Raw genomic sequence first — 55,550 nt, 5'->3', positions numbered from 1 at the left:
GTCATCACGCTCGGTGCGGCGCGCGCCGCACCGCTGCCCGAAGCCAACCCCGACGATGTCGGCTTTTCCAGTCAGGGCCTTGCGCGCCTCGACAATTTCTTCGCGCGCGAGATCGCCGCCAAGCGCGTGCCCGGTGCGGTCGTTGCCGTCGCGCGCAATGGCAAGCTGGTGCACTACAAGGCCTACGGCCTGCTCGATCCGGACAAGGGCACGCCGATGCCGGTCGACGCGATCTTCGCGCGGGCCTCGATGACCAAGCCGATGGCGGCGGTCGCGGGCCTGACGCTGATGGAAAAAGGCCAGTTGCCGCTGCAGGCCAAGCTGTCCAATTACTATCCCGGCTTTGCCGACATGAAGGTCGGCGTGCGCCAGAGCGACGGCTCGCTCAAGCTCGAACCGCTGGCCTCGCCGATCTTCATCCATGATCTCTACCGGCATACGTCCGGATTGATGTATGGCGGCCGTCCCGACAGTTCGAGCCCGGTGGCGCGGCAATATCCCGACGGCATTGCGCCCGCGATCGAAGGCGACACCCAGGCCTTTATCGACCGCATCACCAAGCTGCCGCTGGCGCAGCAACCCTCGACCGAGTTCGAGTACGGCTTTTCGATCGACGTGCTCGGCGCGGTGATCGAGAAGGTGAGCGAGCAGAAGCTCGGCGATTATCTCGCTGCCAATGTGTGGCAACCGCTCGGCATGAAGGACGCGACTTTCCATCCGACCGATGCGCAGCGCCCTCGCCTCGCCCGCCCCTTTGCCAACGATCCGCTGACCGGCAAGCCGCAGGCGATCAAGCTCCTGGATACGCCGACCAAGTTCGACTGCGGCGGCGCCTGCGCGTTCGCGACGATCGGCGACTACCTCCGCTTCGGGCAGATGCTGCTTAATGGCGGTGAGCTCGACGGCCAGCGCATTCTTGGACCGAAGACCGTGCACCACATGACCTCCAACCATCTCGGCCCCGAGATCAAGAACAACGTCGCCAGGGTCGAACCGCATCGCGGCGGCTTCGGCTTTGGGCTGTCGGTCGCAGTCCGCACCAGCGACGGCCTGTCGGCGGTCCCCGGCAATCCCGGCGAGTTCACCTGGAACGGCGCTTACGGAACGCAGTTCTTCTGCGATCCCAAGGAGCGTCTCGTCGTCGTCGTGGGGACGGCAGCGCCCGGTGAGCTCAGGAAATACTACCGCGAGCAGGTTCAGGACATCGTCTATGGCGCGATGGTGAAGTGAGGCCGTTGCGCTGGAATGAAAAGGGCGACCGATCAGGCCGCCCTTCGAAACAAGAGATTAGCTCAGGACGCCATATTTCCTGAACCAGGCCTGCGCCTGCTTCCAGGCATCTTCCGCCGCGTCCTTGCGGTAGCTGCCGCGATAGTCGGCATGGAAGCCGTGCGGCGCTTCGGGATAGATCTTGAATTCGGCCGTCCTTTTGTTCTGCTCGAGCGCGGCCTTCATCTGCTCGACCTGCGCGACGGGAATGCCAGTGTCGGCCCCGCCATAGAGGCCGAGCACCGGCGCCTTCATCTCGGGTGCAAGCCGCATTGGGCTCTTCGGCCATAGCGGATTGGCGGGATCGACCACCGTGCCGTAGAAGGCAACACCTGCCTTGAGCGTGCCGCTGTGGGCAGCATATTCCCAGACCGTACGGCCGCCCCGGCAGAAGCCGACGATCCCGAGCCGGCCAGTATCGCGGCCTTGCGCTCCCGCCCATGCCACCGTCGCATCGAGATCCGACAACAGTTCGGCATCCGGCTTGGCGTTGACGATCGGCAGCAGGTCCTTGATGTCCGCGATCTTGGTGAGATCGGTGCCCTTGCGGAAGTAATAGTCCGGCGCGATCGCGAAGGCACCGAGCTTGGCGAGGCGCCGCGTCACGTCCTTGATGTATTCGTGCAGGCCGAAGATCTCCATCGCCACGATGATCACCGGCGCCTTGGTGTTGCCGGCCGGGCGGGCGAAATAGGCAGGCATCTCCTCGGAGCCGACCTTGATCCTGACGTCGCCAGCCTGGAGACCATTTGTGTCGGTCGTGATCACCTCGGCGCGCACGGGCCCGGCCGCAAGGGTGTAACCGGCGGCGACCGCCGCGGTGGCGCTCATGAATCCGCGGCGCGAGAGCGGCGCGACTTTCGTCAATCCGACGACGTCGGACGTCATGGTGTCTTCGAAGCTCATCGGTCGGTCCCTTGCTGCTGCCTATCGTGCCCCGAGCGCTGCGCATTCGCCAATAGTTGCCGGAGAAACGCAAATCACCAGCCTGCGAGCAAATGGCCTTGGACCATGTGCGAGCTTTCCGGATCGATCGTGTGTCCGATTTAACCGCCCGGCCGCGCTGCGACGCAACATCCATTAACCGAAAATGGGGGTTCTTCCGCCGCTCCCGCGCGGTCCTACGTTGCGGAGACTTCGCTCCCTGGCGCCAATCGAAACATTCGCCCGCTACAAATGGGCTCGATGGTGGCCGCAACGATACATCATGTTGCCCCGATACCGTGCGCGACCGGAATCCAGCACGCGAACCACCGTCATTTGTATGAAATTTTCAGATGATTCGCGCTGTGCGATTTACTCGAACTTTCTGTGTGACGCCCTAGTTCCACGTCCGGAAGTTCCATCTCTCGAAACCGAGAGCTTCTTCCCCACGCGCAATCTGACCGTTCGGCACGGACGAAGGCTGCCCGCGGGCTTCATACTCGTCCACTCAGATTGCGCTGCCCAAGGCTCAATTGAATAAAGCTTTATGCGACCGGAACTGAAATGACATTGGCTCGTGAATCGATTGAACTGTTGGAGCAGGTCGCACGGATCCTGTGGTTCGAGGGCACCAAGCACGGCTTGCGCGACCGCGAGTGGATGGCGCTGCGTTTCCTCTCCCGCGCCAACCGCTTTTCCCGGACGCCTTCGGCGCTGGCGAGTTACGTCGGCACCACGCGCGGCACCGCCTCGTTCATCATCGGGGAGCTCGAGCGGCTCGGTTATCTCGAGCGAAAACGCTCGGCCACCGACAAGCGCTCGGTGATGCTGAGCGTGACGCAGCAGGGCAAGAAGTTCCTGGTGCGCGACCCCGTCAACGTTCTGGTCGAGGCGATTGCCGTCCTCGACGACGAGGTCAAGACCCGCTTCCGTGACACGTTCCGGTACGTGCTGGATCAGTCCGACGCGGCCGAGCAGCGGCACCATACCGACGTTTGCAAGCGATGCATCTTCCTCCGGGAGGAGCGCGTCACCACCGACAGCAAGGCCACGGCCGAGTTCAGCTGCCGCCTGTTCCGCTCGCCGATCGCGGAGGCGGAGGTCGATCTGCTATGCACCAGCTTCGAGCATCACCGCCAATAGAAGCCGGCGTTCGATCAGGGCGTCGCCTTGCGCGACGAATAGATGACGCCCCCGCTCGACTCCACCACGAGACGCCCGTTCTCGTTCCTGATCTCCTCGATGCGGCCAAGGCCGGGCACCTGCTGTCCAAGCACGGCCTCGATGACGCCGTTCGGGCTCTGTAGGATCGCAATTCCTTCGTAGGCCTGGCGGACCGACCATCCCTTGATGAACTTCCGCGGCACCGGCGCGCGCTCGGACGGGGCGACTGAGCCCGTGAACTCGGGCGCCGCGACCGAGGCCACCATCGCCGTTTGCTGCGGCGCGGGCTGCGATTGCACCGTCGCCGGTGCCGGCGCCTGGACTTGAGCTTGGGCAAGCCTGTCGAGCTTCACCGTCGAGGACGAACTCACCCGCTCGATGCGGTCCAGGTTCTCGGCGAACCGGCCGAAGCGGTCATTGGTCGCCTTGCTCGATTGATCGACCGCGGTGCGCAGGCCATCGAGATTTTCGGACACGCCCGACATTTGCTTGCGCAATTGCGCAACGGTCTCGCGCAAATTTCTGATCTCCGTATTGGCCGCAACGTTGTTCTGGGCGGGCTGAGTGGCGAGATAGGCGATCACGCCGGTGCACGCGCACACCACGAGCATGGCGGCGACCGCCAATGTTGCGAGCGGCGCAACCCATGTCGGGCGGGGCGGCGGCGGCTTGGCCACGATCACGGCCGGCTTGATGACGGTGGTCGCAGGCTTGGGTATCGCCATCTTGTCGAGACGGGCCTTGGCGCGAATACGTTTCAGCCCCTCGAGCGCCTCCTTCGCGAGAACCTCGTCGCTCGCCGCGGCCGACACACGCTTTGCGCCCGCAACAGGCCTGGCCGCGTGCGCCGCATCGTCCTTTGTGTCGCGTGGCTCGGGAGCAGGCTTGGCCGTTGCGGAAACATCAGCGGTCGCGTTGGGACGAGCTTGTCCATCGGACAACATGTGAAAATGCTCCGTTCGGTTCGATCTGTCGAACGACGACGTTATTTGCCAAAGCTTGCGCGAGACGTGCGCATCGAAAGATTTTCATCACGCGCGATGCGACGCTCCATGGCCTCAACGCGCCATGCACGTGGCGAGAGTGCGACTCGAAAGACACACCCTCGCCAAGATTTCGCCAAGCTGAAGTCCAGTCGCCACATGTGAGTCGAATTGTCGCATGTGGAAACAGACGCGAGTGGGTCAATCCCGGGTTGAAAACCGTTCGATATGCGTGATCCCCAGCACCACCTGAAATGGCTGTAATTGTACGGGGATGCGGAACCATAGAACCGTTACGGTGCAGAACTAGTTCAGTTATCAAATCAACTGATACGATTGAATTTATCAAGAAACAACCCGAAACAAACCAACAGCATCAAGCACACGTAGCAATCGCTTTGTGGCGCACGCTTGATCGGAAATCGGCAATCGTTACGGTCCTAGTCAAGTGATTCTCGCCAGTTGGCGAGGAGATCGACACAGTTTCAGTAGTGTTCGGACGCGATGAGCAACTTGGCGCAACTGTTCTAGGTCGTTTCTCAATCCGCTCCGCGCGGTGATCCGTAAGACACCCGCCGAGCCTCACGCAGTAAGCGTTCAGTATCGAGTCGAAGTAACAGGCCTGCGAGACGCAGGCACTGAATGCGTAGGGCTGCCCGCGAATATCGAAACCATAACAAGGGTTCGCGGGAAGGAATGTCGTCAAACAGCATCGTTGCCGAGCCGGGGCATCACAACAACCAACCGGCCGCAACAAGTGCGAAACAGGGGCGAAAGACTGATGTATATTATCGTTGATGATCGCGAGAGCGTCGCGAACAGCTACGTTGGAGGGCTCGTTCGCGAAGGCGTATCGTCGATCGGTTTCTCCTCCGGGGAATTCTGGGACTGGCTGCAATCCGCAAGCGAATCGGATCTGGCAGCGGTCGACGCCTTCCTCCTCGGGGATTGCGATGCCCGCGGAAGCCTGCCGCGGGCGATGCGCAAGCGTTCCTCGGCTCCCATCATCGCGGTGAGCGGCCAGAAAATGCTCAAGAACACGCTCGAGCTGTTCGAATCGGGCGTCGACGACGTCGTGCACGTTCCGATTCATCTGCGCGAGATCCTCGCCCGAACGGCCGCGATCGCGCGACGCCGGGTGGGCGAGCTACCCAGGCCCTGCGAGACCAGGATCCAGGTCTTCTTCAACGGCCGTGACCCCGAGATCGCGGGGCACGCCCTCACCCTGCCCCGCCGCGAGCTGCGCATTCTCGAATATATGGTCAGCAATCACGGCAAGTGGATCACCAAGACGCAGATCTTCAACGCGGTCTACGGCATCTTCGAGTCCACTTTCGACGAGAGCGTGATCGAGAGCCACGTCAGCAAGCTGCGCAAGAAGCTCCGCGACCGCCTGGGCTTCGACGCGATCGTGGCCCGGCGCTACGTCGGATATCGCCTCAACATCCCCGCCGGCGAGGCCCTCGACGTGCCCATGCAGGAGCTCGACGAGGTCGGCATTCTCCTCAACAGAGCGCATGCCGCGCCGGCAGCATATCCGGCCGGGAACTGACACGGCGCAAGCCTGCTGCTCCGAACCGACAACGGCCTCCGCGAAGCACTTTCGCGGAGGCCGTTGCAGTTTCAGCGGGCGAAACGGCAGGCAGCCGTTCAAGCGGGCGTCTCGAAGGATGGCCGCAGGGAATGCCCTCAACCGCGACTACGCTGCGCCACGCACTACGGCTTCGACTGGAATTCTTCCTTGGATACGTAGTTGAAGTCCTCGACCAGGACATCCTGGACGACGTCAGCCTGCATCCGCTCGTTGACGCGCTGCTTGATGGCTGTCGTCAGGATGGAAAGGTCGTAACGAGCGAGCTTCCTGAAGTCGAGACGGTCGTCGGCATAGATCCTGCGGAAGGCCTCGTCGACGACGAACGGCTCCGGCGGAACGCTGAGCTGGTGCATGGTCCGCGCCTCCACGGTGTAGACGAAGCGCGCGACGATGTAGCCCTGCACGTTGCCGTTCTCGACCATGGGCACGCTGAGGGCCCGCGTCTTCTGGTACTGCAGCCCGTCCAGATATTCGTCCTTTGCCGGCAAGAGGCTGCCGTTCTCCTTCCAATAGGCCACGGCGTAGCTCGTGCCCGCGGTGAGGATGCATACCCAGAGCCCGGCCAGCACCAGTCTGATCATTTTCCGTCCTGTGCTGCGCGACCGGTATAGGTGCCGTCCGACTCGGCCTCCTTGATGGCCTTGACGATGATGCCCGCGACCTCGCGCACCGCGTCGTAGTGCATTTCGAGGATCGCGCGATTGCGCTCGAGCTTCTCCCGCAGCCGCTGAATCTCCGCGGTGACCTCGCCTTCGGCGCCGAGATGCATTCCCGCCCGCATCAGCCGGACGAATTCGAGCATGCTCCGGCTCTTGCGCGCGCTGAAGTCGTCGAAATCGATCTTCTGACCCGTCGCGAGCGCGACCGTCTCCTCCTCGACGATGCTCTCGAGCCGGCGGATTGCCGCCAGCAGGCCGCTTACCTCGTCAGATCTCGCCGCATCCGCGCCGCCGACCACGGCTTCGCTGCCCACGCTCGGCAGCAGCACCGGCAGCAGCGCATCGGCTGCCGCGGCTTCCGTCATCACCTCGGTGTCAGCGACGGGCTGTTCGACCACCATGGCCGCCGCGCTTTCTCGTGCCTGCATCGGAAATTCACCTTCGATTTCTGTCATTCATTCGCGGATCATCATCCGGCCTTGCCCGTACCGTTCGGTCCGGGCGGATGCGCGGCGGCGGCGAGCCGCTCGGCGATGCCGATGCCCTTGCCCTTTGCCAGCTGGTTGCCAAGCTGCTCCGCCAGCATCGACTTCCAGACGCCGCCGGCCGTGCCTTTGCCAAACACCTCCTCCGAGTCCTTCGGCAACATCGTCTCGACGAAGGTCTGGAGGATGAAAGCTTCGAACTTCCGGTACACCTCGCCGGATGCCGGCGCCTTGATCACCCGCACCGGCTCCCCGTTCACCGCATCCGAGTGCACCTCCGAAACCTTCGCCGCAGATTCGGTGGCCGCCGCCTTGCCGGCCTCCGCATCCATCGTGACGGCGAAGTCCGCATCGGAGGATCTCAGCGCATCGAGCTTCGCGGTCGCCGCGCGCTGCGTCACGGGATCGGCGGCCTCGAGGACGTCGAGAACGAGGTCGGGTGTGGCTGTAACGATCATGGCTTGTTCCGCTTGGCTGGCCGCGGCGTCCAGGCGCGCACGGCAGGGCTTCGTCCCGTCATCTCCTCGAGAACGCGCTTCTCCGCATCGCGACGCTTGTCGGCCAGCGCCGCCTTCGCCACCTCCTCGAGCTGCTTCACGCGGCGGTTCTCGCCGCGAACCTGGTCGAGCTGCTGCGCGGCCTCCGCCTGAATCTGGCGCGCGCCGACGCTCGTCCGGCTCAGGCGCCGCGCGATCGATTCGCTCGACGAGCCCGCGGGCGGCTTGCCATCGTTGAGGGCGCCCACCAGCCATTCCTGCTCGTCCTGCAGGCTTCTCTCCCGCTGCTGCAACTGCGCGAGCTGCCATTCGGACAGCCGGAGCTGCAGCTTCATGAGCGAAACCATCCGGCCGAGCTTGTCCACGCGCGAGGCCATACCGGTCACCCCGCCAGCCACGACGAGACGCCGAGCATGAATTGCGTTAGCAGTTCGTCACTGGTGAGATAGAGCAGCAGGAAGCCGCCGAACAGCACGAACGGCACCGAGATGAAATAGACCGGAATTGCCGGCGTCAGCTTGTTGATCAGGCCGACCGCCAGGTTGACGATTACCGAATAGATGATGAAGGGGCTGGTGATCCGCAGCGTCAGCACGAACGCGTCGGACAGACGGCCGACCAGCTGGTCGAGCGCCATGTTGCCGCCGAGCCTGCTGCCGGGATGCCAGACGTCGTAGGAGTTCATCAGCCCGCGCAGGACCTGCCAATGCTGGTCGGTCATGAAGAACAGGGTGGTGACGGACACCATGATCAGCGGTACCAGCGCCGGCGCGGGATCGCTGTCGGCGACCGGCGTCCCCGGGATGTTGCTGAGGCCGATGGCGCTCGCCATCATGGTCGCCATGGTCTGGAGCGCGAGGAAGAAGACGCGGCCGCCGAGCCCGATGACGCTGCCGACCAGGAGTTCCGAGCAGATCAGGAGCGCCAGCGTCAGCGGCGCCGCGTTGTCCGTGAGGGGTTTCAGCACCGCGATCAGGATCGGCGCCAGCGCAAACGTCGTGACCAGCGCGACGAACAGGCGAACCTGGGCCGGAACATTGACGCTGGAATAGCCGGGCACCAGCATCAGGCAGGCGCCGATGCGGCAGAACACGATGAACGTTACCAGCACGCTGTCGGCAAGACCGCTGATCACGAGACGGCCCCGAGCGCCCTGATCTCGGCACTGCGCGCGACTTCGACATGCGACAGCACCGGCAATCTCGGGAACACCCGCTCCAGGATCATCCGGACATAGGGGCGCGCTTCCGGGGTGACCGCCAGCACCACGCTGGTGCCGCTCTCGGTGAACTTGCGGATCGCGGCGCTGGCTTCGGTCGCGAACTGTTCGATCAGGCGCGGATCGGCGTCGAACTCGACGACGTCGCCCTTGGCGTCGCGCTTCAGGCTCTGGTGAAACGCGAGGTCCCAACGGTTACCGAGACGGACGACGTTGAGCACGCCGTTGTCCGAGAGGTCGCCGCAGATCTGCTGGGCAAGCCGCGTCCGCACGTGCTCTGCGACCTGCTCGGAGCGCCGCACATGGGGCGCGATCTCGGCGATCGCCTCGAGGATCAGGTGAAGGTTGCGAATGGAGACGCGCTCGGCCAGCAGGATCTTCAGAATCGCCAGCAGGCCCGAATATGAGATCTGCGACGGGCAGAGATCCTCGACGAGGCGCTTGTATTCGGGATCGAGACGGTCGAGAAGGGCGCGCATGTCCTTGTAGGACAGGAGCTGGGCGAGGTTCGCCCTGATCACTTCGCTCAGATGGGTGAGCAGCACCGACAGATTGTCGACCGGCTTGCAGCCCTGCCGCTTGACTTCGTCCGTGAAGGCTTCCGTCACCCACAGCGCTTTCATGCCGAAAGCGGGTTCGATCACCTCTTCGCCCGGCACGTCAGGCTTGCCGTCCTTGTCGACCAGCACGAGCACCTCGCCGAGCCTGAGCTCGCCGTGCGCGACGCGGGTGTCGTGAATGCGGATCTGGTAGCCCTTGGGGTCGATCGACAGATTGTCGGTGAGCTTGATCTCGGGAACGACGAAGCCGTACTGCTTGGCGAACTTCTTGCGGATCTTGGCGACGCGGTGCGCAAGCTCGGTGCGCGAGCCCAGGAGATGGACCGAAAGGTGGCCTCCGAGCGCCAGCTCGATCTCGGCGGTCTTGAGCTGCTCCTTGACGGATTCCTTGGCCTCGGTCTGGGCGCGCTCGTCGGCCTTGCGGGCCGCTTCCTTGCGCTCCCGGTCCGCCTGCCGCCTCGGCAGCGAGTAGCCGACGAAGGCCATGACGCCGCCGAGCAGCAGGAAGGGCGCCATCGGCAGGCCCGGCATCAAGGCGAGCACGAACATCATCAGCGCGGCGGCCGACACCGCGCGCGGATAGCCGCTGAGCTGCCGCAACACGGCCTGCTCTGCCGACCCCCTGGTGCCGCCCTTGGAGACCAGAAGGCCCGCCGACAGCGACACGATCAGCGCCGGCATCTGCGACACCAGGCCATCGCCGACGGAGAGCTTGGTGTAGACGTCGGCGGCACGCGACAGCGTCAGCCCGTGATGGGTGACGCCGATGATGATGCCGCCGAAGATGTTGATCGCGGTGATGAGCAGGCCGGCGATGGCATCGCCGCGAACGAATTTCGAGGCGCCGTCCATGGCGCCGAAGAACGCGCTCTCCTCCTCGAGCTCGCGGCGACGGCGCTGGGCTTCCTTGTCGTCGATCAGGCCGGCCGACAGGTCCGCGTCGATCGCCATCTGCTTGCCGGGAATGGCGTCGAGGGTGAAGCGGGCGCCGACTTCGGCGATGCGCGTCGCACCCTTGGTGATCACGACGAAGTTCACCGTGACCAGGATGGCGAAGATGATCAGGCCGATGACGAAGTCGCCGCCCATGACGAACTTGGAGAAGCCGGCGACGACGTGGCCCGCAGCGTGCTCGCCCTCGCCGCCGCGCGACAGGATCAGGCGGGTGGTCGCGACGTTCAGCGCCAGGCGCAGGATCGTCGCGATCAGAAGCACGGTCGGGAAGGCCGAGAAGTCGAGCGGCCGCTGGATCCACAGCGCCACCATCAGGATCAGCGCAGACAGCGCGATCGAGAACGCAAGGCCGAGATCGATCAGGATCGGCGGGATCGGCAGAAACAGGATCGTGAGCATGGCCACGATGCCGCCGGCGAAAAATGCGTCGGCCCCCACTCGTCGTGGGGTCGGCAGGCTAGCAGCTAACGTATCGGCCATGGGTCACCGGCAGAGGGGTCCGGCCTGCAATCTGCCGCGCAAAGCTTACGCGAGGGTGGTGGCAGGACGCTGCCCCGGGTCAGAAGCCGTGCTCGATCCGCGAATAGACCATCTCGGTGAAGGTGGAGAGATGCGCGCCGATGAATGAGCCGGAGACGGCAACGACCAGCAGAATGACGATGATCTTCGGCACGAAGGTCAGCGTCACCTCCTGGATCTGGGTCAGCGCCTGGATCAGCGCGATGACGGTGCCGACCAGCATGGCGGCGCCGACCGCGGGTCCGGAGGCGACGATGATGGTCCAGATCGCCGCCTGGACGATATCGAGAGCGTCCCGCTCGTTCATGATTGGCTGATCGTGAGGCCGGGTCCGACCGCGACCTTGGTGCCGTCCTGCAGGGTCGCGATGGAGCCGTCGCTGTTGATGGAGACCGAAACGACCTTGCCGCTGAAGGTGGCGCCGGTGGCGTCGGTGAAGCTGACGGTTTTCCCGATCAGGCCGTTGGCCTGCGACAACGACTGCGACGACAGCAGCGCGTCCAGCTTCGAATTGGTCTGCATCGCCTGCTCGACCGTCGAGAGCTGGGCGAACTGGCTCATATATTCCGAGGTTTCCATCGGATTGGTCGGATCCTGGTTCTTCATCTGGGCGATGAGGAGCTGAAGAAACGTGTTGTAGTCGACGCCGCTGCTCGACGTCGTGGTCTGGTCGGTCGCATTGGGCTTGCCGGTCGTGTCGGTCACGCCTGTGACGTTCATGTGTCTCTCCGCTGTCAGGCAGCTTCGACGGGGGAAATGGGTACGGCGTCGGCGAGGATGGCCTGCTCCACCGGGAACAGGGCCCGGATCCGCTTGAGCGCCTCGAAGTAGCGGGTCGCCTGCACCAGCTCGTCGACCGCGCCAAGCCCGTCCAGCATCTCGCGGCTCTCGCACACGGCGCACAGGGCCGCGTGATGCTGCGCGTAGAGCGCCGCGGCATCGCGGATGTCGGTCGGGTTCATCAGCATGAGCTGGACGATGAAGTAGAGCTGCCGCAGCGCCGTGGTGGCGTCGGACGCCTGCATGACCTGCCCTTCGAGCAGGAACATCACGTCGTTGACGAGCTCGACGGAGACCTTGCGGTCCACGCGCAGCACCGCGCCGTTGATGTAGATCCGTTCGCCCGCGCGCAAGGAGACTTTCATCAAAGAGCGTCTCGGATCAGGCGGTTGATTTCGATGAGCTGCATCACGTCGTTCGATCTCTCCTCGCGAAGGCGATCGGCTTCCTTGACGACCCACAAGCCGATCGAGATGATGTCGGCGCGCAGCTTTTCCGGCAGTCCGTTTTCAGGGTGCGAGAGATCCTCGATGAAGATCGTCCAAAGCCGCCGCACATAGAGCAGGCTCTCGACCAGATCCTCGAAGCTGAAGTGGCCCTCCCGGAGACGCTCGAGCCGGTCGATGCCGAGGCTGAGCGCCTGCCGCTCCCGGCCCCGCGCCTCAAAACCACTTTCGTCGACGACGGCTTCATAGGCTTCAAACGTCATCAGAACCACTCTGCGCAGGAGACCGGATAACAGGACAAAGGTTGCGAGCTCCGACTTCAGAGATAGTTGATGAGGCTGATCTGCTGGAGCTGCGACGTCAGCGCGAGCGCCGTCTTGATCTGGGTCTGCAAGGTGGTGACGCGGACCGAGGCCTCGGTCGGATCGACCGCCTCCAGCTTGACGATCTGGTTGTTGAGGATGTCCTTCTGGATCTTCAGCTTTTCGGATGCGCCGGTGACCCGTTGCTGGATCGAGCCGACGGTACCGCCGAGCACGGCGAGATCGTTGATCGCGCCGCTGACGAGACTGATGGCCTTGTCGACGACGACCTGAAACGTGTCCTTGCTCAGACTGGTGTTGCCGAGATCGGTGAGCATGGTGTAGGCCTCGGCCAGCTTGCGGAAGCCGGGCTGGTTGGCGCTGACCGAGCTGTCGACGACCTCGGTCGTGGAGATGCGGCTCGACAGCGTCTGGTCCGTGGCCGCCGACCAATTGGTGTTCCAGGCCGGACTTGCGAACTCGGCATCGAGGATGTTGTCGAGAAAGTTCTGCATCTGCGCCGGCGTGATCGTGCTCACGCCGGCCGCCGACTGCGAGAAGCCGAACGTCGCCAGAAAGTCCGCATCGACCTGGTTCTTGCTGGCCGAGCCGGCCGTGTAGTTCGTGACCGGCACGGTCTGCGTATTGATGCCGCCGAACAGATACGCGCCATTGTAGGAGACGTTGAGCGCGCCGATGAGGTCCTGAAGGTTGGCGGACGCGCTCGGCAGGATGATCTTCGCGCCGCTGTCGGCGTCGCGGGCCGCGATCAGGTTCTTGAGGAATTCAGAGGCGGTCGTGCCAAGCTGCGTGATCCGGTTCTGGGTCACGTCGAGGCGTCCCGAAACCAGCTCGTTGGTATCGACCAGCTGATCGGCGAAGTTGAAATCGGCCCGTAGCGCCACGTCGCGGCCCGTCCCCGTACCGAGTTCGAGGCCGACATCGGCGAAACGGCCGGTGGTCGCCTCCTTCGAGGCCTTGGTCAGCGCGGCCTGGTTATTCGTGATCGACGACCTCAACGAGGACGACATCATCAGGGTCGAGATGTAGTTGGCGCTCATCATGACTTAATTCCCCACGGCAGCCAGCAGGCTCTGCAACATCTCGTCGACGGTCGAGATGATCTTCGACGACGCCGAATAGGTGCGCTCGACCTGGAGCATCAACGACATCTCGTCGTCCATGTTGACGCCGCTGACATTCGACAGCGCCGCGGTGCTGCGGTCGAGCAGTGTGTTCTGGTACTGGACGTTGGCGTCGGCGGTCTTGCGCTGGCTTTCGATCCAGCTCGCCGAAGACGAGGCGAACTCGATCACGCTGCCGCTCGGCTTGCCCTGAGCCGCGGGGGCGAACGGCTGCGGCGCCTCCATGTTGTTGATGAGCTGCTGGAGCCGCGTCGAGAAGCCGGCGTTGCCGGTCGTGTTGTAATTATAGGAGGGAACGCCGCTGATCGCGCCGTCGCGCAGCAGGTTCGGGTTTCCGCCCGCGGCCGGATCGACCGACGCGGCAACCGCGATCGTACCGGCGAGGCCGACCGAGATCGTGGCGCTCGCGGGCATCGCCGGTGCGCCGGGATAGGTGAACAGGCCGGGCCTGTCCGCCAGCGTCGGAACAGCCGACTGATCGCTTTCCTTGAAAGCATCGATCAAGCCACGCGCAATTTCGTCGAGCTGGCTCTGGTACGTGACGGTGGCATTGTCGCGTAATTCGGCGAGGCCCGCGATCTTTCCGGTCTTGAGCGGCATCACGGAATTGGCTCCCGTGACCGGGACGCCGTCGATATAGACCGCATTGCCCGTGGTACCGGGCGTGTAGACGTTGGTCGCCGCGAAGCTGACCGTTCGCGCCGCCTTGTCGAACAGCACGACGCCGCTGTCGGTGTAGAGCGCCGCGTCGCCGTTGGCACGGAGCGACATCGAGACGCCAACCTCCTCCGACAGCCTGGAGACGATGCCGTCGCGCTGGTCGAGATAGTCGGTGACGTCGTCGCCGGAGATCGTTCCCTTCACGATCGCGGTGTTGACCTCGTCGAATTGGGCGAGCAGCTGGTTGATGTTGGCGACCGACGTTGCCATGTCGGCGTCCGCGCCCTCGCGGACAGACTGGACGGTCTTGGTCGCCTGGTTGAGCGTCGTCGCCATGTCCTTGGCAGACGTCACCGCGGCCTGCGCCAGGGTCGCATTGTCGGTGGAGTTGGCGAATTGCTGCAGCGCCTGCTTGAGCTTGTTGAGCTGGGCGGTCGGCGACTGTTCGAGCTCGGGATCGTCTATCGTCGCGGCCGAGATTTTCTGCAGACCTTCGTAGATCACGCCCTGCTTGGCGGACGCCGACGTCGCGGTGAGGACGTTCGTGAACAGGCCGCCGCTTGCCGCGCGCTGGATCGCCGCGACATAGACGCCGGCGCCTGGGAGATTGTCGAGCACGGCGATCTTGCGCGAATAGCCGGTGGCGCTGGCCCCGGCAATGTTGCGCGAGATCGTCGACGACTGGATGCTCGACGCCATGAGCGAGGAGCGGGCCGAGTTGAGGGCGGCGGTAAGGGACATGATCTGCTCTTGCCCGGGATGGGACTTAACGCTTCAGGTTGACGACGACGTCGAGCAGGTCAGAGCCGGTCTGGAACGATTTCGAGTTCGCGGTGAAGCCGCGCTGCGCCTCGATCATGCCGGTGAGTTCGTCCGCAAGGTCGACGTTGGAGTCCTCCAGGGCGCCGGACTGGATCGCGCCGAGGCCACCCGTGCCGGCATTTCCGACCTGCGCGTTGCCGGAATTCATGTTGGTCGAATAGACGTTGCCCGGCTCGGGCGTCAGATTGTCGGGGCTCGCGACGTCGGCGAGCATGATGGTGTAGAGCGTCAGCTGCTGCCCGTTCTTGAGGATCGCCGTCACGTGGCCGGCATCATCCACATCGACCTTGTCGATGGCCGCAGGGACGCTGCCATTGACGGTGGCCTTGAAGCTGAAGTCGGAGCCGACCTGCGTCATGTTCGACAGATCCATGGTCATCGCCGCGCCCCCGGGGACGGTGAAGCTGAGACCGGTCGGGCTCGCACCGGCGAGCGCGCCCCTGCCGGCCGCCGTCGTGTCGAAGGTGAAAGTGGTGGCAGCGGCGAGCGAGGTACCCGTCGCGGAATCGTAGACCTGAACCTGCCAGGTATCCGAGCCGGCAGCCGTCGCCGTGTGGGACATATAGACGTCGAGCGTAACGGCCTGGCCGATATTGTTGTAAGCCACGATCGAGCTCTTCGATGAATATGACGCCGGGCCGGGCGGACCGGCAATGACGGCCGCCTTCGGATCCAGATTGCCGGTCGTGAGCGTCCCCGCCGTCGACGGCACAGGCACCTGCGAAACCTGGGCGATGTTGACGATCTGCATGCCGGACAGACTGTTCTGCGAGAAGTTCGTCACGAGACCGGGCTGGCCCAGAAGATAGTAGCCGGCCCCGTTGACCAGATTGCCCTGGCTGTCAGGCACGAACGAGCCGGCGCGCGTCAGATATTGCTGCGTGTTGTTGGCGTTCGACACCACGAAGAAGCCGTTGCCCTGGACGCGAAGGTCCGTGGTCGACGTGGTGTACTGCGTGTTGCCCGCATCACTGATGGCATAGCGAACCTTGGTCTCGACCGCGCCGGAATCATAGTTGCCGGAGCCGCTCTTCAGGATCAGCGAGGAGAATTCCGTGGAAGCCCGCTTGTAGCCGGTCGTGTTGACGTTGGCGATGTTGTCCGAGACCGTCGACAGCTTGTTGGACTGCGCGTTCATTCCGGAAACGCCGGTGCGCATAACACCATACAGGCTCATGAAGTGGGCTCCTTTGGTAGGTTGCAGCTACAATGGGGGTTCTTGCTTGCGCGGGGCTGATGATTGGGAGAGATGCACAACTTGTCGTTCGTCCCGTCAGTCGTTGCTTCAGCTCGTCACGTCATGTCGTTTTCGGCTGACAGAACGAGCGGGCCTTGTCGGTCCACGCGCCGAAACCGCTCGAAACGAGATGGGCGACGATGTGACAGACGTAGCGCTTCTGCGCCGGCTGATTGTTGGGCCCCGCATTGTAGCGGGCGACTGCCATGGTCCAGCTTCCCTCGCGCTGCTTCAGCTCTTTCAGGAAGCGCGCGGCATATTCGACGTTCCCGGCAGGATCGAACATCGCGCGCACGGAGGCGAACTTGTCGCCGTGATAATAGTGGTTGATCTGCATGCAGCCGAGGTCGATCAGCTTGATGCCCTTGCTTCTCATCGCTTCGAAGTTCGCGATCGCATCGTTGAGGTCCCTGGCGAACACGGTCTGGCCGTCGGCACCGAGCGCGTAAGGATGCAGCGCGCCGCGACGCCCGGTCTCGGTGAGACCGACCGCATAGAGAATGCCGAGCGGAATCCCGTGCTGCCGGGCCGCACGCGCCATCTCGCGCTCGCAGGGCCGCGCGCTGTCGGCGGCCGCTTCGGCAGCGCCCGCGTTACAGATAAACAGGGCCGCGACGAAGCTGCGGCGCCACGTCCTGGTCATGACGCGTCTCCTGGTTGGACTGGCGCTCCTGGCGGGCCTGTTTCGCGTCGCCGCCGGATTGCTCCGACGACGTGCTGCCGCCGCCGAACGAGCCTTGCGACTGCGGCGGCGGCTGCTGCTGGCTCGAAAGCTGCGACTGCGACTGGCCGGATCCGCCCTGAAATCCGTCCAGCGAACCGTGCTGGACCGGCGCGACGTCGGCGACATAGCCCGCCGACTGCATGAGATCGCGGATCTGGTCGCGCTGCTGGTCCAGCATCTGGCTGGTATCCCTGCGTTCCGCCGCGAGTTGGACCGACACCTCGGTGCCGACGAGACGCAGGCGCACGGTGACGTTGCCGAGCGAAGGCGGCTCGAGATTGATGGTCAGGATCTTGAGCGGCTGATCCGGGGCATTGGTCTGGGACGCGGCAAGATCGGATGCTGCAGCCGCCGCGGGGCTTGCAGATTCCTTCAGCTCGGCGACCACTGCATTGGCGACCTGTTGTGGGGCGTTGAACTGCGCGGGCGGCAGATGGGTTTCCTGCTGGACCACGGTGACCCTGGTCGTCTCCGGCACTGCGTCGCGCCCCGCGGCCTTGGCAGCGCGCTCGACATTGGCCGTGACCGCCTCGAAGCCGGCCGCTGCGGGCATAGGGTTCGACGCCTCGCCGCCTTGCGTCGGTGTCGATCGCGGCGCGGCCATCGCTTGCGAAACCGCGGCCTGCGAGCGCGCGGCGATCGGAGCCACACCGGATGGGGCGGCATCGGCCATCGCCGCATCCTGCACTTCGCGCTTCGTCGTGGAGGCTCGCTCGTCGCGCCCGGACGCGTCCCTGCCGGCGGACTGCGTTTGCATCTGCGACTTAACGGCAGGCGCGGCCGTGGTCTCCTGTCCGATCACCACGGCCATGCCCGGCTGATCCTGAACGTCCACCTTGGCGGCATGATCGGCCGGATGTCGTCTCTCCGACGACCTCTCGGCCTTCTCGTCGGATGGCTCCTCCGTGGACTTTTCTCGCTCGGACACCGCGATGCGCTCGTGCACCGTCGCATCCTTCGGCCTTTCCTTCTCGGCCGAATGAGCCAGATGCGGGCGCAGCGTGCCGGCCTTCCCGGTCGTCTCGCCGCCGTCTTCGTTCAGGGCCTGCTTGGCGAGCTTCGAGACGGTGTGGAGCAGATCGTTGAACGACGAGCTTGCCTGCGATTTGGCTCCGGCGCTCTTGGCCGAACGCGACGTCCCGCGCATGTTGAGGCTCTCGGCGAGACCCGAGAAAGTTTGTCCGGAGGTTACGGTGAGCTTGGTCATGGACGGCGGTCCCTGGTGAGAAGTTCGAGTTCGCCGAGCTGCTTCCGCGCGCGTGCGAGCGCCACGGTCGACGACGCCAGATCGAGACGCGCCGGCGTTGCCGGAGGCTTATCGGCCAGCGCGGCGGATCCGCCCGAAAACGGCTTGCGAACGTCGAGCGCGAGCTGCACCGTGGCATTCAAGAGCGGGACGTCGCGCTCGGGCAGCTTCGACCGGTCGAGCGCCTTCAGCTCGGCGAGACCGCCGTCATATTCGTCGGTGAGCGCCCGCGATGCGCCGCGGAAGAAATGCGCCCGCTCGCGATCAGCGGAGGCGTCGGCGCTGAGCGTCAGCGCCCGCTCGCCGGCAAGCCGCGTCACGGCCAGCTGTCCCCGCAGCATGGCCGCGCGCGCGATCACGAGATAGAGCTTGAGGCGGCTGGTGCGATCGATCTGCTCCAGCAGGGCAGCGATCCGCGCGAAGCGGCGCCCGTCGAGCGCCAGGCTCGATTGCGTCAGGCCCGTAGAGAAGCGCTGCCAGAAATCGCCGGCATAGATCGAGTTGCGGTAATGGCGGATATAGGCCAGCGTCAGGAACTCGAACTTGTCGAAATCCTCCGCCTGCCCCACCAACAGGATCTCACGCCGCAGCGCCGCCTCCTCCACGAGCGTGCCGGGCAGCAGCAGGCGCGCATCGTCCAGGCGCTCGATCGCGAACGATGCCTCGACACGCGCAAACAACGCGCCCTGGACCAGCGCGACCTGTCCGCCGAGGCCGGAGGGAAGCGTACGCGGCTTGACGTCCCTGAGCTGCTCCCGCGCTTCCTCCTGACGACCCTCGACATAGGCAAGCGCACCGTTGAACAGCCGCTCGTCCACATTCATCCTGTCGCGCGGCAGCTTGCGGACGATCTGGGGCGCGCCGCCGCTGAGCAGATAGATGACCACCGCCTGGCTGTTCTGCGGATTGCTCCACGCGGCGGGATCGGCGGCGAGAAACTTCTCTCCGATCTGCCGGATCAGCGCGACGTGACTGCCATGCGCGGCGGTATCGCCGTTGGCGATACCGTCCTGCACCGCCTGCAGCGCGCGGACGAGCTCATAAGGCTCGCCGCCCTGGCGCGCGGGCTCGGCAAGCGCGTTAGTCGCCGTGAACGGCAAGAGCAGCAAGGCGATGCAGAGCAGCGGCCTGATCAAGGGCGCTTCTCACGGATCAGGATCTCGATCCGGCGATTTTGCGCGGCAGCGGGATCGTTCGGAAGCTTCGGCCGCCGGTCGGCGTAACCTTCGACATGCTCGATCCGCTGCGCGTCGACGCCGGAGCGCACCAGCATGTAATAGGCCATTTGGGCGCGAGCGGTCGACAGCCGCCAATTGTCGTAAGTCTCCGAACGATACGGCCGGTTGTCGGTATGGCCGCGGACGATGATCATGCCCTGGCGTTTCGTCAGCAGTGGGCCGATCTTGTCGATCACGCGGATGAGTTCGGGTCGCGGCTCGGCCGAGCCGACCGCGAACATGCCGAAGCTCGCATCGTCGGTCAGGCTGATCAGAAGACCCTCCTCGACCTGGCGCACCTCGACCGCCGGTCCGGCGCCGGCCTTGATGTCCGACAGCGCGTCCGCGATCGCGGCCTGAAGCTGCTTGACGGTCGGCTGCTGGGTTTGCGCCGCATCGCGCGGTTCGCTCTCCTTGGTCGTATCAGTGGTGCGCGCCTGCGCGGCGGCGTTGGCTTGGACAGTCGTTTGGGCGCTTCCCTCGCGGGGCGATTGCGCCGGCGCCGGCGGCAGCAGCGGCGACAGATTTGCGGACGATGCATCCGCGCTCGGTGCCGGGCTTCCACCGGCATCGTCCGCCCTGGCACGATGCGCCTGCGGCTCGCCCTGATGCGTGCCGGACGCGCCGTTGCGCGCGGAGGCATTCGGCTTGGACTCACTCTCGATCATGCGATCGGCGTCCTTGGACGCTTGCGGCTCCAGCTTCCAATAGCCGGGATCGAAGGGATCGCGGTAGGCGTCGCCGCCCTTGAGACCATCCTCTTCGGCGGATGTCAGCGCGCCGGCGCGCCGCTGGCCCGAGGCCTGGTTCGCGCTGCTCGCGATCTCGGCGAGCGTGGCATAGGGATCGCGAAACAGCACCTTCTCTTCATAGAAGGGCGGCTTCTCGGCCGTCGGGGAATCGCCGCGACGTTCTTCGTTCGGACCGGCCGGCTGACGCCGGCCGTCCTGACCTTCGAACGACGACGGCTCCTTCTTGGCAAGGTCCTTGAGGCCCTTCGGGGCGGGCGCGTTCTCCGCAAGCTTGATCGGGTTGAAATAGCTCGCGACCACCTGCTTCTGGTCCTGGTTGAGCGCGTTGAGCAGCCACATGACCAGGAAGAACGCCATCATCGCGGTCATGAAATCCGCATAGGCGATCTTCCAGACGCCGCCGTGATGCGCTTCCTCGGCGAAGGCGCTGCGGCGGCGGACGATCACCAGCTCATGCTTGACCTCTTCCATGGCGGGCTACCGGCGCGCTTCCTTGAGACGTTCGCTCCAGACCGAGATCTGCGTCTCGATCACGGTCTGGTCGGCCACGACGCGGACCTCCAGTGCCTCAGCCGCCTCGTATTCGATGCCGGTTCGCCTGGAAGCATCGAGCTGCGTCTTCACGAGGTCGAGCAGCTCGCGCGGGCCGGTGACCTTGAACGCCGGTACTGACGAGTTGCCGGTCAGCGCCGAAATCTGCTCGACCAGCGATCCGATCGCCTTGTCGCGGACCGCGTCGGCGAGGAACGGCAGCAATATCCGCGCAACGGAGCTTGCGATGTTGGTCTCGATCTCACGGCAGGCCGCCTCGAAACCGCCGACGATCGCGACCGCCTGCTGGTCGGACCATTTGGCGCGCTCCTCGCCGAGCCGGATCGCGCTGCGGACGCGCTCCTCGGCAAGCCTGGCATCGCCCTCCGCGACGCCGGCCGAATGGCCACGCCGGTAAGAGTCGTCCAGGAGATTGGTCGCCGGGGCTTCCGCTGTCGGCGCCGCAGGCGGCGACTGGGGCAGTGGCTGCGGGTGAGCCTGAGGCTGCGGTTGCGGCTCGCGCACGAGCTCCTTCGGCCTTGTCAGCAGGTCCTGTATCCTGGGCGGCGGAGGCGGCGGAGCCTTGGCCCGGCCGTTCGCGTCGAACTGCGTCAGGAGCTTTCCGATTGCCGCGTTCATGCCGCCTCCTCGCGTCGCATCCAGTCCTTAAGGATCGCCGCCGCCTGCGTCTGATCGAGCCGGACGATCTGCTCCAGCCGCTTCTGCGGCGTTCGCTGCATCTTGCCTTCGAGGTCTTCGACGAGATTGAGCTCGGGGTCCTGGCCCTCGGCCAATGCGAGGGCGGTAGCAGCTTCGAGCTCCGCGGCCTCGGCGGCCTCGACCTGTTCCTGCTCCGCGCGATGGGTCAGAATGCCGTTGACGGCCGGCCGCAAGCCGAACCAGACCAGCATCGAAGCAACGGCCAGGATCGTCACCGCGTTGATGACGCTGCCGAGCTGCTTGTTGATCATCTCGACGAAGCTGATCGGAGGTACCGGCGCCAGTTCGCGCGAACCCTCCATGAAATCCACGGCCGACACCTGGATCTGGTCGCCGCGCGCCTTGTCCAGTCCCCCGGCCGTCGCCGCAAGCTGGCTGATCTCGGCGAGCTTGCTGTCGACGATGGCCTGGTTGCTCTTGTCGCCGAGATCGGCGACCAGCCGCGCGCGATTGACCAGAACGGCGATGAAGAGCTTCTTCACCGAATATCCGTCACTCACAGTCGTCGTGGTCTTGGACGAGACCTCGAAATTGGTGACGTCCTCGCGGCGGGTCTTGTCCTCGCTGGAATTCTTGCCGCCGGCGGCGTTCACCTGCTGATCGGGAAGATTCTGCTGCACCGTCGTCGGCGTCGAGCGGTCTGCGTTCTGCGACGATTCCTTCTCGCGCACGTTCCGCACCGAACGTTCGGCACGCTCTCCGGATCGTAGACGGTCTCGTTGATCTGCCGCTTGTCGGTGGAGAGCTGCGGCGCGACGCTGACCTCGAAATTGTCGAGACCCAGATACGGCGTCAGCGCCTTGCGGATGTTCTCCTGCACCATGCCGCCGACCGTTTTCTGAAGGCTCGCCATCTTGGTCGGGGCGGCGCTGGCCTCGTCCTCTTCGGCGAGCAGCATCGAACCGTCGGCGTCCAGCACCGTCACCTTGTCGCGGCTCATGCCCGGAATCGCGGCGGCGACGAGGTGACGGATCGACTGCGCCGTGCGCGCCTCGATCGCGCCGTCGGTGCGCAGCACGACCGAGGCCGAAGGCGGCTGTTGCGTCGCCCGGAACGAGCCGCGCACCGGCATCACGATATGCACCCGCGCCGCCTTGACGCCCTTCATCAACTGGACCGTGCGCGCGATCTCGCCCTCCAGCGCCCGGAGCTTGGTGACTTCCTGCATGAAGGAGGTGAGGCCGAGCGAGCCGATCTTGTCGAACAGCTCGTAGCCGGAATTGGCGCTGGTCGGCAGCCCCTTCTCGGCGAGCAGCATCCGCGCCTGCATGGTCTGGCTCGGACGCACCGAGAGCGCATCTCCGGCGGTATTGACGTCGAAGGTGACGTTCTGCTCGCGCAGCGCCGCGCCCATGCGCGTCACATCTTCGCGGGTGAGGCCAGTATAGAGCGTCTCGAATTCAGGCCGGCTCAGATAGTACGCGCCGCCGACGACGGTGACGAGAACGGCAAAGCCGATCAGCCCCAGGGCCATCAGGCGTCGCGGCCCGAGCTCCAGCAGATTGTTGAGCAGTTGTTGTATCTGCGCGCGACTGAGCATATGACCTCGTAGCAATGCGAACGTATGCGACACTCCGCTGCCAACCTTGCCTGAGGGTTGCGGGAGAGCGCAGGCGCGCCGGTTCGCGGACGAGGCGTTGCAATTTTACAAGAATGCGGTGATGCGATTGAACGCAGCCCGACGGGCCGGGCGCGGCTCGAACGGCCGCGACGTGTCGCATCTGGCGCGCAGAAGTCGGTGTCCGGGCACGCGCGGTGGCTTCATATCCACCGTTCGCGGCGGTGACCGTGCTCCCTGGGGAGCACGGTCGTCTTCGAGAGCGTCGCTTAGCCGCGGAACAGCGACAGGATGCTCTGGCTGTTCTGGTTGGCGATCGAGAGCGCCTGAACGCCGAGCTGCTGCTGGGTCTGCAGCGCCTGGAGCCGGGTCGATTCCGCGTTCATGTCGGCGTCGACGAGCTGGCCGATACCGCGATCCACCGAGTCCATCAGCGACTTCACGAATTCCGTGTTGTTCGAGATGCGGTTCTTGATGGCGCCGAGGTTGGCGGCGGACTGGCTGACCGTGTTGATCGCGCCGGTGACCTGCGCGATGTAGGCGTCGATCGTGGTCTGGTCGGCCGCCGAGTCCGTCAGCGCACCGATGTTGATGGTGTCGACCGACGCGCTGCCGCTCACCGTGTCCAGGATGCCGGCCGTGGCCGAGGTGTAGAGCGAGTAGTTGGCAACCGTCACCGTGATGGTGTTGATCGTGGGCGTGCCGCCGACGCGCGAGAACGACGACACCAGGTTGACCGTCGCCGGGGTGGAGGCGTTGGTGCTCAGCCAGTTCACGCCGTTGAACGTCGCCGCGTTGGCGACGTTCTTCATGTCCTGCTGGATCTGGGTGATTTCAGCCTGGATCTTGGTGCGGTCGATGCCGGCGGTCTTGGCTTCGACCAGCAGCGCCTGGAGCTTGGTCAGGCCGGAGTTCTGGTCGCCGATGACCTTGTTCAGAGCGGTGTATTCGGTGTCCACGGTCGCGGCCGACAGACCGAGCGAGTCGGAGACGGCGGAGAGCGCGGCGTTGTCGGCGCGCATCGAGGTCGCGATCGACCAATAGGCCGAGTTGTCCGAAGCGGTCGCGACGCGCTGGCCGGTCGAGATGCGGTTTTCGGTGGTCTGCAGGCTGGCGCTGACATTCCGGAGGGTCTGGAGCGCGGTCATTGCAGCGGAGTTGGTAAGCAGGCTGGAAGCCATCTTCGATGTCCCTTTGAAAGCAGATTGGATTTTGGGGACATACCGGGCTTGCACCGGTACGACAGGGCGGCATCATGCCTTTGGGCTGCGGAAATGCGCGTGAGCCCAACCCGTCGTAGCGGCGAGGATAGCCAGCGAAGCTTGTGCGAGGCTTGTGGCGCCGTGGTCCCTCTGCAACAGGACTGGCGAATCACGGCGGCAGCATCGTGCCAAACGAAAGGCCGCGCTTCGCGAGAAGCGCGGCCCTCTCGAGATCGTCCTGGACTTAGCGGAACAGCGACAGGATGCTCTGGCTGTTGTTGTTGGCGATCGAGAGCGCCTGAACGCCGAGCTGCTGCTGGACCTGGAGAGCCGCCAGGCGGGTGGACTCCTGGTTCATGTCGGCGTCGACGAGCTGGCCGATACCGCGATCCACCGAGTCCATCAGCGACTTCACGAACTCCGAGTTGTTCGAGATGCGGTTCTTGATGGCACCGAGGTTGGCGGCACCCGAAGCGACCGTGCCGATCGCCGCGGTGACCTGCGCGATGTAGCCATCGAGCGTGGTCTGGTCGGCCGCCGAGTCGGTCAGCGCACCGATGTTGATGGTGTCGACCGACGCGCTGCCGCTCACCGTGTCGAGGATGCCGCTCGTGGTCGAGGTGTAGAGCGAGTAGTTGGCGACGGTCACGGTGATCGAGCTGGTGGTCGGCGTGGCGCCGACGCGCGAGAACGACGACACCAGGTTGACGGTCGCCGGCGTGGAGGCGTTGGTGCTCAGCCAGTTCACGCCGTTGAACGTCGCGGCGCCGGCCACGTTCTTCATGTCCTGCTGGATCTGCGTGATTTCAGACTGGATCTTGCTGCGATCGACACCGGCGGTCTTGGCCTGGACCAGCAGCGACTGCAGCTTGGTCAGGCCGGAGTTGCTGTCGCCGATGACCTTGTTCAGAGCGGTGTACTCGGTGTCGACGGTCGCGGCCGACAGACCGAGCGAGTCGGAGACGGCGGAGAGCGCGGCGTTGTCGGCACGCATCGAGGTCGCGATCGACCAATAGGCGGCGTTGTCCGAGGCCGTGGCGACGCGCTGGCCGGTGGAGATCCGGCTCTGCGTGGTGGAGAGTTGCGAGCTGACAGACCGCAGGGTCTGGAGCGCGGTCATGGCGGACGAGTTCGTGAGCAGGCTTGACATTGCGAATGTCCCTTTATGTACGCGTTACATTTTCATCAGGGGACATACCGGGCTTGCACCGGTACGGAGGGGCGGCATCATGCCTTTGGACTGCTGTGGGTGGGGTCCAACCCGCCGTGACGCCTTGCTAGCACGCCGAATCTTGCCGCCGGATTAAGGCCGGCTTGAATTCAACAGCAATATCATATGGTTAATATTACTTTCCGCTAACCATAACCGGCCGGTCGGCCGGCGCGCGCCGCGGTTTACGAGAACGAGCGCACCAGTCCGGAGGCGAGCAGATTCCAGCCGTCGATCAGCACGAAGAACAGCATCTTGAACGGCAGCGCGAGGATGGTCGGCGGCATCATCATCATGCCCATCGACATGGTCAGCGTCGCCACGATCATGTCGATCACGAGGAAAGGCAGGATGATGAGGAATCCGATCTCGAACGAACGCCTCAGCTCGGAGATCATGAAGGCGGGGATGATGACGCGCAAATCGACGCGCTTGTCGTCGAACTTCTTGCGAAAGCTCTCCGCGGCGAGCGACTCGAAGGTCTGCAGATCCTTGTCGCGGACATGGGCCAGCATGAACTCGCGGAACGGATCCGTGATCTTCAGATAGGCCTGCTCTTCCGAGATCTCGTTCTTCATCAGCGGCTGGACGCCGGTCTCCCAGGCGCGGTCGAAGGTCGGCGCCATCACGTAGAAGGTCATGAACAGCGCGAGGCTGATCAGCACCAGATTGGCGGGCGTGGTCTGCAGGCCGAGACCGGCGCGCAGGAACGACAGCGCCACCGCAAATCGCGTGAAGCTCGTCACCATGATGAGCAGTCCCGGCGCCACCGACAGCACCGTGATCAGCGCCATCAGCTGGATGATCCGGCCGCTGGTCGAACCGTTTCCGGGCGGCAACAGCGAATTGAGGTCCGGGATCTGGGCGAGCGCAACCTCGGGCAGCGCCACCATGATCAACGCGAGCAGCAGGACTTTCACTCTCACTGGATCACCAACGTCTCAATGATCAATTCGCGGACCTTGCCGGACGAGCGGATGTTGGCGCGTTCGGTCAGGTCGTCGCGCAGATGCTGGAGCCCGCGCGATCCCTCGAACTGCGCGACCGAGGCGGACCGCAAGTAGGTGACGATGTCCTCGCTGATGTGCGCGGCCAGGATGCCGGCCTCCTCGTCGTTCATGCTCTCGGTCACCATGGAGGCCTCGATGCGAGCCCAATTGTTGGCTGGCGCTGCGAGATTGGTCACGATCGGGGACAATTTCCGCAAGCGCGCGCTGCCGGCGTAGCTCGACGCCAGCGGCGGCGGGGTCGCGCTCTTCTTCGCATCGGCGGCGCGCTCGGCGGCCGCGAACAGATGCAGGCCGGCTAGCGCGCCCGCGCCGATCGCGACCAGGGTCAGCACCACGATGGCCGCAATCAGCCGCATGATGTCCCCTGCCCTCGCGCGGCCTCGCCCGCGCAGATCTCAGAACGGTGCCACGGCATCATAGATCCGGTGTCCCCATCCAGGCTGCTGCACGTCGGACAGATTCCCGCGGCCGCCATAGGACACGCGCGCCTCGGCGATCTTGTCGTAAGTGATCGTGTTGGCCCGCGAGATGTCGCGCGGACGCACGATGCCGCCGACGTTGAGCACGCGCATCTCGGTATTGACGCGAAACTCCTGCGAGCCGCTGATCATCATATTGCCGTTCGGCAACACATCGGTGACGATGGCCGCGATGGACAGCTTGATGTCCTCGGTGCGGTCGATCTGGCCGTTGCCCTTGATCTGGGTGTTGGTGCTGAGATTGGCGCTGGCCGAGCCGGCGTCGTTCCACCCTGCGACGTCCATCAGCCAGTCCAGCCCGAACTTGACCTGCGAATCGCGCGAGCGTCCTGTCTTGTTGTCGAGCTTGGCCTTGTCCTGCATCGAGATGATCACCGTCACGACGTCGCCGGTGCGACGGGCGCGGGGATCGCGGTAGAGATCGGTGCCGTCGTCCCAGGTCGAGCGATAGCTGACGGGCGTGCGCATGCGCGGCGTCACCGGGATCGGATCGGCCTGGGTCCGGAGGCCGCTGCCGACCGGCGACATTTGCGGGCCGGTCAGGACCTCGGCCGGGTCATGGAAGCATCCGCCCAGAAGCACGGACACCAGCGGGAGGATGAGGATCGGCTTCTTCATCTATTTGGTCTTTCCGTCATCCACGCGGCGCATTCCGCCCAGGAGGTCGGCGAGGTGCGCCGCGCGTGCCGTGTCCATCTCGTTGAAGATTGCGCTCGAGCTTCTCGGGCTGAGCTTGGCGAGCACGGCGGCGGCGGTCTCGTCCGCCATGCCGGCGATCTGGGTCGCCGCGGCTTCTGGCTTCATGCGCGAATAGATCTCGACGACGCTCGCTTCGGCCTTCTTCAGGAAGTCGTCGCGCAACGCCATCCACTTCTCGTATTCGGCGCGCTTGGCCTCGACCTCGGCGATCCGCTCGCGGAGCAGGTTCTCGGCCTTTTCCAGCTCCTTGAGTTGCCAGGCCAGCCTCGCATCGACGGCGGGATCGGCGACGTTGCTGCAGAACAGGGCGACTTCGTTGTCGGCGGCCGCCGCAGCCTGCGGCGGCGCAGGCTTCGGCGGCGCCGTCACGCTGCCGGGCTTGGCCAGACGGACCGGGGCGGGTGCGGGCGCAGCAGCAGGAGCAGGCGTCTCGGCGGCGGGCACTGCGCCGGTGATTGCGGCTGCCGACTCTTCGGCCGCCCATGCCGTCGCCCGGATCGACGCATTCTCGCCCGGCATCGCCGCAACCGGCTGCGGCTTCTGCGGTCCGGACGCGCGGGCGCGCGCGAAGGAGAGCAGGTTGAGCGGCCTCGACGGCTTGGCTTCGTCCAGGGCAAGCAGGGGCGAGGTGCTCGCGAGCACTGATGCCGCGACCAGCAGGAAAAGTTTGGCTTTGTGATCCAGCTTCAGCATCGGGCCGCGCGCGATTCTCGGTCGAGACCCGAGCATTGAGCGACCAAGCTTGCACGACGCTTATGCATCATTGCACGATGACATCGGCCTGGAGCGCACCGGCCGTCTTGATCGCCTGCAGGATCGCGATGATACCCGACGGTTTCAGGCCGATCTGGTTCAGTCCGCGCACCAGGCGCTGGAGATCGACCCCGCTGAGGATCGCCACCTGCGCTCCGGCCTCGTTGGCCTCGACCACGGTCTGCGGGACGACCACGGTCTGGCCTCGCGAGAACGGCGCCGGCTGCGACACCACGGGCATCTCCGTGACACGGACCGTCAAATTGCCGTGTGTCACCGCGACGGTCGAGATTCGCACGTCGCGCCCGATCACCACCGTGCCGGTGCGCTCGTTGATCACCACCCGGGCCGGGGTATCAGGCTCGACCGTTAGTTCGCCGATCTCGGCAAGGAATCGGACCGGGCCGATATGGCGCGGCTTCGACAGCACGATGTTGCGGTAGTCTCGCTCGAAGGCGATCTGGGCGCGGTAGCGTCCGCCGGCGTAGCGGTTGATGGCGTCGAGGATGCGCGTTGCGGTGACGAAGTCGGGGTTCTTCAGCTCCAGCACCAGGAACTGCATTTCGTGGAGGCTTCCCTGCACCTCGCGCTCGACCAGCGCACCGTTCGGGATGCGCCCGGCCGTCGGCGTGCCCTGGCTGACGTTCTGCGCCTGGCCTCCGACGCTGAAACCGGCAACCGTGATCGCCCCCTGCGCCACCGCATAAACGGCGCCGTCCGCCGCGCGCAGCGACGTCATGACCAGCGTGCCGCCGAGCAGCGAGGTCGCATCGCCGAGCGACGACACGGTGACGTCCATGCGCTCGCCGGGGCCGATCGAGGGCGGCAGGTCCGCCGTCACCATCACGGCCGCGACGTTGCGCGTTCGCAGCGTCGTCGGACGCGTGGGATTGTTGGTGCTCGTGGTCTCGTTCCTGACATTGATGCCCATGTTCTCGAGCATCGATTGCAGGGACTGCTCCGTGAACGGAGCATTGCGGAGCGTGTCGCCGGTGCCGTTCAGGCCGATGACGAGGCCGTAGCCGACGATCTGGTTTTCGCGCAAACCCTTGATGTCCGCGATGTCCTTGATGCGGACGGCGGCATGGGCGCTGGCGGCGGAAAACAGCAGGACGAGCGCAACGAGGATCCTGGTCATGACCCGTCCACGACCTTGACGGTGCCGTCCGGCTGGACGATGCCCCTGATAATCACCCCGGTATCGGTATTGCGCACCGGAATGAGCGCACCGGCCGCACCCGACTGCATCGCCGCGCCGTAAGTGACGATCGACAGGCCGCTGTCTTCCACCACGACCTTGACCTGGGCGCCGCGGGCGACGGTCCAGGGGTCTTCCACCGCATTGCTGGGAATGGGCTGGCCCGGCAACAGCGCGCGCCGTGCCATGCGGCCGACCAGCACCTGGCGCCCTTCGATGAACATGGCAACGCCGAGCAGGCTCGGCGCGAAGGCCCGCTCGGTGATCATGTCGTCCCGGATCAGCTCGCCGGCGCGGATCGAAACCGCCGGCACGGGAAGCCGCTTCTCCTCGGCCATGGCGAGCCGCATTGAGGCGAGAATCAGCAGCACGGCGGCCAACCCGCGCATGATCAGGTCCACCCTGTTCAACATCAAGACACCGGAACTAGCGCATGCCCTTCGAGACGGTCTGGGCCATTTCGTCCGAGGCCTGGATGACCTTGGCATTCATTTCGTAGGCGCGCTGCGCCGAGATCAACTCGGTGATTTCCTTCACCGGATCGACGTTCGATGCCTCGAGCCATTTCTGGTTGATCTTGCCGTAACCGGAATCGCCCGGCAGGCCGACGACCGGCGTGCCGGATGCCGTCGTCTCTTTGTAGAGATTACTGCCGAGCGGCTCGAGGCCCGCTTCGTTGGCGAAATTGGCGAGGTTGAGCTGGCCGATCTGCCGCGGGTTGATTTCCGTGTCCAGCTTGGCGAACACCTGCCCGGTCTGGTTGACCGTGACCTCGACGGTTCCCTGCGGTATCGTAATCGCGGGATCCAGCAGATAGCCGTCGGTCGTGACGAGCTGGCCGTTGGCGTTGGGGGTGAACGACCCTGCGCGGGTGTATTGCACCTCGTTGTTGGGGCCGAGCACCTGAAACCAGCCGCGGCCGTTGATCGCGAGGTCGTAAGGGTTGCCGGTCTGCGTGAGCGCGCCCTGGATGTGCAGCTTGCGGATCGCCGCCGACTTGACGCCGAGACCGAGATTGGCGCCCTCCGGCACCGGCGAGGAACCGTTGACGTTCGCCACGCCCTGCATGCGGTCCATTTGGTAGAACAGATCGGTGAACTCCGCGCGTGCCCGCTTGTACGACGTCGAGTTGATGTTGGCGATGTTGTTGGCGATGACTTCGATGTTGGTCTGCTGGGCGTTCATGCCCGTGGCCGCAATGGCGAGCGATTTCACTTATCCCACTCCTTCAGATCAGATCGACATCCGGACGACTTCCTGGTAGGCCTGCACGACCTTGTCGCGAACCGCGACCGCCGTCTGCAGAGCCTGCTCGGCCGACATCAGCGCCTCCACGACGCGCCGCGTCGATTCCTTGCCCTGCATTGCCGAGATCGACGCCGCTTCGCCCGCCTTCAGCGTCCCGATCGCGTCCGTCGTCACCTGCTTCATCACCGATTCGAAGCCGACATCGTCGGAGGGCTGGATAGCGGTCGGCGCCGCGGGCGCGATCGCCTGAGTCTCGGTTGCGCGAGCCGCCGCCTGTCCTGCGGAGATCGCCGTGGATGAAATCGCCTCAAGCATTGTCAGCTCCTTAGGAGATCGATGGTCATGCCTAGCATCGACCTGACCTGTTTCACGACCTGGAGATTGGCTTCATAGGACCGGTTGACTTCGCGCATGTCGGCCATCTCGATCATCATGTTGACGTTCGGCAGCTTGACGTAGCCGGCCTTGTCTGCGGCGGGATGTCCGGGATCGTACTCGACGCGGTACGGCGTGGTGTCGACGCCGATTTCCTTGACCTTGGCGAGCTGCGAGCCCGACGCGCGATCCATCGCGGCATCGAAGGTGATCGTCTTGCGCTGGTAGGGATCGGCGCCGGCGGTGCGTCCCGTCGAGGTCGCGTTGGCGAGGTTTTCCGAGACGATGCGCATGCGCGTCGATTGCGCTTCGAGCCCGGAGCTCGCGACCGTCAGCGAGGCGCTCAGTGAGTCCAGCATGTCAATTCACCTCAGGCTTTCGCACCGGCCAGGACCATGCGGTGGAACGACCGCACGATGGCCGAATTCATCGAATAGTCGCGGCTGACGTCGCTGCCCTTGATCATTTCCTGCTCGAGGCTGACGGAATTGCCGGAGTGAACCACTTCCCAGCTGTCCTTCTTCGCGGTCGCACGCGTGTCGGTCTCGGCCGCGGCTAACTGCAGGTGCGAGGGCGACGTCGTGGCGAGCCTCACCGGCATGCCGTCGAGCACCTTGTTGAAGGGCTCGACGTCGCGCGCCCTGAAGCCCGGCGTGTTGGCGTTGGCGACGTTGGTGGCGATGGTCGACTGGCGGAGCTCAAGATAGCGCGCCTGCGACGATGCGAGTTCGAAGAGATAAAGCGGTCCCACGACAGCCCCGTTCTGGTCCATTCGGGAGAAGCCTAGGGCGTTAAGCTTTCGTCAAGCTGTTGGGCCGGAGGTCGTCCTCGGAATTCTACTGGACCTTCTCGGTGCGCGGAGTCTGTTTCGACTGGAGGAAGTAGATGATCTCGGCGACGGGCCGGAAGAACTCCGCCGGAATCACCTGATCGACCTGCACCGCCTCGTAGAGTGCGCGCGCCAGCGCCTTGTTCTCGATGACGGGAATCCGGTTCTGCTCGGCGACCTCGCGGATCTTCAGCGCGATCACGTCCATGCCCTTGGCCACCACGAGCGGCGCGGGGTTTTCCTCGCGATTGTAACGCAGCGCGATCGCGAAATGCGTCGGGTTCGCGATCACCAGGGTCGCGCGCGATGCGGACGCGATCATCCGCTGCCGCGAGCGGTCGCGCGCCAGCGAGCGCAGGCGCGCCTTGATCAGCGGATCGCCCTCCGCCTGCTTGTGCTCGTCCTTGATCTCCTGCTTGGTCATGCGCAGCTCACGCCGCCAGTGGAAGCGCGCCCAGGCCAGATCGATCGCCACCAAGACGATGGTCGCGATGCAGATCGCCGAGACGATCCGCATCGCGATGTTGAGAATCATCTCCGGCAGCGCGACCGGATCGGTGTACATCGCCTCGAACGCCTTCGCTTCCGATGCGCGCAGCACGAAGACGACCACGGAGGTCACTGCGGCGAGCTTGAACAGCGACTTGGCGAACTCGACGAGCCCCTGCGTTCCGAAGATCCGGCTCCAGCCGCTGATCGGAGAGATTCGCGACAGATTCGGCTTGATGCGGTCGAGCACCAGGCGCGGCGCATTTTGCAGCAGCGAGGCGGCCAGCCCGAATACCATGAGGATGACGACCAGCGGCACCAGAAATCGCAGCGCCTGGAGGCCGACCACGGCGAGCAGGTTCTGCGCATCCGCGCCGTTGCTGAGCGGGAAACCTTCGGGATCGTCCAGCAGGCTCGTCAATGTCGGCGTCAATTGCTGCACGCCCTGACCGATCAGGAACGCCTGAATGACCAGCAGCGCGGCCATCGACGCGAAAATGGAGGCCTCCCGAGAGACCGGGATCTTGCCCTGTTCGAGCGCATCTCGGACTTTCTTCTCGGTCGGCTCTTCTGTCTTGCTCTCCTGATCGGATGATTCTGCCATGCCCGTTCAGCGGTCAGCGGAAGACCAGCTCATCCTCCTGCTCGGGGTTGAGCTCGATTTCGCCCTTCTCAGCGAGCTCGAGCGCGAGATCGGTGATCACGCGCCGCGCCTCCAGCACGTCGCGCTGGTTCGAAGGCTCGCCGATGGCGAGCTCGTGCTCGACGACGCGGCGGACGCGCGAGGCGACCGAGGACAGGATCAGCTCGCGGAAATGCTTGTCGGTCCCCTTCAGCGCGACGACGATGCGATCGGTCGGCACCTGGTCGAAGATCATGGTGCGCGCCATCGGCGTCAGGTTGGTCACGTCGTCGAAGGTGAACAGCAGCTCCTTCAGTACTTCGGCCGATTTCGGCCGCTTTTCCGACAGGCTCTTCAGCATGTCCTCGATGTGTCCGCGCTCCATCTTGTTGATGATGTCGGCGACGCGCGCATAGGTGTCGGCGCCGAGATTGCGGGCGAAATTGAGCGTCAGGTCTTCGTGCAGCGTCTTCTCGAGCACCTTCATGGCGTCGTCGACGATCGGCTTGAGGCTCAGCACGCGCCGCATCAACTCGTTGCGCAGGCTCGAGGGGAGCTGGCTCATCACCTTGGCGGCGCAAGACGGCTTGACCTTGGACAGGATCAGCGCCGCGGTCTGCGGATGCTCCTTGGAGAGGTAGGTCGCCAGCGAATTTTCCGACACCGACGAGACGCGATCCCACACCGACCGGCTCGAATTGCCGAGCAGGTCCGACATGATCGCCGACACCTGGTCGGCGGGAAGCACGTCGCCTAGCACGGCCTCCAGGCCACCGAGAGTCCCCAGAATGTTCGCGCCCATCGAGAATTGCTGGGCGAACTCCTCGACGATGGATTCGAGCTCCTGCGCCGTGATCGGCCGCAGCTCGGCCGCGGCCTTGGTGACGATGCGAATGTCCTGCGGCTCGAATTGCGCGAGCACGCTCGCGGCCGCCTGCCGGCCCATGGCCAGCAGGAGCGCGGCGACCTTTTCCGTTCCGCCCAGCGCGGCAACGCCTCGCTGCTTGACGGGAGCGATGCCGACCTGTGCCGCCATGGTCAGCTATCGCCCTGCCCCAGCGGCCCTACGATCTCCGTGAGCGAGACGCCGAAGCGGGAATTGTCCTCTTCGACGACGACCACCTCGCCGCGGGCGACAATGCGCCCGTTGACGACGACGTCGACGGGCTCGCCGACCCGGTGGTCGAGCGGAACCACCGCGCCGCGGCCGAGCTTCATCAGGTTTGCCACCGGAATGGTCGCCGATCCCAGCACCACCTGCATGGTGACGGGAATGCGCAGGATGGCATCGACATTGGCGAACTTGCCGCTCTCCTCCGCCGTGCGCGCTGCAATCTCCGCCAGCCGCTCCAGCGGAGACGTCTCGGTGTGGCCCTCGTCGGAGTCCGGGGCTCGCGCGGCAGATTCATAGTCGAAGGATTGCGCCATCTGGTATCGCCTCTTGGTATTTCCGCTCCCGGAGCGTCGTGACGTTCCGATCGTGTTGGTTCCGCCGGCTTCGGCTTCAGTGCTTGTTCACCTCGATGCCGCCCGCGGTCGCGGCCGGCGCGAGCCCGCTGCGGGCATCGAGCGCCGCGATCGCCTCGTGGGCCTGGTCGATCTTGGTGCTCAGCACGTTGGCGAGCCGTCCGAGATTGGCGGTGGAATCATGCGCCGCGGTGATGACCGTGTCGAAGGCGCCCGCCGTCTCGTGGACGATGGTCGAGAATTCGCCCTGGTAGCTGCGCAGCCGCGCCAGCTCGCGGTGCATCCGGGTCACCCGGATGCTGGTGAAGGCCAGCGCCATCAGCAGCACGACATCAACGAGATAGGATATCATCGACGAACTCCCGTTTCTTATCGACGGGATCGGCCACCTGCATGGCGTAATAGCCATCGAGCTGACCGATCTGACACCAGAACAGCACCTGATTGTTGCTTTCGAGCCGGGCGAGCGTGCGCGGCGTCGCTTCGAGCTCGAGCACCTGCCCAACCCTGAACTTCACGACGTCTTCCAGGGATATCATCTTCTCGTCGAGCACCGCGCTCAGCGTCACTTCGGTGCGGTGAACCTCGCTCTCCATCTGCTCGCGCCAGCGCGGATCGGAGGCGCGACCGTCGCTGACGACGACATGAGCCAGCTTCTGCCGGAGTGGGTTGAGCGCCGAGTGCGGAATGATGAGGAACATCTGACCGCCGCGGTAGAGCGCCTGCACCATCATGTTGGCGCAGATCGACATGTTGCTGGCGCGCCCGATCGCCAGCGAGGCCATCGCGGTCTCGACCCGCTCCACGCGGAAGGTAACGTTCGACGTGCCGGCAAAGGCGTTCTGCAGCGCCTTGGCGAACCGCTCGAATAGCGCCTGGACCAGGCGGATCTCGATGTTCGAGAACGTTCGTTCGACATCGAGCGGCGGTTCCGCCCCGTCGGATCCGAACATCGCCTCGACCATCGTAAAGACGAAGTCGCGGTCCAGCACGATGATGACGCGCGAGTCCCACTGCTCGGCATAGAGCACCGCAGCGACCGCGTTGCCCTCGTAGTCCTTGATGATGCCGCCGAGCGGATCGTTGGTGATGCCGTTGACCGAGAAATAGCACGGCGTTCCAGCCATCGGCTGCAAGCTGTCGGTGCAGGATGCCGCCATGCGATCGAAGATCACATTGAGCATCGGCATGCGTTCGATCGATATGCCGGCGGCATCCAGCAGGTAGTTCGGGAGCTGCTTCTTCTGACCGACGCCGGCGTCTTCCATCATCATGCGCGGGCAGCCTTGGGTTCGGGCTCGGTGGCAACGGCCTTGGGACCTGCGATCGTCTCGTTCTCGACGACGTCGATCGACGGCCGCTCGCTGCTCGCGATCATCTTGCGGCCGTGCTCGACGGCGATCTGCGGCATGGCGCCGTTCATGAACGCCAGCAACGTCTGCTTGACGATGATATAGGGCCGGCACTTCTTCTCGCGCGTCATCTTGATCTTGATCGCGAAGGGCGAAAGGACGCCGTAGGACAGGAAGATGCCGGCGAAGGTGCCGACCAGGGCCGCGCCGATGAAGCCGCCCAGCAGCTTGGGCGACTGGTCGAGCGCGCCCATCGCCTTGATGACGCCGAGCACGGCGGCGACGATGCCCAGCGCCGGCAACGCCTCGGATACCGTCACCAGCGCATGATAGGGCGCCAGCTTGCCCTTCACGATGGTGTGGATCTCCTCGTCCATCAACGCTTCGATCTCATGTGTGCGCGCGTTGCCCATGATGATGAGGCGGACATAGTCGCAGATGAACTGGAGCAGCGAAGGATCCGCGAGCACGCTCGGGAACGCCTTGAAGATCTCGGATGACGAGGGATCGTCGATATGCGCCTCGACCTCGTTGCGGCCCTTGCCGCGAAGCTCGCGCATCAGGGCATGAAGTGCCCCGAGCAGATCAAGGTAGTAGCGCTGGCCGGGCACCGCGCCGGTGACGGCCTGCATGCAGGCCACCCCGGTGTCCACGACCGTCTTCCACGGATTGGCCACGATGAAGGTGCCGACCGCGGTCCCCATGATGATCACGAACTCCCAGGGCTGCATGAGCACGGCCAGATGCCCGCCCATGGCGGCAAATCCGCCGAGCAGCGCCGCCACCGTGATGAAAATCCCCACGAAACTGAGCAACGCGCCACTCCATCGCCGATCCCACCGGGAATATCTAGTCGGCGAGCCTTGCGCGAAGCTGGCTTCCCGCATCGCCAGCCTCACGCAAGCAATTGGCGGCAGCTTGGGACGGCGTCGCAACAGCGGCCAGAGAGGGCGCGTGTCATGCTATCCACCATCGCGGACTACACCAGGCTGACCAGAGACATGGGCAAGTCGCTGACGCAGGTCGCAAGACAGCCGGATGTCAGCCGCGAGACCGATTACTTCCTGAGCCATATCGGCAACGTGAAGACGATCGACGACTTCCTGAAGGACTATCGCCTCTACTCCTACGCGATGAAGGCCTACGGCCTCAGCGACATGACCTATGCCAAGGCGTTCATGCGCAAGGTGCTGACCGAGGGCGTCGCGAACAAGAACACTTTCGCCAACAAGCTGACCGACACCCGCTACCGGGAATTCGCCACCGCCTTCAATTTCGCCGCGCTCGGCAGCAATGCGACGAAGACCGCCCAGGCCACGACCGGGACGGCGACCCACTATGTCACGCAGACGATGGAGCAGAAGGCCGGCGACCAGAACGAGGGCCTGCGGTTGGCGCTCTATTTCACCCGCAAGGCATCCACGATCACGACCGCCTACCAGGTCCTCGCGGACAAGGCGCTGACGCAAGTGGTTCAGACTGCGCTCGGCCTGCCCTCGACGATCAGCGCGGCCGACATCGACGCCCAGGCCAAGATGATCACCAACAGGGTCAAGCTCACCGATTTCCAGGACCCGGCCAAGGTCACCAAGTTCGTGCAGCGCTTTGCGGCGATGTGGGATGCGACCCGGGCCCAGAGCGACGGCTCGACCAGTCCCGCGCTGGTCCTGATCGGCGGCGCATCCTCGGCCGGCATGGATATCGACATGCTCTCGAAACTTCAGTCCCTCCGGCTCGGAAAGTAGCTCATGCAATCGGCCCTCTATGTGGGATTGTCGGCGCAGGTCGCGCTCGAAAAGCGTCTCCAGACGATCGCCAACAACGTCGCCAACGTCAACACGGCGGCGTTCCGCACCGACGTGGTGAAGTTCGAAACGGTGCTGTCCAAGGCTGGCCCGAACCCCGTTGCCTTCTCCTCGCCCGGCGACAACATCATCTCCCGCGAGATGGGCAACATCACCGAAAGCGGCAACCCGCTGGACGTCGCCGTGGTCGGACAGGGGTGGATAGCCTTCGCCGGTCCCAACGGCACGGTCTATACCCGGGACGGCCGGCTCCAGATCGCCTCCAACGGCGACCTTCAGACCGTGAGCGGCTTCCCCGTCGTCGATTCCGGCGGCGCGCAGATCACGCTGGACCCGAACGGCGGACCGATCTCGATCGCGCGCAACGGCGCGATCACCCAGGACAACAACGAGATCGGCACCATCGGCCTGTTCAACATTCCCACTGACGCCAATCTCGAGCGCTACGGCAATTCCGGCGTGACGCCGGACCGGCCCGCGACCGCCATCGCCGACTTCTCCCGCGACGGCTTCAAGCAAGGCTATGTCGAGGGCTCCGGCGCCAACCCGATGATGGAATTGACCAAGCTGATCGCGGCCTCGCGCGCCTTCGACGGCGCCAATTCGATGATCGAGGGCACCGAGAGCTCGCTGCAGAATGCCATCCGGACGCTGGGCGAACCCGGCAAATAGCCCGCGCCTCGCGCGCACTGACTTTGAGGTTGGACTGATACCTTGAACGCTCTTCGGCAACTCGAGTGGGCGCTGCTGGAGCTTCAGCAGAACACTCCCCTGGCAAGCGTCAGCGGCGCGATCTCCGAGATCGCGCCGACGCATTTCCGTGTCTCCGGCCTGTCGCGCTTCGTCAGGCTCGGCGAGCTCATCGGCGTCGATTCGGGCGGCAAGGCCCAGATCGGCGAAGTGGTGCGGATCGACAGCGAGGGCATCGTTGCCAAGCCGTTCGACCGGCAATTTGCCGGCGGCCTCGGCTCGGTCGCCTACCGGATGCCGCCCTTGTCCTTTGCCCCCGATCCCAGCTGGAAGGGCCGCGTCATCAACGCCCTCGGCGCACCGCTGGACGGGCTCGGCCCCCTCACCCCGGGATCCCGGGCGGTCTCGGCGGAGGCTGAGGCGCCGTCGGCCATGAAGCGCGCACGCGTGCACAAGCCGCTGCGCACCGGTGTGCGCGTCATCGATCTGTTCGCGCCGATCTGCGCCGGTCAGCGTGTCGGCATCTTTGCCGGCTCCGGCGTCGGCAAATCGACGCTGCTTGCGATGCTCGCCCGCAGCCAGGGTTTCGACACCGTCGTGCTGGCGCTGGTCGGCGAGCGTGGCCGCGAGGTGCGCGAGTTCATCGAGGACGTGCTGGGCAATGATCGTCAGCGCGCCGTCACCATCGTGTCGACGGGTGACGAAAGCCCGATGATGCGGCGGCTGGCGCCGAAGACGGCCATGGCGGTCGCCGAATATTTCCGCGACCGCGGCGAGTCGGTCCTGCTGATGGTCGATTCGATCACCAGATTCGCCCACGCCGCCCGCGAGGTCGCGCTGGCCGCCGGCGAGCCCGCGGTCGCACGCGGTTACGCACCGACGGTCTTCACCGATCTGCCGCGCCTGTTGGAGCGCGCCGGCCCCGGCGAGGAAGGTAGCGGCACGATCACCGGGATCTTCTCCGTGCTGGTCGATGGCGACGATCACAACGAGCCGATCGCCGACACCATCCGCAGCACGCTCGACGGGCACATCGTGCTCTCAAGGCACATCGCCGATCAGGCGCGCTATCCGGCCGTCGACGTTCTGGCCTCGGTGTCACGCCTCGCCCATAACGTCTGGGACCCCGAGGAGCGCGAATTGGTGAGCAAGCTGCGCGCCATGATCGCCAAGTACGAGGATACGCGCGACCTTCGCCTGATGGGCGGATATCAGACGGGACGTGATTCGGGCCTCGACCAGGCGGTCGACATGGTTCCGAGAATCTACGGCGCGATGCGGCAAGACACTTCGGCTCCTCCGAGCGCCGATCCGTTCCGCGAGCTCCGGGACATGCTCAGGGGCGACTAGCAGGTCGAGAGGTCTGGCCGGCGCGCCACGCCCTCGCCCATCGCTCCTCGTTATCGACAGACGATTGCGCATGCGCCCACGCTTCCAGCGCATGCACGCACATGGCTGCCAGTGATTTCCATCGTCCGCACGTTCCACCGTTCGGGTGACAGGATGCGACGGTGGCGATGGAAGGGGCGATTCGCGTCAAGAGTCGCAACAACCGATGCGTGCATTTCCTGTGAGTTCCCCTGGTCACTCCACGACGGATCGTACAAGTTGTGGATGACCCGGGCGATATACGCCGTCGTCATGCACAAGCTTCGATCAACTTGCATCAACGACAGACAATCACGCGCCGTGCAATCAAACCGTCGCATAGTTGCGTACATGCTGCTCGTCGCGAAACGTATGGCGTTCACCGCGTTCACCATCATGTGTTCTGATGAGCGAGATTGTCTTGAACGTTACATTCGACTGCAACGACATCGATCTGCGCGAGTGTCTTGACTTGATTTTGTTGAGAAGCTCAGTCATCGTTTTGGTTGATACAAGAAACGTCTGCTCGTGACTTGAACTTTAGGGGCCTCGGTTGAACTACTCCGATCCATCGTCTGCTCGCGGCGGCGACTCGGGCTCCCATGTGGCGACGACGCTAGAGCTGGACACGATTTGCTCATCGGACATCTCCAGCCGTCCGGTGTCTCTCGACGAATCCGTGAGCCATGGCGCATCGCGGCTTCGGAACGCCGCGGACGAAGTTCCGGGGACGAGGTAGATCCATGCCGTTGGCACGAGAGGCCGTCGAGCTGCTGGTTCAGGCGGCGAGGGCTTGGTATTTCGAAGGCAATCAGCATGGATTGCGCGATCGGGAATGGATGGCGCTGCGTTTTCTCGGCCGCGCCAACAGGTTTTCGCGCACGCCGTCCGCGCTCGCCGGCTTCATCGGCGCGACCAGGGCGACTGCGTCGCAGATCGTGAAGACGCTGGAGAGCAGGTCGTTTCTGGTGCGGAAGCCGTCGCACGAGGACAAGCGTTCCGTCGTCCTGCACGTCACCGCCCAGGGCGAGAAATGCCTAAGTCAGCACGACCCGATCAATCACGTGGTGAATGCGGTTACGGCGCTCGGGACCGACGAATGCGTAAGGCTGCGCGACTCGCTCCGCCAAGTCCTCAATCACCTCGATGCAGCGCATCAGCGGCTCGATGCCAGCATCTGCCGGGACTGCATGTTTCTCGCCGAGCGCGGCCCGGGCACCGGCAAGGGACGCACAAGCGCCGAATTCATGTGCCGGCTGTATCGCGCTCCTGTCTCGCTCGAAGCAACGGAACTGCTGTGCACGAGTTTCGAGCGCACCCGTGACCGCCCGAAGATCGAAGGGCATCTCGACCGCGCGCGAATGGCGAGCCAGGGCTGAGACGCGGGCCGCGACGCCGCCGGTGAGATGCACATCTTTGTCACCGTCGTATGACCGCAGGCCCGGCCCCGCGTTTCGACCGGCTCGCGGACCGCCTTCTTCGTCGGGCCAGGCGACCTATGCCGCAATTCCGAATTTCGCCAAGGAAGAATATTCTTGCGAGTTGACTGGTGGCAACACAACCACCTTGCGGAGCCCGAACGGCCCAGCCTGATCCGGGACGGTGCGAGCTGCCAAGTGCGGGCAACCAGGTGCGGGGCAACCTGGATCCCGGCAGCTCCTTGTATGCATTATCCCAGTTGCCATCCCCGCGCACTTCGCTTTACATGCCGGCAACTCGCCCGCGGATGACGGCCGGGGCTGAAAAATCGCATACATTGTCAAAGGGACGGAGCATGGCGCGCAACATATTGATTCTCGGGGCTTCTTACGGCTCGCTGCTGGGCACGAAGCTCTTGATGGCGGGGCACAACGTGACCCTGGTCTGCCGCGCCAAGACCGCGGAGCTGATCAACCGCGAAGGTACCGAGGTGCGCATCAAATTGCGTGACGAGGCGGTGCATCGGGCGATTTTTTCGCGCAACCTGCCCGGCAAGCTCGACGCCGTGACCCCCGCCAATGTCGATCTCTCCCGCTACGACCTGGTCGGCCTTGCGATGCAGGAGCCGCAATATACCAACCACACAGTGCGCGTGCTCATGGTCAAGATCGCCGCAGCGAAGCTGCCGTGCCTGTCGATCATGAACATGCCGCCGCTGCCCTATCTGAAGCGGATCCCGGCGCTCGCCGACATGGACCTCGAAGAGGCCTACACCAATGCACAGGTGTGGGAGCGGTTCGAGCCGGGCCTCGTGACGCTGTGCTCACCCGACCCGCAGGCCTTCCGTCCGCCGGAAGAAGCCGCGAACGTGCTGCATGTCGGCCTGCCCACCAATTTCAAGGCGTCGGTTTTCGCCGACGAGAAGCACAACAAGGTGCTGCGCGAGCTGGAGGCTGACATCGACGCGGTGACGCTCGACGGTCACGACGTGCCGGTGAAGCTGAAAGTGTTCGAGTCCCTGTTCGTGCCGCTGGCGAAATGGTCGATGCTGCTGACCGGCAACTACCGCTGCATCACGCCGAGCGAGCCGCAGTCGATCCGCGACGCCGTGCACGGCGACCTCCAGCGCTCGCAGACGATCTACGATCATGTCGATGCCATCGCGCGCCGCCTCGGCGCCGATCCGCAGGACCAGGTGCCGTTCGCGAAATACGCCAAGGCCGCCGAAAGCCTGCTCAAGCCGTCGTCGGCGGCGCGCGCGGTCGCGAGCGGCGCGCCCTTCATCGAGCGCGTCGATCTGCTGGTGAAGCTGATCTCGCATCAGCTCGGCGTGCCCAATCCCGAGATCGACCGCACGGTCGACACCGTGGACCAGAAGCTGAACGAGAAGATCGTGCAGGGCGGATCCGGCGCGCAATAAGCGCGCCGTTTCGACGCTTCAAGCCGTCAGGAACGATTGAAGCCAGACGAGGCCGGTCACCGCCACAAGCGTGACCGCGCCGGCGCGCGGGACCAGGTCGGGATGCCCGAGGCGACGGGCGCCGCGGCCGAGCGTTGCGCCCAGAGTGATCCACGCAGCGCCAGCCGTGAGAATCTGAAGCGCGATCACGCCGAACCACGGCAATAGCTCGAGCGGCCCGGCCTCGAGCGGCAGGAGCAGGAAAGCGAACACGAGCGCCTTCGGGTTGAGCAGCGTGGCAAGCAGCACCTGGCCGAACGTCACCGGTGCGCCATCGCTCAGCTCGCGCGTATTGACGCGCCAGAGCATGAAGGCAAGGCACAGGATGTAAACGGTCACCGCGACGCGAAGTACGATCGCCGCGATCGGGATGTCGCTGACGACGGAGCCGAGGGCCAGCCGCAGCAGGGCAATCGCCAACAGATAGCCGGCGAGTTCGGCGATGAGCAGACGAAGCGAGCGCGCAACGCCAATCCCGGCGCCCGAGGTCGCGAGCAAGGTATTGGTCGGCCCGGGCACGGCCAGCAGGACGTAGGTCGCTCCGAAGAGGGTCAGGAAGCTCATGCGGCTCGATTAGCAGGCAGGGGCCCGGATGGATTTGATCTTCGTCATCGAATCGGGCCCAAAGAGCCGGAACCGGCGCATCCGGTCAGAACCCCGGCCCCTATAGTTGCCATTTTGCGAAAACGTTGCGTCCCCGCACATCTACGGCAATCCAATTGCGCCTGAACGCCGCCGTGGGCAACGCTGCATGATCCGTCCCGAGCCGCTCGACGCGCCGCGGCGGGGTTGATAAGCCCCTGTCCGCAGATGACGGGGACTTGAGTCGGGACATGACGGTTGCGATCGAGATGGGGCAGACCACGGCGGGCGCCCCGGCCGCCATGGACCTCGAGGAACTCCTGGCGACCCGCCTCCTCGTGCAGGGCAATTCGGGCTCCGGCAAATCGCATCTCTTGCGACGGCTGCTGGAGCAGAGCGCGCCCTGGGTGCAGCAGGCCATCATCGACCCCGAAGGCGATTTCGTCACGCTCGCCGAACACTTCGGCCATCTCGTGATCGAGGCCGAGGATCACACCGAGCGCGGCCTTCAGGTCGCCGGAGAGCGGGCGCGGCTGCATCGCGTCTCCACCGTGCTCAATCTCGAAGGCCTCGACGCGGAGAATCAGATGCGCCGTGCGGCCGCGTTTCTCGGCGGCCTGTTCGACGTCAGCCGCGACCATTGGTATCCGATGCTGGTGGTCGTCGACGAGGCGCAGCTGTTCGCACCGGCGGTTGCAGGCGAAGTCTCGGATGAGGCGCGAAAACTCTCACTCGGCGCGATGACCAATCTGATGTGCCGCGGCCGCAAGCGTGGTCTCGCCGGCATCATCGCGACCCAGCGGCTGGCGAAGCTCGCCAAGAACGTGGCGGCGGAAGCCTCCAACTTTCTGATGGGCCGGACCTTCCTCGACATCGACATGGCGCGTGCCGCCGATCTGCTCGGCATGGAACGGCGGCAGGCCGAAGCCTTTCGCGACCTCGAGCGCGGACAGTTCATGGCGCTGGGACCTGCGCTGGCGCGCCGTCCGCTACGCCTGAACATCGGCCCGACCGCGACCAGCCCGCGCAATTCCACACCGCGGCTGATGCCGCTGCCGGAGGCCGCGCTCGAGGACATGCGCGCGGTGATCCTGGCCGCCCCGCCGCCCGATGCCAGCCGGCCGCAGCGGCGGCCGGCGCCGGATCTGCTCGAGCAGCTCCGCGCCGCGAAGGCCACAGCGCCGGAGGTCCCGCCCGAAATGACCGACGTGGCGGTCAGCGCCGAGGAGCTCGCGGAGCGGCGCGAGCGCGTGGATCGTACGCTGCGTGCCGTGCTCGCCGAACCCGACGCCGGCTTCCGCGCCATCGGCGTGCTCTATCAGGAGTTCGTGGTCCGCTGCCGCATCGAGGGGCTCGGCGCGGCCGTGCCCGATCTCAACGAATTCCGCCGCATGCTGACCCATGCGCGCGCCGGTCTCGGTACTGACATCGCCGATGACGACGCCTGGCAGGACGTGTCGTTGCGCGCATCCATTTTGCCCGACGACATGCAGGGCGTGTTCATGATGATCGCGCGTGCCGCGAAGGAAGGCTGGCCGTGTCCCGGCGACGCCGCGATCGCGCGGGCCTATGGTTCGCATTCGCTGCGAAGGGCGCAGCGGCTGCTCGGCTATATGGAGGAGCAGGGCCTGATCGTGGTCCAGCTCGATGGCGGTGGGCGCCGGATCGTGACGCTGGTCGAGCTGGCCTGGGCCACGGCCCCTGGCGATCCCAATGGCGATGATCTGCCGGCCGAGCCGGCGCGAAGCGCGGCTTCGGCCTGAACGTCAGGCCGCCTCCGAGCCGCCGAGATAGGCGTCGCGGATGCGGGGGTCATCCTTCAGCGCCCGCGCCGGGCCTGACAGCACGATCTTGCCGGTCTGGAGCACATAGGCCTCATGCGCGATCTCGAGTGCGAGGCTGGCGTTCTGCTCGACCATGAACACCGAAACGCCTTCCTGGTTGATGGTGCGGATCAGCTCCAGCACGCGGTCGACATAGAGCGGCGACAGGCCCATGGTCGGCTCGTCCATGACGATCATCCGCGGCCTGCTCATCAGTGCCCGCGCCATCGCCACCATCTGCTGCTCGCCGCCGGAGAGCGAGCCGGCGCGCTGCGACAGCCGCTGGCCGAGCTTCGGAAACAGCGTCAGCATCTTGTCGAGATCCTGCGCGATCACCTCGCTGTCGTTGCGTACGAAGGCCCCCATCAGGATGTTTTCGCGCACGCTCATGTCCGCGAACAGCCGCCGCGCTTCCGGCACCGAGGCGATGCCGCGGCGGACGATCTGCGGCGTGGAGAGGCCGAGCAGCGAAGCGCCGTCGAAGCTCACCTCGCCCGAGCGCGGCTTTACGAGGCCGAGGATGATCTTCATCGTGGTCGATTTGCCGCTGGCATTGCCGCCGAGCAGGCAGACGATGTGACCGCGTGCGACCGATATCGAGAGGTCGAAATGCACCTGGGCCTGGCCATAGAAGGTGTTGACGTTCGACAGCGCCAGCAGCGGTTCGGGAGAAACGTTCGTCATGCGGCGCTCTCCTGCTTTGTCGCGAGGCCGTGACCGAGATAGGCCTCGATCACCTTGGGATCGCCCCGCACCTGTTCGCCCGGCCCTTCCGCGATCTTCTTGCCCTCGTCCATGACGATGACGCGGTCGGACAGGCGCATCACCATCTCCAGCTTGTGCTCGATCAGGAGAATGGTCAGGCCCTCCGCCTTGAGCTCGGCGACGAGACCCTGCATCTCCGTGGTCTCGGTCGGATTCATGCCGGCGGTCGGCTCGTCGAGCAGAAGCAGGCGCGGCTTCAGCGCCAGCGCACGCGCGATCTCGACACGGCGGCGGTTGGCGTAGGACAGACTATAGGCCGGCTGGTCGATCCGCGGCAGCAGCCGTTCCCCGAAGCGGGAGAGAATGGCTTTCACCTCGTCCCGCAGCCGCTCTTCCTCCGCCTTCACGCTGGCTGGCCGCAGCAGTGCCAGTCCCAATTCGAGCAACGGGCCGATGACCGGCATGGCCGGCTTCACCGCGCGCAGCCGCGTATGGGCGCCGATCAGGACGTTGTCCATGACGCTGAGATTGCCGAAGACGCGGCCGAGCTGAAACGTGCGCGCGATCCCTTCGGCCGCAAGTCGTTCCGGCGCCAGCCCCGTGACGTCCCGCCCTTCGAAGCTGACTGTGCCGGCATCGGGCCGGTCGAGCCCGGTCACGAGATTGAACAAGGTCGTCTTGCCGGCGCCGTTCGGGCCGATGATGCTGATGAGCTCGCCTTTGGCGAGATCGAGATCGATGGCGTCGACCGCGGTGAGGCCGCCGAAGCGCCGCGTCAGTCCGCGCAAGGACAGCATCGAGTTGAGCCGCTCCGCCATCACACCGTCCCCAACAGACCCTGCGGCCTGAACCGCACCAGCAGCAGCAACACGACGCCGTAGATCAGGATGCGATACTCCGCCGCGATCCGGAACACTTCGGGCAGCCCGACCAGCGCGAGCGACCCGACAATCGCGCCGACGACGTTGCCGAGGCCGCCGAGAATGACGACGGTCAGCGCCAGGATCGATTGCTGGGTGTTGAAGGTCTCGTGGTTGATGTAGGAATACAGATGCGCCGCGATGCCGCCGCTGATGCCGGCGGCGAAGCCGCCGAAGATGAAGGCCAGCGATTTGTAGCGGTTCAGACTGAGACCGTAGGCGCGCGCCGCAATGTCGTCGTCGCGGATGGCGCGGAAGCTGCGGCCGAGATGCGAGGTAAGCAAGCGTCCCTGCAGCAGCGCGAGCACGATCATCACGCCAAGGCTGAACCAGTAGACCGACGCCGGGCTGATCAGATCGTAGCCGAACAGCGACAGCGGCGGGATGCCGGAGATGCCGATCGGCCCGCGCGTGACGCTCTCCCAGTTCAAGATCACCAGTGCCACGATCTCGCCGATGGCGAGCGTCGCGATCGACACGTAGTGTCCGCGCAGGCGGAACGACGGCGAGATCAACAGCGTGCCGAGCGCCGCGCTCATCAGGCCTCCGCCGATGATGGCAAGGCCGACCGGAACGGCCAATGTCAGCGACAGCAGCGCGGAGGTGTAGGCGCCGATCGCGAGCAGCGCTGCATGACCGAGCGAAACCTGGCCCATCGTGCCCGCAACCAGCGTCAGGCTGAGCGCGAGCATTCCGAGCAGCCAGGCGTTGATCAGGGTCTGGAGCACGTAGAAGGACACCGGGAGCAGCGGCAGGATCGCAAACCCGCCAGCGGCAATGAGTAACGCCCAGCTCGGAATGCGCACCGGGCGGCTCGGGGCGATGAAGGTGCCGGTGAGCGGCTCGGGCGGCGCCTGCCGCGCGCTGACGAACAGGCCGTTCGGCCGCAGCACGAGCACGACGACCAGCAGCAGGAAGGCAAACAGATTGCGGTAGCTGGTGCCGAGCACGGCAACGCCGTAGCTTTCGACCAGCCCCAGCAGCAAGCTGCCGATCACCGCGCCCGGCACGTTGCCGGCGCCGCCGACGACTTCGGCGACCACGCCCTTGAGCGTCGCCTGAAGGCTCATCGCGGTATCGATCTGGTTGTAGTACATGCCGACCAGCAGGCCCGACACGCCCCCGAGCGCCGCCGCGATGCCGAACACGGCTTGATTGACGCGGTTGACGTCGACGCCCATCTGCATGGCGGCGTCGCGGTCCTGCGCGGTGGCCCGCACCGCCCAGCCGAGCTTAGTGTAACGCAGGAACACGAACAGCAGCAGCGCGCTGCTGAGGCCAACGCCGGCGATGAGCAGATCGAGCGGTCCGATCGTCCCACCACCGACCTGGAAGCGGATATCGGGCAACTGGCTCGGCAGCGCGCGCGGGTTGGGTGAGAAGGTCAGCATCACGAGCTGATCGAGCACGAAGCTGATGCCGATGGTCGCGAGCAGCGGCGCAATGCGCACGGAGTTCTGAAGCGGCCGCAGGCCGAACCGCTCGATGATCAGCCCGACGATTGCAGCCGCCGCGGCGACTACGATGATGGTGAGTGGCAGCGGCGTATGCAGCTGCACCACCGCCACCCAACCGACATAGGCGCCGACGAGATAGATCGAGCCTTGCGCGAAGTTGATCAGTCGGCTGACGCCGAAAATCAGCGCAAGCCCGACCGCAACGAGCGCGTAGACATTGCCGACGATCAGCCCGTTGATGGTGTAGTCGAGCCAGGAAGACAAACGCTGGTCCCCGCAGTGAAAGGAAGGCGGCCGGAGCGGCTGCTCCGGCCATCAGGTCAGCTCGGCTTGCCGTCCCACAGCGCGAACTGGCCCTTGCGCACGACCAGCTCGGCGTTCATCGCGCCCTTGACGCGGCGGCTCTCGACGTCGAACGTCGCGGCGCCGAAGATCACGCTGGAGACGTCCTTCACCTTGGCGAAAGCATCGCGGATGGCACGGCGATCGGTGCCGCCGATCTTCACCACGGCGGCAGCCATGTTCATCGCGTCATAGGAATAGGCGTTGAAGGCGTCGGGCTCCTGCCCGCCATACTTCGCCTTGAAGCCCGCGATGAACTTCTGCACCTCGGGCCTGGGATCCTGCGGGAAGTAGCGGGTGCCGAGATGAACGTCCTCGACCGCCTCGCCGCCGAGCTCGATGAATTTCGGCGAGTAGACCGAGCTTGCGGCGCACATCTTCTGCTTAAGGCCGACCTGACGGGCCTGGCGCGCGATCAGCGCACCGTCGGAATAATAGGAGATCAGGATCAGCCCGTCGGGACCAGCGTCGCGCACGCGCACCAGGGTGGAGCGGAAGTCGCGCTCCTCCGCGATGTAGCCCTCGGTCACCGCGATCTCGGCGCCGTATTCCTTGGCCGCCTTGACGAAATAGTCGCGGCTGGTGCGGCCCCAATCGGTGTTGAGGTGCAACACCGCGAGCTTCTTCAGGCCGAGACGCTTCACCGCATAGGCCGCCAGCAGCGGCTGCTCGTCGGCCTGGCTGACCGAGGTGCTCCACATGAAGTCGCCGCCCTTGGTGAAATCGGGGTGCGAATTGGTGAAGCCGAACTGCACGAGGCCGCCGCGCTGGTAGATGGGCGAGGCCGCCATCGAGGCGGGGCTGGAGAAGTCGCCGAGCTCCATGACGATGCGGGGATCGGAGACGAACTTCTGGGCGATCGCCACCGACTGGCGCGGATCGCTCTGGCTGTCCTCGAATTGGTAGGCGAGCTTACGCCCGTTGATGCCGCCGGCAGCCGTGATCTCGTCGAGCGCGAGATCAAAGCCCTGCTTCCACTGCATGCCATATTGCGCGTTCGGTCCCGTGAGCGGACCACTGACGCCGAGCACGATCGGCTCGGACGCCTGCGCGATGGCGGCGCGCGAGAAGGCTGCTCCCGCCATGATGGCGGTCAACGAGCCCTTGACCAGGGTACGACGATCGATGTTGCTCATGCACGGCTCCATCCACTCAGGTGTTGAACAAGCAGCAATTCTCGTGCCGCTGAGATTGCCTATTTCGAGGGCTCGCCGAGCGACAGCATCAGCCGGTTCGCCCAGTTGAAGAACGACGCGCCGTTGATGACGTCGACGATCTCGGCATCGTCGAGCCCGGCGCGGCGCAACTCGGCGATGTTGTCAGGACCGAATGCGATCGGTGTCGCGGACAGGGCCACGGAGGCCTTGACCACTGCGTTCCAGCGTTCGCCGAGATCGGCCTTGATGCCTTCGTCGAGCAGGCGCTGCACGTCGTCACGGCGCTTGGAATAGGTGCTGGCAAAGCGCGCATGCACGGAGGCGCAATAGATGCAGCCATTGTAGCGCGACGTCGCAGCCGCCGCGAGCTCGCGCTCGGCGCGCGGCAGGCCGTCGGCGACATTGTAGAAGATGTCCTTGTCGGTTTTGGTGCGGGCCTCCAGCACTTCGGGATCGCGCACCAGGAGGCGGAAATAGTCCGACTTGGCGCGGGCGCGATCGACTAGGCCATTGAAGTGCCGTTCGGTCAGCTCGGCCTCGGGCAGCGGATCGATCCACGACACCCAGCCCAGTTCGTCCTGGGTGAAGACGACGGGGGGATTGACGGTGGCGCTCATGATACAGCCTCCTCTTATGCGTTCACTGCGGCGAGCGTGCGCAGGCCGCTGACGACGCGCAGCTGAAACGACAGGAACGCGACGAGCTGGGAGAACGTGACGATGCCGGTGTCCGACCAGCCGGCGTCCAGCAGCGCCTTCATGTCGGCGGAGGCGGCATCGCGCGGACGAAACACCAGGAGATGCGCATGTTCGAGGGCGGCTGCTAGTCGGGCGCCAAGCGCCGGCTTGCTCGCCGCGCTCACGTGGTAGATCAGGCCGGCAGTGTTCTCGATCGACAGCGGGCCGGCCGGATACGAGCCATAGGGACCCGAGGTCCTGCCCTGCGCGATCTCGGCGTCGATCGCCTCCAGCAGACGGGCGCCATCGGCGTTTGCCGTTAGCTTCTCGCGATAGAAGGCGGCGACCGGGGATTCGCCATGAAGTCCGGTCACGAAGGCAGCGACCGCGGCGCGTTCGGCCAGCGAAAAGTCGCTCGCGTCGATCGGCTCGAACAGGGAGAGATAGCTCTTCTGCGCATTCTCACGCGCCTGCAGGCGGCGGGCGCGGATGGCATCGAGAGCGGAGCCCGGCTCGATCCCGGCGAGCGTGTCGATAATATCCTGCGTACTCATCATTCAGCCTCGTGCAACGCGATGCTCTTCACTTCCGGTCAACCCGCCAGCGCCACTTCGGGTGCCGTCCGGGTCCAGCCCAGCGCCGGGGCAACCTTCTCCGCGACCAGATCGATCGAGCGCAGGACATGGGGATGCGGCGCGTCGACCGAATGCACCTGGAAGACGAGATCGGTCACTCGCTCCAGCGTCGCGTCGGCACGCAGCGAGGCGATGACGTGGTCGGCATCACCGACATGGGTGTCGAACGCGGTGATCATCTCCTCCAGCGTCTCGCCCGGCTTGGCGTGGCCGCCCTTGAGGAATTGCGGCAGCGCGCGGCGCAGCCCGATATCCGCAAGGCGCATCGCTTCGCCGTGGTCGTCGGCGACGAAGACGCTGCGCGAGGCCATGATGCGCGGCTCGGCTCCCTTCGGCAGCGCTTCCAGATAGGCATCGATCACCGGGTTCTGGATTTCGGCGAGCGTGGCCTTCGGCGCCTCCCTGGTGCGCGGCTGGGTGCGCGACAGCAACAGGCCATCGCCGGCCTTGCCGGCACGGGCGCCGCCGGCCACTGAGAACGTGGCTTGCCAGATGCGCTTGTCCAGTTGCGGCCGCTGCGGGTAGATCGTATCGCCGCCATCGAGCGGCTTGCCGACCAGGGCAGTGCGGACCACCTCCAGATTGCGCGCAAAAATCTCGTTGCGCTGGGCGCTGTCGAGGCCGAAGGCGGCGAAGGCCGACGGATTGCCGCCGGTGCCGACGCCGAGCTCGAAGCGGCCGTTGCAGATGAGATCGAGCACCGCGGCGTCCTCCGCCACCCGCACCGCGTTCTCCAGCGGCAGCGTGACGATGCCGGTGCCGAGGCGGATGCGCGAGGTTTGGGCGGCGACGTAACCGAGGAACGTGAAGGGCGACGGCAGGCCGCCTTCGCGCTCGTGGAAATGATGCTGCGCGATCCACGCGGAATCGAGCCCCGCCTTTTCCGCGCGCACGATCTGCTCGGCCGCGAAGCGGTATCGCTCGGCGGGCGGGGCCTCGTCGAGAAGCCGCGTGAAGAAGCCCAGGCGTTTCAGATTTGCAAAGCGTTTCATGCGACCCCTGTCGGGCTGGGATGGCCAGGCCGCCGATGATGTCGGTTACTGCTGCTCCAGACAAGCCGCCATTGCGCAAGGCACATACGCAAAGCTCATGCGCAAGCTGCCCGCCGGATCGTTCCTGCGTCGGAGCTGGGCAGACTGCCTACCAGCTCGGCAGCACCGCGCCCTTGAACTTGGTGAGGACGAACTCCTTGACTTCGGCCGTGTGATAGCTGTCGACGAGGATCTTGACCCAGGGCTTGTCCTTGTCGGCGGCGCGCACGGCGATCAGGTTGACGTAGGGGCCTTTCGGGTCCTCGCGCAGGATCGGATCCTTGACGGGATCGAGGCCGGCTTGGGTTGCATAATTGGTGTTGATCGCGGCGGCATCGACATCGTCCAGTGCGCGCGGCGCCTGTGCCGCATCGACCTCGATGAATTTCAGCTTCTTCGTGTTCTCGGTGATGTCGAGCACCGTCGGCTTGAAGCCGACACCGTCCTTCAGCTTGATCACGCCCTTGTCGCGAAGCAGCAGCAGCACGCGGCCGCCATTGGTCGGATCGTTCGGGATCGAGACCTTGCCGCCCTCGGGAATGTCGGCGAAGGCCTTGTGCTTCTTCGAGTAGACGCCGATCGGGAAGTTCACGGTGAGGCCGACGGCCTCGATCTTGTAGCCGCGGTCGGCCTTCTGGTTGTCCAGGTAAGGCTGGTTCTGGAACGAATTGGCCTGGATATCGCCGGCGTCGAGCGCGGCGTTGGGCACGACATAATCCGAGAACTCGATGAGCTGGATGTCGAGCCCCCGCCTGGCGGCGATCGGCTTCACCGCCTCGAAGATCTGCGCATGCGGCCCCGGCGTCACGCCGATCTTGATGGTCTCGGCTGCAGCATTCGCCGACCACGCGGCCAGGATGGTTGCAAGGATCAGGGGGAAGCGAAGCGACATCTTGGTCTCCGAAGGTCTCAGCATCGAGTGGAACCGTATTCGCTTCTCCGCGGGCCGAAATCAATGAAATGGATATCCATATTGAGCGTCGGTGGCGGGCGCACCTTCTCCATTCGGCAGCAAACGCGAAATGAATTCACGGCGGCCGCGAGGCCGTCTGATCGGCGCGGCCAACATCCGGTGACAGCACGCCGCAGCGCGAAAGCAACCTCATCTTTGACACCGCCGGGCCCGACGTGCTGAGCTAGGCCGCATGCAGCCGACGTCGTTTCTACGCAAGGGTGGAGGGTCTGATGAACGAGAATGACATCCGGAATCTGGTCGCGGAGGTGAAGCAAGGCACGCTGTCGCGGCGCTCGTTCATCCAGAAGGTGGCCGCGGTCGGTATAGCAGCTCCCATCGCGAGCCAGATCCTGGTCTGGAACGACGTCGCGATGGCGGATGCCACCCTGCCGTACAAACCGACCAAGGCCGGCGGCGGCGGCACGCTCAAGGTCCTGCTGTGGCAGGCGCCCACGCTGCTCAATCCGCATTTCGCGCTCGGAACCAAGGACCAGATCGCTTCGCGCGTCTTCTTCGAGCCGCTCGCCGGCTGGGACAAGGACGGCAACCTGATCCCGTGCCTTGCCGCCGAGACCCCGACCAAGGCCAATGGCGGCCTTTCGGCCGACGGCCTGACCGTGATCTGGAAGCTGAAGCAAGGCGTCAAATGGCATGACGGCAAGCCCTTCACCGCCGACGACGTCGTCTTCACCTGGCAATACGCCGCGGATCTGGCGACAGCGGCCTATACCACCGGATCCTACAAGGACATCAAGGTCGAGAAGATCGACGACTACGCCGTCAAGGTGATCTTCAAGGCGCCGACGCCGTTCTGGGCCGATCCGTTCGTCGGCTCGGTCGGGATGATCCTGCCAAGACATCTTTTCGGCGACTATGTCGGCGCCAAGTCGCGCGAAGCGCCGGGCAATCTGAAGCCGGTCGGCACCGGTCCGTACAAATTCCTCGAGTTCAAGCCCGGGGACCTGATTCGCGCCGAGCGCAATCCCGACTACCACGTCAAGAACCAGCCGCATTTCGACACGCTCGAGATCAAGGGCGGCGGCGACGCCGTATCCGCGGCGCGCACCGTGCTGCAGACCGGCGAATACGACTTCGCCTGGAACATGCAGGTGGAGGAGGAGGTGCTCAAGCGCATGGAGGCGGGCGGCAAGGGCAAGCTCGACATCACGCCGTCCGGCAACGTCGAGTTCATCATCCTCAACACGACGGACCCGTGGACCGAAGTCGACGGCGAGCGCTCGAACGCCAAGACCAAGCACCCGACGCTGTCCGATCCCGCCGTGCGCCGTGCGATCAATCTGTTGATCGACCGCGATTCGATCCAGAAGTTCATCTACGGACGCGGCGCGCTCGCGACCGCGAGCTTCGTCAACGCGCCCAAGCAGTTCAAGTCGCCGAAGCTGAAATACGAATTCAGCATCGACAAGGCCAACAAGCTGCTCGACGAAGCCGGCTGGAAGAAGGGTGCGGACGGCATCCGCGAGAAGGACGGCAAGAAGCTCAAATACGTGTTCCAGACCTCGACCAACGCCCCGCGCCAGAAGACCCAGGCCATCATCAAGCAGGCCTGCGAGAAGGCCGGCATCGACATCGAGATCAAGGCGGTCACCGCCTCGGTGTTCTTCTCCTCCGACGTCGGCAATCCCGATACCTATTCGAAATTCTATGCCGACATGGAGATGTACAACACGACGCAGCCGCAACCCGATCCGGAGCGCCTGCTGAACCAGTGCGTGTCCTGGGAGATTGCCAGCAAGGACAACAAATGGCTCGGCCGCAACAATTCGCGCTATTCCGATCCCGAAGCCGACAAGGCCTACAAGGCCGCTCAAAACGAGCTCGATCCCGTCAAGCGCGCCGCGCTACTGATGAAGGTCGACGAGATCTTCTGCGAGGCCAACGTCTTCCTGCCGCTGCTCTCGCGCCACATCGTCAACGCCGGCGCCAACAATTTGATGATCGACATCTCCGGCTGGGACACCATCACGTGGAATCTCGCGGCGTGGCATCGCGTGTGAGGGGACGAGCCGACGCACGTGTCCCGGACAAGCTGCAACGCGCATAGCGCGTTGTGGCGCAGAGCCGGGACCCAGGGCGACACGGGAAGATGTGGAGAGAGGCGCACGCTCTCTCCACATCGTCATTGCGAGCGCAGCGACTTGTCCGCCGAAGCCTTGGCGAAGGCGGAAGCAATCCAGAATCTTTCCGCGGAGGGACTTTGGATTGCTTCGTCGCATCAGCGCAAATTGCTACGCAATTTTGTCACGAGCCCTCGCAGTGACGGCGTGTGAGGCGATAGCTTGTTCTCCAGTGTCGCTGTCATTCCCCGCGCATGCGGGGAATCCAGTACACCGCGGCTTCTCGGTTCAATCACGGCCGTCTCGGCGTACTGGATCGCCCGGTCAAGCCGGGCGATGACACCGCGTGTGTGGTTGCGGGCATGGCTTTTCGACCTCGCGGCGCGTTCCGCCCGAGCTTTGCCTCGTCTCCCACCCTCTTCAAGCCAAGAGGGCGCAGGGAAGACCGGGTGCCGACAGGCACCCGCGGTCCGCTGCGCGAAATGCACACGCAAAAAGAACCGCACAGCAGCATACAGGTGGTGCCGATCACTCGGCCTTCCCTGCG

The 55,550-nt window shown here is 64.9% G+C and carries 57 protein-coding genes and 1 pseudogene (1 of these 58 running past the window's edge); 10 read left to right on the top strand and 48 right to left on the bottom strand.

What is annotated here, in order from left to right:
* Positions 1–1,230, top strand: partial view of a serine hydrolase domain-containing protein gene (locus tag ACFDR6_RS22990; RefSeq protein ID WP_375859598.1) — the 3' portion only. The gene continues 39 nt to the left of window position 1, outside the view; only the last 1,230 of its 1,269 coding nucleotides appear in the window; its start codon lies beyond the left edge, outside the window; its stop codon occupies positions 1,228–1,230.
* A 57-nt stretch (positions 1,231–1,287) separates the two neighbouring features.
* Here the strand turns inward: ACFDR6_RS22990 and ACFDR6_RS22985 are convergent, their stop codons facing one another.
* Positions 1,288–2,175, bottom strand: a complete 888-nt coding sequence (locus tag ACFDR6_RS22985) for a dienelactone hydrolase family protein (RefSeq protein WP_375859597.1) — start codon at positions 2,173–2,175, stop codon at positions 1,288–1,290.
* Positions 2,176–2,757: 582 nt separating this feature from the next.
* Here ACFDR6_RS22985 and ACFDR6_RS22980 point away from each other — a divergent pair.
* Positions 2,758–3,336: a MarR family winged helix-turn-helix transcriptional regulator gene (locus tag ACFDR6_RS22980; RefSeq protein ID WP_212088568.1), complete on the top strand. Its 579-nt coding sequence runs from the start codon at positions 2,758–2,760 to the stop codon at positions 3,334–3,336.
* A 14-nt stretch (positions 3,337–3,350) separates the two neighbouring features.
* Here the strand turns inward: ACFDR6_RS22980 and ACFDR6_RS22975 are convergent, their stop codons facing one another.
* The gene (locus tag ACFDR6_RS22975; protein WP_212088566.1) at positions 3,351–4,301 is read right to left on the bottom strand and encodes a hypothetical protein; all 951 of its coding nucleotides are present in this window, start codon (positions 4,299–4,301) and stop codon (positions 3,351–3,353) included.
* An 820-nt stretch (positions 4,302–5,121) separates the two neighbouring features.
* Between ACFDR6_RS22975 and ACFDR6_RS22970 the strand changes: the two genes are divergently transcribed.
* On the top strand, positions 5,122–5,892 hold the full coding sequence (locus ACFDR6_RS22970) for a response regulator transcription factor (protein ID WP_212088564.1): 771 nt from the start codon (positions 5,122–5,124) through the stop codon (positions 5,890–5,892).
* Between the two features lie 164 nt (positions 5,893–6,056).
* On the opposite strand, the gene ACFDR6_RS22965 is transcribed toward ACFDR6_RS22970, so the two are convergent.
* The 37 genes and pseudogenes from ACFDR6_RS22965 to motA all read right to left on the bottom strand — a co-directional run bounded on the left by ACFDR6_RS22965 (position 6,057) and on the right by motA (position 36,715).
* On the bottom strand, positions 6,057–6,515 hold the full coding sequence (locus ACFDR6_RS22965; RefSeq protein ID WP_212088558.1) for a hypothetical protein: 459 nt from the start codon (positions 6,513–6,515) through the stop codon (positions 6,057–6,059).
* A complete protein-coding gene (locus ACFDR6_RS22960) occupies positions 6,512–7,021 on the bottom strand; it encodes a flagellar biosynthesis protein FlgN (RefSeq protein WP_317240955.1) in 510 nt (169 codons plus the stop codon). The genes ACFDR6_RS22965 and ACFDR6_RS22960 overlap by 4 nt, the downstream gene beginning before the upstream one ends.
* Before the next feature lie 41 nt (positions 7,022–7,062).
* Positions 7,063–7,536, bottom strand: coding sequence for a rod-binding protein (locus tag ACFDR6_RS22955; RefSeq protein ID WP_375859596.1), 474 nt, complete (start codon positions 7,534–7,536; stop codon positions 7,063–7,065).
* Positions 7,533–7,952: a hypothetical protein gene (locus tag ACFDR6_RS22950; RefSeq protein WP_375859595.1), complete on the bottom strand. Its 420-nt coding sequence runs from the start codon at positions 7,950–7,952 to the stop codon at positions 7,533–7,535. Before ACFDR6_RS22950 ends, ACFDR6_RS22955 begins: the two co-directional genes overlap by 4 nt.
* Positions 7,953–7,957: 5 nt before the next feature.
* Positions 7,958–8,710 carry a flagellar biosynthesis protein FliR gene (fliR, locus tag ACFDR6_RS22945; RefSeq protein WP_375859594.1) on the bottom strand — a complete coding sequence of 251 codons (753 nt, stop codon included), beginning with the start codon at positions 8,708–8,710 and terminating at the stop codon, positions 7,958–7,960.
* Positions 8,707–10,788: a flagellar biosynthesis protein FlhA gene (gene flhA / locus ACFDR6_RS22940; protein ID WP_375859593.1), complete on the bottom strand. Its 2,082-nt coding sequence runs from the start codon at positions 10,786–10,788 to the stop codon at positions 8,707–8,709. Before flhA ends, fliR begins: the two co-directional genes overlap by 4 nt.
* Positions 10,789–10,867: 79 nt before the next feature.
* Complete coding sequence (gene fliQ, locus ACFDR6_RS22935; RefSeq protein WP_027572776.1) at positions 10,868–11,134, bottom strand: flagellar biosynthesis protein FliQ; 267 nt, start codon at positions 11,132–11,134, stop codon at positions 10,868–10,870.
* A complete protein-coding gene (flgD, locus tag ACFDR6_RS22930) occupies positions 11,131–11,547 on the bottom strand; it encodes a flagellar hook assembly protein FlgD (protein ID WP_375859592.1) in 417 nt (138 codons plus the stop codon). Before flgD ends, fliQ begins: the two co-directional genes overlap by 4 nt.
* A gap of 14 nt (positions 11,548–11,561) precedes the next feature.
* On the bottom strand, positions 11,562–11,972 hold the full coding sequence (flbT, locus tag ACFDR6_RS22925) for a flagellar biosynthesis repressor FlbT (RefSeq protein WP_375859591.1): 411 nt from the start codon (positions 11,970–11,972) through the stop codon (positions 11,562–11,564).
* Complete coding sequence (gene flaF / locus ACFDR6_RS22920; protein WP_212089106.1) at positions 11,972–12,316, bottom strand: flagellar biosynthesis regulator FlaF; 345 nt, start codon at positions 12,314–12,316, stop codon at positions 11,972–11,974. Before flaF ends, flbT begins: the two co-directional genes overlap by 1 nt.
* 56 nt (positions 12,317–12,372) lie before the next feature.
* Complete coding sequence (locus ACFDR6_RS22915) at positions 12,373–13,419, bottom strand: flagellar hook-associated family protein (protein WP_212088531.1); 1,047 nt, start codon at positions 13,417–13,419, stop codon at positions 12,373–12,375.
* Positions 13,420–13,422: 3 nt separating this feature from the next.
* A complete protein-coding gene (gene flgK / locus ACFDR6_RS22910; RefSeq protein WP_375859590.1) occupies positions 13,423–14,901 on the bottom strand; it encodes a flagellar hook-associated protein FlgK in 1,479 nt (492 codons plus the stop codon).
* 25 nt (positions 14,902–14,926) lie between these two features.
* Positions 14,927–16,159, bottom strand: coding sequence for a flagellar hook protein FlgE (locus ACFDR6_RS22905; RefSeq protein ID WP_212088522.1), 1,233 nt, complete (start codon positions 16,157–16,159; stop codon positions 14,927–14,929).
* Positions 16,160–16,280: 121 nt separating this feature from the next.
* On the bottom strand, positions 16,281–16,862 hold the full coding sequence (locus ACFDR6_RS22900) for a transglycosylase SLT domain-containing protein (RefSeq protein ID WP_375859589.1): 582 nt from the start codon (positions 16,860–16,862) through the stop codon (positions 16,281–16,283).
* Complete coding sequence (gene fliK, locus ACFDR6_RS22895) at positions 16,813–18,150, bottom strand: flagellar hook-length control protein FliK (RefSeq protein ID WP_375859588.1); 1,338 nt, start codon at positions 18,148–18,150, stop codon at positions 16,813–16,815. The genes ACFDR6_RS22900 and fliK overlap by 50 nt, the downstream gene beginning before the upstream one ends.
* Positions 18,147–19,325 carry a chemotaxis protein gene (locus ACFDR6_RS22890; RefSeq protein ID WP_375859587.1) on the bottom strand — a complete coding sequence of 393 codons (1,179 nt, stop codon included), beginning with the start codon at positions 19,323–19,325 and terminating at the stop codon, positions 18,147–18,149. Before ACFDR6_RS22890 ends, fliK begins: the two co-directional genes overlap by 4 nt.
* Entirely contained in the window at positions 19,322–20,629 is a 1,308-nt protein-coding gene (locus ACFDR6_RS22885; protein ID WP_375859586.1) for a MotB family protein, read from the bottom strand. Before ACFDR6_RS22885 ends, ACFDR6_RS22890 begins: the two co-directional genes overlap by 4 nt.
* 6 nt (positions 20,630–20,635) lie before the next feature.
* Positions 20,636–21,328, bottom strand: a complete 693-nt coding sequence (locus tag ACFDR6_RS22880) for a hypothetical protein (RefSeq protein WP_375859585.1) — start codon at positions 21,326–21,328, stop codon at positions 20,636–20,638.
* Positions 21,325–22,949, bottom strand: a pseudogene (fliF, locus tag ACFDR6_RS22875) (flagellar basal-body MS-ring/collar protein FliF). The gene ACFDR6_RS22880 and the pseudogene fliF overlap by 4 nt, the downstream one beginning before the upstream one ends.
* A gap of 287 nt (positions 22,950–23,236) precedes the next feature.
* Positions 23,237–24,148: a flagellin N-terminal helical domain-containing protein gene (locus ACFDR6_RS22870; protein ID WP_317240971.1), complete on the bottom strand. Its 912-nt coding sequence runs from the start codon at positions 24,146–24,148 to the stop codon at positions 23,237–23,239.
* 265 nt (positions 24,149–24,413) lie between these two features.
* A complete protein-coding gene (locus ACFDR6_RS22865) occupies positions 24,414–25,319 on the bottom strand; it encodes a flagellin N-terminal helical domain-containing protein (RefSeq protein ID WP_212088500.1) in 906 nt (301 codons plus the stop codon).
* Between the two features lie 245 nt (positions 25,320–25,564).
* Entirely contained in the window at positions 25,565–26,305 is a 741-nt protein-coding gene (fliP, locus tag ACFDR6_RS22860; protein WP_317240972.1) for a flagellar type III secretion system pore protein FliP, read from the bottom strand.
* Entirely contained in the window at positions 26,302–26,745 is a 444-nt protein-coding gene (locus ACFDR6_RS22855) for a flagellar basal body-associated FliL family protein (protein WP_246928805.1), read from the bottom strand. The genes fliP and ACFDR6_RS22855 overlap by 4 nt, the downstream gene beginning before the upstream one ends.
* Before the next feature lie 39 nt (positions 26,746–26,784).
* Positions 26,785–27,486: a flagellar basal body L-ring protein FlgH gene (gene flgH / locus ACFDR6_RS22850; RefSeq protein WP_212088482.1), complete on the bottom strand. Its 702-nt coding sequence runs from the start codon at positions 27,484–27,486 to the stop codon at positions 26,785–26,787.
* Positions 27,487–28,260 carry a MotE family protein gene (locus tag ACFDR6_RS22845; RefSeq protein WP_375859584.1) on the bottom strand — a complete coding sequence of 258 codons (774 nt, stop codon included), beginning with the start codon at positions 28,258–28,260 and terminating at the stop codon, positions 27,487–27,489.
* A 67-nt stretch (positions 28,261–28,327) separates the two neighbouring features.
* Positions 28,328–29,458 carry a flagellar basal body P-ring protein FlgI gene (gene flgI / locus ACFDR6_RS22840; protein WP_212088478.1) on the bottom strand — a complete coding sequence of 377 codons (1,131 nt, stop codon included), beginning with the start codon at positions 29,456–29,458 and terminating at the stop codon, positions 28,328–28,330.
* Positions 29,455–29,907: a flagellar basal body P-ring formation chaperone FlgA gene (gene flgA / locus ACFDR6_RS22835; RefSeq protein ID WP_375859811.1), complete on the bottom strand. Its 453-nt coding sequence runs from the start codon at positions 29,905–29,907 to the stop codon at positions 29,455–29,457. The genes flgI and flgA overlap by 4 nt, the downstream gene beginning before the upstream one ends.
* A gap of 37 nt (positions 29,908–29,944) precedes the next feature.
* Positions 29,945–30,733 carry a flagellar basal-body rod protein FlgG gene (gene flgG / locus ACFDR6_RS22830; protein WP_212088468.1) on the bottom strand — a complete coding sequence of 263 codons (789 nt, stop codon included), beginning with the start codon at positions 30,731–30,733 and terminating at the stop codon, positions 29,945–29,947.
* A gap of 18 nt (positions 30,734–30,751) precedes the next feature.
* The gene (gene fliE, locus ACFDR6_RS22825) at positions 30,752–31,081 is read right to left on the bottom strand and encodes a flagellar hook-basal body complex protein FliE (protein ID WP_212088466.1); all 330 of its coding nucleotides are present in this window, start codon (positions 31,079–31,081) and stop codon (positions 30,752–30,754) included.
* Between the two features lie 2 nt (positions 31,082–31,083).
* Positions 31,084–31,500: a flagellar basal body rod protein FlgC gene (gene flgC, locus ACFDR6_RS22820; RefSeq protein ID WP_100174722.1), complete on the bottom strand. Its 417-nt coding sequence runs from the start codon at positions 31,498–31,500 to the stop codon at positions 31,084–31,086.
* An 11-nt stretch (positions 31,501–31,511) separates the two neighbouring features.
* On the bottom strand, positions 31,512–31,913 hold the full coding sequence (gene flgB, locus ACFDR6_RS22815; protein ID WP_212088464.1) for a flagellar basal body rod protein FlgB: 402 nt from the start codon (positions 31,911–31,913) through the stop codon (positions 31,512–31,514).
* Positions 31,914–31,977: 64 nt separating this feature from the next.
* Entirely contained in the window at positions 31,978–33,063 is a 1,086-nt protein-coding gene (gene flhB, locus ACFDR6_RS22810) for a flagellar biosynthesis protein FlhB (RefSeq protein ID WP_212088461.1), read from the bottom strand.
* 13 nt (positions 33,064–33,076) lie between these two features.
* Positions 33,077–34,117, bottom strand: coding sequence for a flagellar motor switch protein FliG (locus ACFDR6_RS22805; protein ID WP_375859583.1), 1,041 nt, complete (start codon positions 34,115–34,117; stop codon positions 33,077–33,079).
* A 2-nt stretch (positions 34,118–34,119) separates the two neighbouring features.
* Positions 34,120–34,509 (bottom strand): flagellar motor switch protein FliN, encoded by a 390-nt coding sequence (gene fliN, locus ACFDR6_RS22800; RefSeq protein ID WP_212088451.1) that lies wholly within the window; start codon positions 34,507–34,509, stop codon positions 34,120–34,122.
* 76 nt (positions 34,510–34,585) lie between these two features.
* Positions 34,586–34,900 carry a hypothetical protein gene (locus ACFDR6_RS22795; RefSeq protein WP_375859582.1) on the bottom strand — a complete coding sequence of 105 codons (315 nt, stop codon included), beginning with the start codon at positions 34,898–34,900 and terminating at the stop codon, positions 34,586–34,588.
* On the bottom strand, positions 34,881–35,822 hold the full coding sequence (locus ACFDR6_RS22790) for a flagellar motor switch protein FliM (RefSeq protein ID WP_375859581.1): 942 nt from the start codon (positions 35,820–35,822) through the stop codon (positions 34,881–34,883). The genes ACFDR6_RS22795 and ACFDR6_RS22790 overlap by 20 nt, the downstream gene beginning before the upstream one ends.
* Positions 35,819–36,715 carry a flagellar motor stator protein MotA gene (motA, locus tag ACFDR6_RS22785; RefSeq protein WP_212088444.1) on the bottom strand — a complete coding sequence of 299 codons (897 nt, stop codon included), beginning with the start codon at positions 36,713–36,715 and terminating at the stop codon, positions 35,819–35,821. Before motA ends, ACFDR6_RS22790 begins: the two co-directional genes overlap by 4 nt.
* Positions 36,716–36,859: 144 nt before the next feature.
* On the opposite strand from motA, the gene ACFDR6_RS22780 reads away from it, so the two are divergent.
* The 5 genes from ACFDR6_RS22780 to ACFDR6_RS22760 all read left to right on the top strand — a co-directional run bounded on the left by ACFDR6_RS22780 (position 36,860) and on the right by ACFDR6_RS22760 (position 42,602).
* Positions 36,860–37,645, top strand: coding sequence for a DUF1217 domain-containing protein (locus ACFDR6_RS22780; RefSeq protein ID WP_212088442.1), 786 nt, complete (start codon positions 36,860–36,862; stop codon positions 37,643–37,645).
* 3 nt (positions 37,646–37,648) lie between these two features.
* The gene (flgF, locus tag ACFDR6_RS22775) at positions 37,649–38,377 is read left to right on the top strand and encodes a flagellar basal-body rod protein FlgF (RefSeq protein ID WP_375859580.1); all 729 of its coding nucleotides are present in this window, start codon (positions 37,649–37,651) and stop codon (positions 38,375–38,377) included.
* Between the two features lie 42 nt (positions 38,378–38,419).
* A complete protein-coding gene (fliI, locus tag ACFDR6_RS22770; RefSeq protein ID WP_375859579.1) occupies positions 38,420–39,745 on the top strand; it encodes a flagellar protein export ATPase FliI in 1,326 nt (441 codons plus the stop codon).
* 761 nt (positions 39,746–40,506) lie between these two features.
* On the top strand, positions 40,507–41,142 hold the full coding sequence (locus ACFDR6_RS22765; protein WP_375859578.1) for a MarR family winged helix-turn-helix transcriptional regulator: 636 nt from the start codon (positions 40,507–40,509) through the stop codon (positions 41,140–41,142).
* Between the two features lie 395 nt (positions 41,143–41,537).
* On the top strand, positions 41,538–42,602 hold the full coding sequence (locus ACFDR6_RS22760; protein WP_317240978.1) for a ketopantoate reductase family protein: 1,065 nt from the start codon (positions 41,538–41,540) through the stop codon (positions 42,600–42,602).
* 18 nt (positions 42,603–42,620) lie between these two features.
* Here the strand turns inward: ACFDR6_RS22760 and ACFDR6_RS22755 are convergent, their stop codons facing one another.
* Positions 42,621–43,205 carry a LysE family translocator gene (locus ACFDR6_RS22755; RefSeq protein WP_212088424.1) on the bottom strand — a complete coding sequence of 195 codons (585 nt, stop codon included), beginning with the start codon at positions 43,203–43,205 and terminating at the stop codon, positions 42,621–42,623.
* A 269-nt stretch (positions 43,206–43,474) separates the two neighbouring features.
* Here ACFDR6_RS22755 and ACFDR6_RS22750 point away from each other — a divergent pair, with 269 nt between their 5' ends.
* Positions 43,475–44,986, top strand: coding sequence for a helicase HerA domain-containing protein (locus ACFDR6_RS22750; RefSeq protein ID WP_212088423.1), 1,512 nt, complete (start codon positions 43,475–43,477; stop codon positions 44,984–44,986).
* 3 nt (positions 44,987–44,989) lie between these two features.
* Here ACFDR6_RS22750 and ACFDR6_RS22745 read toward each other — a convergent pair whose 3' ends face one another.
* From ACFDR6_RS22745 to ACFDR6_RS22710, 8 genes are all read right to left on the bottom strand, one after another.
* Positions 44,990–45,730, bottom strand: a complete 741-nt coding sequence (locus ACFDR6_RS22745) for an ABC transporter ATP-binding protein (RefSeq protein WP_212088421.1) — start codon at positions 45,728–45,730, stop codon at positions 44,990–44,992.
* The gene (locus ACFDR6_RS22740; RefSeq protein ID WP_212088419.1) at positions 45,727–46,569 is read right to left on the bottom strand and encodes an ABC transporter ATP-binding protein; all 843 of its coding nucleotides are present in this window, start codon (positions 46,567–46,569) and stop codon (positions 45,727–45,729) included. The genes ACFDR6_RS22745 and ACFDR6_RS22740 overlap by 4 nt, the downstream gene beginning before the upstream one ends.
* Entirely contained in the window at positions 46,569–48,392 is a 1,824-nt protein-coding gene (locus ACFDR6_RS22735; protein WP_317240983.1) for an ABC transporter permease, read from the bottom strand. The genes ACFDR6_RS22740 and ACFDR6_RS22735 overlap by 1 nt, the downstream gene beginning before the upstream one ends.
* 56 nt (positions 48,393–48,448) lie before the next feature.
* Positions 48,449–49,606 carry an ABC transporter substrate-binding protein gene (locus ACFDR6_RS22730; RefSeq protein ID WP_375859577.1) on the bottom strand — a complete coding sequence of 386 codons (1,158 nt, stop codon included), beginning with the start codon at positions 49,604–49,606 and terminating at the stop codon, positions 48,449–48,451.
* Positions 49,607–49,665: 59 nt separating this feature from the next.
* The gene (locus ACFDR6_RS22725) at positions 49,666–50,244 is read right to left on the bottom strand and encodes an alkylhydroperoxidase domain protein (RefSeq protein ID WP_212088413.1); all 579 of its coding nucleotides are present in this window, start codon (positions 50,242–50,244) and stop codon (positions 49,666–49,668) included.
* A gap of 14 nt (positions 50,245–50,258) precedes the next feature.
* Complete coding sequence (locus tag ACFDR6_RS22720) at positions 50,259–50,858, bottom strand: CMD domain protein (RefSeq protein ID WP_375848506.1); 600 nt, start codon at positions 50,856–50,858, stop codon at positions 50,259–50,261.
* A gap of 38 nt (positions 50,859–50,896) precedes the next feature.
* Positions 50,897–51,931 carry a putative FMN-dependent luciferase-like monooxygenase gene (locus ACFDR6_RS22715; protein ID WP_375859576.1) on the bottom strand — a complete coding sequence of 345 codons (1,035 nt, stop codon included), beginning with the start codon at positions 51,929–51,931 and terminating at the stop codon, positions 50,897–50,899.
* A gap of 148 nt (positions 51,932–52,079) precedes the next feature.
* Positions 52,080–52,862 carry a MetQ/NlpA family ABC transporter substrate-binding protein gene (locus ACFDR6_RS22710; protein ID WP_212088410.1) on the bottom strand — a complete coding sequence of 261 codons (783 nt, stop codon included), beginning with the start codon at positions 52,860–52,862 and terminating at the stop codon, positions 52,080–52,082.
* 293 nt (positions 52,863–53,155) lie between these two features.
* Here ACFDR6_RS22710 and ACFDR6_RS22705 point away from each other — a divergent pair, with 293 nt between their 5' ends.
* The gene (locus tag ACFDR6_RS22705; RefSeq protein WP_212088408.1) at positions 53,156–54,943 is read left to right on the top strand and encodes a peptide ABC transporter substrate-binding protein; all 1,788 of its coding nucleotides are present in this window, start codon (positions 53,156–53,158) and stop codon (positions 54,941–54,943) included.
* Positions 54,944–55,550: the final 607 nt, after the last annotated feature.

The sequence above is a fragment of the Bradyrhizobium tunisiense genome (assembly GCF_042263385.1).
GTDB classification, from domain to species: Bacteria; Pseudomonadota; Alphaproteobacteria; order Rhizobiales; family Xanthobacteraceae; genus Bradyrhizobium; species Bradyrhizobium tunisiense.
Note: the sequence above shows the minus strand (reverse complement) of the source record. Positions and strands in the feature narration are given on the sequence as shown.

Excerpts from the sequence above, each read along its gene's own strand:
- ACFDR6_RS22740 (WP_212088419.1), bottom strand. The coding sequence starts at position 46,569 with ATGGCGGAGCGGCTCAACTCGATGCTGTCCTTGCGCGGACTGACGCGG.
- ACFDR6_RS22955 (WP_375859596.1), bottom strand. The coding sequence starts at position 7,536 with ATGATCGTTACAGCCACACCCGACCTCGTTCTCGACGTCCTCGAGGCC.
- ACFDR6_RS22865 (WP_212088500.1), bottom strand. The coding sequence starts at position 25,319 with ATGTCAAGCCTGCTCACGAACTCGTCCGCCATGACCGCGCTCCAGACC.
- fliK (WP_375859588.1), bottom strand. The coding sequence starts at position 18,150 with ATGACCAAGCTCACCGTAACCTCCGGACAAACTTTCTCGGGTCTCGCC.
- flgC (WP_100174722.1), bottom strand. The coding sequence starts at position 31,500 with ATGCTGGACTCACTGAGCGCCTCGCTGACGGTCGCGAGCTCCGGGCTC.
- ACFDR6_RS22855 (WP_246928805.1), bottom strand. The coding sequence starts at position 26,745 with ATGCGGCTGATTGCGGCCATCGTGGTGCTGACCCTGGTCGCGATCGGC.
- ACFDR6_RS22950 (WP_375859595.1), bottom strand. The coding sequence starts at position 7,952 with ATGGCCTCGCGCGTGGACAAGCTCGGCCGGATGGTTTCGCTCATGAAG.
- ACFDR6_RS22970 (WP_212088564.1), top strand. The coding sequence starts at position 5,122 with ATGTATATTATCGTTGATGATCGCGAGAGCGTCGCGAACAGCTACGTT.
- ACFDR6_RS22870 (WP_317240971.1), bottom strand. The coding sequence starts at position 24,148 with ATGGCTTCCAGCCTGCTTACCAACTCCGCTGCAATGACCGCGCTCCAG.
- ACFDR6_RS22745 (WP_212088421.1), bottom strand. The coding sequence starts at position 45,730 with ATGACGAACGTTTCTCCCGAACCGCTGCTGGCGCTGTCGAACGTCAAC.
- ACFDR6_RS22725 (WP_212088413.1), bottom strand. The coding sequence starts at position 50,244 with ATGAGCGCCACCGTCAATCCCCCCGTCGTCTTCACCCAGGACGAACTG.
- ACFDR6_RS22880 (WP_375859585.1), bottom strand. The coding sequence starts at position 21,328 with ATGAACGCGGCAATCGGAAAGCTCCTGACGCAGTTCGACGCGAACGGC.
- flgA (WP_375859811.1), bottom strand. The coding sequence starts at position 29,907 with ATGCGCGGGTTGGCCGCCGTGCTGCTGATTCTCGCCTCAATGCGGCTC.
- flhA (WP_375859593.1), bottom strand. The coding sequence starts at position 10,788 with ATGGCCGATACGTTAGCTGCTAGCCTGCCGACCCCACGACGAGTGGGG.
- ACFDR6_RS22760 (WP_317240978.1), top strand. The coding sequence starts at position 41,538 with ATGGCGCGCAACATATTGATTCTCGGGGCTTCTTACGGCTCGCTGCTG.
- flgK (WP_375859590.1), bottom strand. The coding sequence starts at position 14,901 with ATGTCCCTTACCGCCGCCCTCAACTCGGCCCGCTCCTCGCTCATGGCG.
- ACFDR6_RS22965 (WP_212088558.1), bottom strand. The coding sequence starts at position 6,515 with ATGATCAGACTGGTGCTGGCCGGGCTCTGGGTATGCATCCTCACCGCG.
- ACFDR6_RS22985 (WP_375859597.1), bottom strand. The coding sequence starts at position 2,175 with ATGAGCTTCGAAGACACCATGACGTCCGACGTCGTCGGATTGACGAAA.
- flgD (WP_375859592.1), bottom strand. The coding sequence starts at position 11,547 with ATGAACGTCACAGGCGTGACCGACACGACCGGCAAGCCCAATGCGACC.
- flgB (WP_212088464.1), bottom strand. The coding sequence starts at position 31,913 with ATGGACCAGAACGGGGCTGTCGTGGGACCGCTTTATCTCTTCGAACTC.
- ACFDR6_RS22790 (WP_375859581.1), bottom strand. The coding sequence starts at position 35,822 with ATGATGATGGAAGACGCCGGCGTCGGTCAGAAGAAGCAGCTCCCGAAC.
- ACFDR6_RS22905 (WP_212088522.1), bottom strand. The coding sequence starts at position 16,159 with ATGAGCCTGTATGGTGTTATGCGCACCGGCGTTTCCGGAATGAACGCG.
- ACFDR6_RS22705 (WP_212088408.1), top strand. The coding sequence starts at position 53,156 with ATGAACGAGAATGACATCCGGAATCTGGTCGCGGAGGTGAAGCAAGGC.
- ACFDR6_RS22845 (WP_375859584.1), bottom strand. The coding sequence starts at position 28,260 with ATGCTGAAGCTGGATCACAAAGCCAAACTTTTCCTGCTGGTCGCGGCA.
- ACFDR6_RS22710 (WP_212088410.1), bottom strand. The coding sequence starts at position 52,862 with ATGTCGCTTCGCTTCCCCCTGATCCTTGCAACCATCCTGGCCGCGTGG.
- ACFDR6_RS22975 (WP_212088566.1), bottom strand. The coding sequence starts at position 4,301 with ATGTTGTCCGATGGACAAGCTCGTCCCAACGCGACCGCTGATGTTTCC.
- fliN (WP_212088451.1), bottom strand. The coding sequence starts at position 34,509 with ATGGCGCAATCCTTCGACTATGAATCTGCCGCGCGAGCCCCGGACTCC.
- ACFDR6_RS22980 (WP_212088568.1), top strand. The coding sequence starts at position 2,758 with ATGACATTGGCTCGTGAATCGATTGAACTGTTGGAGCAGGTCGCACGG.
- ACFDR6_RS22750 (WP_212088423.1), top strand. The coding sequence starts at position 43,475 with ATGACGGTTGCGATCGAGATGGGGCAGACCACGGCGGGCGCCCCGGCC.
- fliQ (WP_027572776.1), bottom strand. The coding sequence starts at position 11,134 with ATGAACGAGCGGGACGCTCTCGATATCGTCCAGGCGGCGATCTGGACC.
- ACFDR6_RS22795 (WP_375859582.1), bottom strand. The coding sequence starts at position 34,900 with ATGATATCCTATCTCGTTGATGTCGTGCTGCTGATGGCGCTGGCCTTC.
- flaF (WP_212089106.1), bottom strand. The coding sequence starts at position 12,316 with ATGACGTTTGAAGCCTATGAAGCCGTCGTCGACGAAAGTGGTTTTGAG.
- flhB (WP_212088461.1), bottom strand. The coding sequence starts at position 33,063 with ATGGCAGAATCATCCGATCAGGAGAGCAAGACAGAAGAGCCGACCGAG.
- flbT (WP_375859591.1), bottom strand. The coding sequence starts at position 11,972 with ATGAAAGTCTCCTTGCGCGCGGGCGAACGGATCTACATCAACGGCGCG.
- flgH (WP_212088482.1), bottom strand. The coding sequence starts at position 27,486 with ATGAAGAAGCCGATCCTCATCCTCCCGCTGGTGTCCGTGCTTCTGGGC.
- ACFDR6_RS22900 (WP_375859589.1), bottom strand. The coding sequence starts at position 16,862 with ATGACCAGGACGTGGCGCCGCAGCTTCGTCGCGGCCCTGTTTATCTGT.
- ACFDR6_RS22765 (WP_375859578.1), top strand. The coding sequence starts at position 40,507 with ATGCCGTTGGCACGAGAGGCCGTCGAGCTGCTGGTTCAGGCGGCGAGG.
- ACFDR6_RS22780 (WP_212088442.1), top strand. The coding sequence starts at position 36,860 with ATGCTATCCACCATCGCGGACTACACCAGGCTGACCAGAGACATGGGC.
- ACFDR6_RS22915 (WP_212088531.1), bottom strand. The coding sequence starts at position 13,419 with ATGATGAGCGCCAACTACATCTCGACCCTGATGATGTCGTCCTCGTTG.
- ACFDR6_RS22755 (WP_212088424.1), bottom strand. The coding sequence starts at position 43,205 with ATGAGCTTCCTGACCCTCTTCGGAGCGACCTACGTCCTGCTGGCCGTG.
- flgF (WP_375859580.1), top strand. The coding sequence starts at position 37,649 with ATGCAATCGGCCCTCTATGTGGGATTGTCGGCGCAGGTCGCGCTCGAA.
- ACFDR6_RS22730 (WP_375859577.1), bottom strand. The coding sequence starts at position 49,606 with ATGAGCAACATCGATCGTCGTACCCTGGTCAAGGGCTCGTTGACCGCC.
- ACFDR6_RS22715 (WP_375859576.1), bottom strand. The coding sequence starts at position 51,931 with ATGAAACGCTTTGCAAATCTGAAACGCCTGGGCTTCTTCACGCGGCTT.
- ACFDR6_RS22805 (WP_375859583.1), bottom strand. The coding sequence starts at position 34,117 with ATGGCGGCACAGGTCGGCATCGCTCCCGTCAAGCAGCGAGGCGTTGCC.
- ACFDR6_RS22720 (WP_375848506.1), bottom strand. The coding sequence starts at position 50,858 with ATGAGTACGCAGGATATTATCGACACGCTCGCCGGGATCGAGCCGGGC.
- flgI (WP_212088478.1), bottom strand. The coding sequence starts at position 29,458 with ATGACCAGGATCCTCGTTGCGCTCGTCCTGCTGTTTTCCGCCGCCAGC.
- ACFDR6_RS22885 (WP_375859586.1), bottom strand. The coding sequence starts at position 20,629 with ATGGAAGAGGTCAAGCATGAGCTGGTGATCGTCCGCCGCCGCAGCGCC.
- fliE (WP_212088466.1), bottom strand. The coding sequence starts at position 31,081 with ATGCTTGAGGCGATTTCATCCACGGCGATCTCCGCAGGACAGGCGGCG.
- ACFDR6_RS22960 (WP_317240955.1), bottom strand. The coding sequence starts at position 7,021 with ATGCAGGCACGAGAAAGCGCGGCGGCCATGGTGGTCGAACAGCCCGTC.